This is a genomic window from Pseudomonas arvensis (genome assembly GCF_056688935.1).
The window spans coordinates 5918202-5973477 of the sequence record NZ_CP162038.1; the positions used below are offsets into that span (position 1 = coordinate 5918202).

Here is a 55276-nt window from a genome sequence, read left to right on the forward strand (position 1 = left end):
CCACGGCAGGCCCTTGGCTTTCAGCTCGGCCTGCTTGTCACGCAGGGTCAGATCCAGGGCCGGGGCGAAGCCGGAGATGGCATCCAGCACTTCTTCACGGCTTGGCTTGTTCGACAGTGGCTTGCCGATCAATACCGCGATTTCCGCTTCGTAGTGCACCGAGCCACGCTCGGCAGGGATGGCAAAACCGCCTTCCAGCGGCACTACGCAGCTGCCGGGCTTGATGAACAGCAACGGCTCGGTCGGCACCGGGTTGTCCAGTTCCTTGGCATGTTCGGCGTAGTTACGCCCAATGCACACCACTTTACCCACCGGGAAGTGGATGTTGGTGCCGTCGACATACTTGTGCTGGTAGCTCATGGAACGACTCCTTAAACAGCGAAGATCTTGCCAGGGTTCATGATCCCGTTAGGGTCGAATACCGCTTTCACGGCCTTCATGTATTCGATTTCAACCGGCGAGCGGCTGTAGGTCAGGTAATCGCGCTTGGTCATGCCCACGCCGTGTTCGGCAGAGATCGAGCCGTTGTACTTCTCGACGGTTTCGAACACCCACTTGTTCACCGTGGCGCACTTGGCGAAGAACTCGTCCTTGCTCAGGTTTTCCGGCTTGAGGATGTTCAGGTGCAGGTTGCCGTCGCCGATATGGCCGAACCAGACAATTTCGAAATCGGGGTAGTGTTCGCCGACGATCGCGTCAATTTCCTTCAAGAACGCCGGCACCTTGGAGACGGTGACCGAGATGTCGTTCTTGTACGGCGTCCAGTGGGAAATGGTCTCGGAGATGTATTCGCGCAGCTTCCACAGGTTGTGCAGTTGGGTTTCGCTCTGGCTCATCACGCCGTCCAGCACCCAGCCCTGCTCGACGCAGTGTTCGAAGGTTTCCAGGGCGTGGTTGGCGACTTCTTCGGTGGTGGCTTCGAATTCCAGCAGCGCGTAGAACGGGCACTCGGTTTCGAACGGCGCCGGCACGTCGCCACGGCCCATGACCTTGGCCAGGGCTTTGTCGGAGAAAAATTCGAACGCGGTCAGGTCCAGCTTGTTCTGGAACGCGTGCAGCACCGGCATGATCGAGTCGAAATCAGTAGTGCCGAGCACCATGGCGGTGAGGTTCTTCGGCGCCCGGTCCAGGCGCATGGTGGCTTCGACTACAAAGCCCAGGGTGCCTTCCGCACCGATAAACAGCTGGCGCATGTCGTAGCCGGTGGCGTTCTTGATCAGGTCGCGGTTCAGTTCCAGCACGTCGCCCTTGCCGGTGACGACTTTCATGCCGGCCACCCAGTTACGGGTCATGCCGTAGCGAATCACCTTGATCCCGCCGGCATTGGTGCCGATATTGCCGCCAATCTGGCTCGAACCGGACGAGGCGAAGTCCACCGGGTAGTACAGGCCTTTTTCTTCGGCGACGTTCTGCAATTGCTTGGTGACCACGCCCGGCTGGCACACGGCAGTGCGGTCGGTGAGGTTCACGTCGAGAATCTGGTTCATATAGTCGAACGACACAACCACTTCGCCATTGGCCGCCACGGCCGCTGCCGACAGGCCGGTACGACCACCGGACGGCACCAGCGCCACCTTGTGTTCATTGGCCCAGCGCACAATGGCCTGAACCTGCTCGATGGTCTTGGGGAAGACGATGGCGGTGGGCGCAGGTGCGAAGTGCTTGGTCCAATCCTTGCCGTAAGCCTCCAGGGAGTCGGCGTCGGTCAGCACTTTGCCGGGCTCAACCAGGGTCTTTAGCTCATCAATCAGGGCAGGATGGGTCATCGACAGAACTCTCGAACAATTCATGGTCATCCTGAGAACGCTTCACGTCGCAGGAATGGGTGTTTAGCGGGGCACGTATGCTAGCATACCGCCCCCGCAGGACAGAGCCCAAGGGCGTTTCTGCGGTGACGGCTTTCCTGCCGTCCGGGTCAGCTTAAGTGATCCGACTCCCTGCCATTTTTCTCCGGGATACAGGTTTACGCAGATGAGCAAGACTTCTCTCGATAAGAGCAAGATCAAGTTCCTTCTTCTGGAAGGCGTCCACCCATCGGCTGTCGACGTTCTGAAAGCCGCCGGGTACACCAGCATTGAGTACATCACCAGTTCTCTGCCGGAAGCCCAGCTCAAGGAAAAGATCGCCGACGCGCACTTCATCGGCATTCGCTCCCGCACTCAGCTGACCGAGGAGATCTTCGATCACGCCAAGAAACTCGTGGCAGTTGGCTGTTTCTGCATCGGCACCAACCAGGTCGACCTCAACGCGGCGCGCGAGCGCGGCATCGCCGTGTTCAACGCTCCGTACTCCAACACCCGTTCCGTCGCGGAGCTGGTGCTGGCCGAGGCCATTCTGCTGCTGCGCGGCATCCCAGAGAAAAACGCTTCCTGCCACCGTGGCGGCTGGATCAAAAGTGCGGCCAACTCCTTCGAAATCCGGGGCAAGAAGCTGGGTATCGTCGGTTACGGCTCGATCGGCACTCAGCTGTCGGTACTGGCTGAAGGCCTTGGCATGCAGGTGTTCTTCTACGACACGCTGACCAAGCTGCCATTGGGCAACGCGACCCAGGTGTCGAGCCTGACCGAGCTGCTGGGCATGTCCGATATCGTGACGCTGCACGTTCCGGAAACCGCTGAGACCCAGTGGATGATCGGCGAGAAGGAAATCCGCGCCATCAAGAAAGGCGGCATCCTGATCAACGCTGCACGCGGCACCGTGGTCGAGCTGGACGCCCTGGCCGACGCGATCAAGGACAAGCACCTGATCGGCGCCGCCATCGACGTGTTCCCGGTGGAGCCACGCTCCAACGACGATATCTTCGAAAGCCCGCTGCGTGGCCTGGACAACGTGATCCTGACCCCGCACATCGGCGGTTCCACCGCTGAAGCCCAGGCCAACATCGGCCTGGAAGTCTCGGAAAAACTGGTCAAGTACAGCGACAACGGTACGTCGGTGTCGTCCGTAAACTTCCCGGAAGTGGCCCTGCCGGCTCACCCTGGCAAGCACCGTCTGCTGCACATCCACCAGAACATCCCTGGCGTGATGATGGAGATCAACAAGGTCTTCGCGGAAAACGGCATCAACATCTCCGGTCAATTCCTGCAGACCAACGAGAAAGTCGGCTACGTGGTCATCGACGTCGACGCCGAGTACTCGGACCTGGCGCAAGAGAAGCTACAGCACATCAACGGCACCATCCGTAGCCGCGTGTTGTTCTAACGCTTTAAACGCTGCACAAAAAATGGGAGACCCACAGGGGTCTCCCATTTTTTTGTCTGAACAAATCTTACTTGACGTTAACCGTGATGACTTTCGAGGCTACAGTGGGTTCAAACTGGCGGTGAACGTTGTCGCCAGCCACCAATTGCAGGGTGTGCTTGCCTGGGGTCAGGGTCAGCTCGGTTTCGGTTTGCGCCTTGCCGAAGTGGATCGAGGTGGCGGTGGCCGGAATGGCTTCGTCAGCTTTCAGCGACTTCACGTCCTGGTCTACCAGCAAGTGGTGATGACCGGCGTTGGGCACTTGCTTGTCGATCGGCTCCAGGTCCAGGCCCTTGACGCCGAATTTGACGGTGAAGGTCTTGTCGACAGTGGCACCATCTTTGGGCGAGACGATAAACACCTCGGCACCTTTGGGCGCGGGGGTACGAGGCACATCGGCGGCATTGGCCAACATCGAGGCACCCAGCAACAGGCTGGCAATCGTTGCACGGGACAAAAGGGCTTTCATTCGCTTCTCCAGTTTTTCTGTGAAATCTGTAGGGTTATGACAACTTCGCGACAAATTGCTGTCCAAGGCACTCACCACCATAGCAAAGCGATGCTGAACGGCGCCTCGCACATTCGAATTCTTTAGGAGTGACCATGCGCTTTTCGCCTGGCCTGTTACTTTTGCTTCCCCTTCTGAGCCCTTTGGCGCATGCCGAACTGATCGACGACGTGAATGATCGCGGCGAACTGCGCATCGCCCTTGAAGCCGACACCCCACCCTATAACTTCAAGGAAGGCGACAAACTCACCGGCTTCGAAGTCGAGCTGGGAGAACTGCTGGCGAAGGAAATGGACGTGCGCTCCTCGTTCATCACCACCGATGACGCCGACCTGCTGCCGGGGGTCGCCACCGGCAAGTACGACGTGGCCATCAACCATATCGCTATGACTGCCGAGCTTAAGGATCAGTTCGATTTCAGCGAGGCTTATAGCGAGAAGCCTGAGCTGGCAATCCCGTTCCAGAAGGGCAACCCGGCATTCAAGACGAGTTTGGACGGCGCATTGAAGCGGGTGAAGGACGACGGCCGGTTGAAGGCGCTGTCGCAGAAGTGGTTCGAGGGCGATGCCCCTACAGTAGCGCCAACGCCTGCGCCGCTTCAGGCAACTCCAGCTCACTGAACACCTGCACGCCGTGGCGCTTGAGCAGCGCCGCCGTGACGCCCTCGCCAGTCACCTTCACGCCCGTGAAGGTGCCGTCATAGGTCAGCAGATTGCCGCAGGACGGGCTATTGGCCTTGAGGATGGCGATGCGGATACCGTGGCGCTGCACCAACGCCAGGGCCTGACGGGCGCCATCGAGAAAGGCGGCGCTGAAATCTTCGCCCTCGGCCGTGAGCACTTTGGCGCGGCCTTCCCAGACATCAATGCCTTGCCCGCCGGGAATCTCGGCAGAGGGCCTGGGCGTCGGCAAACCGCCCGACACTTCCGGGCAGATAGCTACCACCCGGCCTTCGGCCTGCCACGCCGCCAGTTGATCAAACGGCCCGCTGGCTCCACCGTCGTAACGTACCTTGTGGCCGAGCAGGCAGCGGCTGATCAGAATCTTTTGCATGGTTAAAACGGCTCGTTGCCCCGCCGGCGAAACCAGCCGGTGAGGGACAGGCGTTCACGCGTGGCGGGCATGACTTCGTGGGGCACTTCGCCCGACAGGAACACCACCAGGCAACCGCCGGTGGGCACCACATCGTATTCGACGCCGCCTTTGAGGTACATGCGCAACTGACCGCCATGCTCGGGCAGCCAGGCGTCGTTCAAGTAGATCACCGCCGAGACCATGCGCCGGTCGTCGTCGCGAAAACGGTCCAGGTGCTTGAGGTAAAACGCTCCTGGCGGGTACATCGCGAAGTGGCTTTCGAAATCTTCCAGGCCCAGGAACAAGCCCCGGTTCATCGCCAGGCGCACGCTGTCCATCACCGCCATGTAGCTGTCGCAGACGGCAGCATCGCCCTCCTCCAGCCACTGGATATGGTCGCCACGAATGCCCTCGCGAATTTCCTGGGACGGTCCGCGCCCCACCGCCGCCGGCGCCAGTTCACCCTCGGCCGCACGTTTACGGCACTCAGCCGCCAGTTCCAGGGTCAGAGCCTGGGGCAGGAAGCCGTTCTGCTGCGACCAACCTTTTTCGGCCAGGTCGTCGACAATGCGTTGCAGCAGGGGGTGATCGAGGGGTATTTGCATGGCGCGCATAGTATCCATACGTCTTCAAATCCGACAGCGCCGTCGAGCGTCTCACAACACTTTAGTCAGGTGACTGATAGGACTTCTCGACAAATCCTACGCCCGACACGGACAATAGTGGCCGACTGACAGGAGTCCATATGCGTCGTTTGTTTTTTTCCTTGCTGATGTTCTGCGTTTTGCCCGCTTGGGCAGACGGCCATGACCAGTTGTACAAGGTCGCCGGCTGGGCCGAACAACGTGCGCATTTCAATGACGCCCTCAGTGCTGCCCAGCAGCGCTACCGCAACAGCCTGCCGCCAGCGGTTTACCAGGCGTTGGTGGACAACAGCAATAAACGCTTTGCCGCCCAACCCATGGACCAACGCGCCGAGGCGCAGTTGCGCAAGAACCTGGCAGACCCAAAGCCTGCCCTGGCGTTTTTCCAATCACCGCTGGGCCGCAAGATTGTCGTCGCCGAGCTGCTGGCCACCCGCCGCGACCAACTGGCGAAAAACGCCAAGGGCCTGCCGAAAATCGAAGCCGACGCCACGCGCAGCCTGATCATCGGCCACCTGGCCCAGGCGCTCCCCGCCCGCGAGGCTGGTGCAGAAGTCAGCTTGGCGATTGCCGGTGTCGCGGCTGACAGCTTGAGCCAGATGATCCCTGGCCTGCTGGGTGGGGGTCAGGCCCAAGGCATGTTGAATGGCCAGCGTGAGCGGTTGATGCAGCAGATTGGGAATGATCTGAACAATACGCTGCTGTATGTCTATCGGGATTTGTCTGACCCGGAGCTGGAAGAATTCGCGACGTTTGCGGAGTCGCCGCAGGGTAAGGCGTATTACCAGGCGGCGCTGGCAGCGATCCGCGCCGGGCTGGCGGTGGGCCAGAGCACCTCAAGCCTGGCACCTTAACCAATGTGGGAGGGAGCAAGCCCCCTCCCACATTGGGATTGTGTTATTTCAAATGGTCTGTCAAATACCGGAAGTACTCTTCACGAATCTCCGGAATCTCATTCGCCAAGTGATGCCGGCCACGGGGCAGCATCAACACCTCAGGCGCATCAAACTTGCCCCGCAGCACCTGCAAGTTGTGCTGCCAGTCCACCGTCATATCTTCCTCACCCTGCACAATCACCGGCCGCCGGGAGCTGCGCGGTGCGGCTTCGATACGCTTGATCCAGCGTGACAGTGCGCCCACCCAGGCGGTGGGCAGTTGGCGCGGCTGCAGCGGGTCAGCCTCCAGGAACGGCTTGAATTGCGGGTCGTTGGTGTTCTCGCTGAATCGCCGGGCGATGCCTTTGACGAACGGACGCAGCAGGTAATAGCTGAGCTGCGACCACCCCCACGCCCGCGGCCGTACCAACGGCGACAACAGGAAGGTCTTGCCCTGGGCCGGGCTGTCGGCACCGTGGTGAAGCAGGTGATCCACCACTACCGCGCCGCCGGTACTTTGCCCGAACAGGTGCCAGGGTTGCGGCAGTTGCAGCGCTTGGGCCTGGGCGAACAGTGCCTGCACCACGTCTTGGTACACCGCGAAATCATCAATGCTGGCGCGCACCCCGCTGGACAGGCCGTGTCCCGGCAGGTCGCAGGCGATCACCACGAAGCCCTGGTCCAGCGCCCAGTCCACCACGTGGCGATACAGGCCCATATGGTCGTAGAAGCCGTGGAACATAAACATCGTTGCCACCGGTTGTGGCGGCGACCACACCTGCCCCACCACCTCGAACCCGCGCACTTCAAAGCGTCCCAGACGGCTCACAGCCGGCACTTTGCGCGCGGCCAGGTCCAACCCATAAAAACGCTGGTACACCCGCGCTTCGGCGCTGAGCGGTTGCGCATCCACCAGGGGTCGCAAGCTATCGCGCAGATGATCGGGGTCAAAGGTAACGGGCATAAGAGGTTCCAGACTAAACGTACAGCGCAGATGAATATCGAGCTGCGATATTCATCTGTCAGGGCAGGCATGGCAAGCTACGCGACCTTCGAGGATTGATCTGAATGCGACAACCCTACCGCACCACCCTGTTTGCCAGCCTGATCCTGATCATCTGCGCGGGCGTGCTGTGGGCCGCGTATGACTGGTTCCAGGGCCGCTACCTGCGCGCCTTCAGCGAACACACCGCGGTGTTTTCCGGCGATGCACTGCGCCTGCCTGCCGAACTGAGTGGCCCAGGTCCGATCCGCCTGGTGCACTTCTGGGACCCGGCCTGCCCGTGCAACGTTGGCAACCAGCAGCACCTGGGCGAGTTGATCGAGCACTACGCGCCCCAGGGCGTCGAGTTCTACGCCCTGCAAAAACCCGGCAGCCACGGCCGGTTGCCCGACAACCTGCGCAACATGAAAATCCTCACCGCCCTGCCCGGCGCCAGCCAGGTACCGGCCAGCCCAGCCGTAGGCATCTGGGATCGCACAGGAAAGCTCGCGTATTTCGGGCCGTACAGTGAAGGCCTGACGTGCAATGCCAGCAACAGTTTTATCGAACCGATCCTGAAGGCACTCCAAGCAGGCCGTGAAGTGAGTGCCACTCACACCCTGGCAGTGGGCTGCTATTGTTCGTGGCCTGAAGATCGTTAGTCACTCCACTCCCGGTAAGGAAAGTCCATGAAGCGCGTCTTGCGGGTTCTCGCGGTTCTGATAGTGCTGATCGCCCTCGGCGGCGGCTGGTATGTGTACAGCAAGCAGCCCACCCGCCAGGGCACGGTCACGCTGACCGACCTGCAAGGCACGGTCACGGTGCGCTACGACGACCGTGGCGTGCCGCATATCCGTGCCGAGAACGAGACCGACCTGTATCGCGCCCTCGGCTATGTGCACGCCCAGGACCGGTTGTTCCAGATGGAGATCATGCGGCGCCTGTCCCGTGGCGAACTGGCCGAGGTGCTGGGCCCCAAGCTGCTGGAGACCGACAAACTGTTTCGCAGCCTGCGCATCCGTGAGCGAGCCTTGAGCTACGTGGAACAGATGGATCACGAGTCTGCCTCGTGGAAGGCCCTGCAAGCCTATCTGGACGGGATCAATCAGTATCAGGACAGCCACGCAAGCCCGATGGAGTTCGACGTGCTGGGGATCCCCAAGCGCCGGTTCACCGCCGAAGACACCATCAGCGTCGCCGGGTATATGGCCTACAGCTTTGCCGCCGCATTTCGTACCGAACCCTTGCTGACCTACGTCCGCGACCAATTGGGCGGCGAGTACCTGAAAGTCTTCGACCTCGACTGGCAACCCAAAGGCGCGCTCAACCTGGCCGCCAGCGATTGGCAAACACTCGGCGCCATCGCGTCCTTGAGCGAGCAGGCCCTGGCCGACAACGGCCTGCCGCAGTTCGAAGGCAGTAACGCCTGGGCCATCAGCGGCAGCCGCACCAAGAGCGGCAAGCCGTTGCTGGCAGGTGACCCGCATATCCGCTTCTCGGTGCCATCGGTGTGGTATGAGGCGCACCTGTCCGCGCCGGGCTTTGAGCTGTATGGCTATCACAACGCGCTGGTGCCGGTGGCGTTCCTGGGGCACAACCTGGATTTTGGCTGGAGCCTGACCATGTTCCAGAACGACGACGTCGACCTGGTCGCCGAGAAGATCAACCCGGACAATCCCAACCAGGTCTGGTACCACGGCCAATGGGTCGACATGACCAGCAGCGAACAACAGATCGCGGTGAAAGGCCAGGCGCCGGTCACCCTCACCCTGCGCCAGTCGCCCCACGGGCCGATTATCAATGACGTGCTTGGCGAGAGCGCCGGCAAGACGCCCATCGCCCTGTGGTGGGCCTTCCTCGATACCCAGAACCCGATCCTCGACGGCTTTTACCAGCTCAACCGCGCCGACACCCTGGCCAAGGCCCGCGCGGCGGCGGCCAAGGTGTCGGCACCGGGGCTGAATATCGTGTGGGCCAATGCCAAGGGCGATATCGGCTGGTGGGCAGCGGCGCAGTTGCCGATCCGTCCGGCTGGCGTCAACCCTGGGTTCATCCTCGACGGCAGCACCGCCCAGGCCGACAAGCTGGGCTTCTATCCGTTCAGCGCCAACCCCCAGGAAGAAAACCCGGCTCGCGGTTATGTGGTGTCGGCCAATGCCCAGCCGGCATCGCCCACCGGCATGGAGATCCCCGGCTATTACAACCTGGCCGACCGTGGCCAACAGTTGAACGCGCAGTTGAGCGACAAGAGCGTGAAGTGGGATGTGAACAACAGCCAGGCCCTGCAATTGGGCACCACCACTGCCTTTGGCCCGCGCTTGCTGGCGCCGCTGTTGCCGGTGCTGCGTGAGGTGGTCAAGGACCCGGCACAGTTGAAGCTGGTGGAACAACTGGCCAGTTGGAAAGGTGACTACCCGCTCGACTCCACCAGCGCCACGCTGTTCAACCAACTTCTCTACAACCTCGCCGACGCGACCTTTCGCCCAAAACTCGGCGACGCCATGTTCAAGACCCTGCTCACCACACGGGTCGTCGACGCCGCCTTGCCACGCCTGGCCGCTGACCCGACCTCGCCTTGGTGGGACGGCAAGCGCGCCGACACCGTCAAGCTCGCGTGGGATAACAGCCTCGTGCACCTGAAAACCACTTTCGGCGATGACCCAACGCAATGGCAGTGGGGCAAGGCGCATACCCTGACCCACGGCCATCCGCTGGGCTCGCAGAAACCGCTGGACCTGATCGTCAACGTCGGCCCCTTCCCGGCGCCCGGCAGCCACGAAGTGCCGAACAATCAGTCGGCCGCCATCGGCCCGGCGCCGTGGCCGGTGACCTACGGCCCCTCGACCCGCCGCCTGATCGACTTTGCCGATGTGGCCCACGCCTTGACGATCAACCCGGTCGGGCAAAGCGGCGTGCCGTTTGATCGCCACTACAGCGACCAGGCGCAGACATATATCGAAGGCGGCTACGAGCAGGCGCACTTCAGTGATGAAGAAGTCACCGCCAACACCCGTGGCACCCTGAAACTGCTGCCCGCCCGATAGCAGCCGCAAACACGATCAAAACCGTGGGAGGGGGCTTGTCGAGTCGTCGCACCGCCCCGATAGCGATGGCGCCGCAAAGTTGAGCCTGAACTGTTGCGGCGTCACCCCCAACCGGCGGTTGAACACACTGCGCATGTGCTGGGCATCGCGAAAACCGCATTGGTAAGCCACGGTTTTCAGCGGTGCGTGAGTACTTTCAAGCAGCACCCGCGCCGCATCCACCCGCGCCCGCTCGACAAACTCCGCCGGCGTAACCTGCGCTTCACGGGCAAACACCCGAGAGAAATTGCGCGCGCTCATATGCGCGGCCTTGGCCAGGTCGGCGATGGTCAGATCCCCGGTCAAATTCGCCAATACATACAGCTGCACCAACGCTACGGCCGAGGTGGTTTCGGCATGGGGCGTAAGAAACGGGCTGAACTGCGACTGCCCGCCTGAGCGCTGGGTGAACACCACCAGGCGCTTGGCCACGCTCAAGGCCACCTCAGGGCCGTGGTCCTGGGACAGCAGGTACAACGACAAGTCGATGCCCGCCGTGACCCCGGCGGAGGTGTAGAGATTGCCGTCCTGTACGTAAAGGCGGTCGGCTTCGACCTGGGCCGAGGGGCACAGGCGCGCCAGGTCAGCGGCGTCGCCCCAATGGGTGGTGACGGTTTTGCCGTCCAGCAGACCGGCACGGGCCAGCATGAAAGCGCCGTTGCAGATTGAGCCGAAGCGCTGCGCACGGGCGGTAGCGCCGCGTAGCCACTCACTGAACGGCGGCCCGAAATCCTCGAACGGCAACTGCGGGCCGCCGGCAACCAGCAGCAGGTCGTAGGCTTGCAGGGCTTCGCTGTAATGCCTGTGAGCCTGAAGTGACAAGCCATTGGAGGCTGCCATCGTGCCGTGGCCGACACCGATCACTTCCAGTTGGTAATGGTCGTCGGGCGCGAGGAAACGGTTGGCCTCGCAGAACACGTCCATGGGGCCGGTCACGTCCAGGGACTGGACGCCGGGGAAGATCAGGATGGCGACGGTTTTGTGCATGGGCAAACCTTATATCTCGGGCTGACGCAAAACGCTGTGGGGGCTGGCTTGCCTGCGATGCAGACGACTCGGTCCATCAGGTATACCGAGGTGATGCTATCGCAGGCAAGCCAGCTCCCACATTTGATCGCGTACACCCTTGGCACGATGTCGCGCCAGATTGGCCGGGATCGCACCCTCGTCACCCTGGCCGCTTCGTGGGCGCGCGACCAGACTGGATGCTTTCCACAGGAGAGCCACCATGACCACTTCCATCGCCGGCATCAAGATCCCCGACAGCGCCCTGGCCAAGGCCACTACCGAGTATATCCGCGACATCGAATCCGACCTGCTCTACCACCACTCGCGCCGGGTGTTTCTGTTCGGCGCGTTGAGCGGTGAGCGCAAGCAGTTGACCTACAACCCGGAGCTACTTTACGTCGGCGCGATGTTCCACGACCTCGGGCTGGTGGAAGGTCATCGCAGCGATAACGAGCGTTTCGAAGTGGACGGTGCCAATGCGGCCGCCGCCTTTCTAAAGCCTTATGGGCTGAGCGATGACGATATCGAACAGGTGTGGCTGTCCATTGCCCTGCACACCACGCCAGGTGTGCCGCAACATCTGCGCCCTACCGTGGCGCTGGTGACGGCCGGTGTGGAGATGGACGTGCTGGGCATGGATTACGCCGCGTTTACCAGCGTGCAGCGCGAAGCCGTGGTGCATGCGCATCCACGGGGTGAAGGGTTCAAGGAGTGCATCATCTGCGCCTTTGCCGACGGCTTGCGCCATCGCCCGCAGACCACGTTTGGCAACGTGAAGACCGATGTGCTGGTGGATCAGGAGCCGGGGTTCAAGCCGATGAATTTTGTGGAGGTGATTCGCACGTCGCCTTGGGCTTGAAATGCAATCAACTGTGGGAGGGGGCTTGCCCCCGATTGCTGACTGCCAGTCACTGCATCTGTTGACTGATACACCGCTATCGGGGGCAAGCCCCCTCCCACATTTTGTATTACACCAGGCTTTAGACCGGTGCAGGCGCCCGGCGCTTGTCCGGCTGTTTCCAGCCATCTTCTGCCGCTTCTTCGATGGCTTGCTGAATGGCTTTCTTGCGGTGTTCTTCGGCGCGACGGCTGAAGAACCACACCAGGAAGGTCACCAGCGACACCGCCAGTAAGATCAGGCTGGCCACGGCGTTGATCTCGGGTTTAACCCCAAGACGCACGGCCGAGAACACTTCCATCGGCAAGGTCGTCGAGCCCGGGCCCGACACGAAGCTGGCCAATACCAGGTCATCCAGCGACAGCGCAAACGACATCATGCCGCCCGCCGCCAGCGACGGCGCGATCATCGGGATGGTGATCAGGAAGAACACCTTCCACGGCCGCGCGCCTAGGTCCATGGCTGCTTCTTCGATCGACAGGTCCAGCTCACGCAAGCGCGCCGACACCACCACCGCCACATACGCCGCACAGAACGTGGTGTGGGCGATCCAGATGGTGACGATGCCACGTTCCTGGGGCCAACCGATCATCTGCGCCATGGCCACGAACAGCAGCAACAGCGACAGACCCGTGATCACTTCCGGCATCACCAGAGGCGCCGTCACCAGGCCACCGAACAGCGTACGGCCCTTGAACTGGCTGATGCGCGTCAGCACAAACGCCGCCAACGTACCCAACGCCACCGCGGCAACCGCCGTGTAGCAGGCGATTTCCAGGGAGCGGGCCACCGACCCCATCAACTGGGTGTTGTCCAGCAGGCCCACGTACCACTTGATCGACCAACCGCCCCACACCGTCACCAGCTTGGATTCGTTGAACGAGTAGATCACCAGGATCAGCATTGGCAGGTAGATGAACAGCAACCCCGCCACCAGCATGAAGCTTGAGAAACTGACGCGCTTCATATCTTGCCCTCCAATTCTTTGGCTTGGCTGCGGTTAAACAGAATGATCGGCACGATCAGGATCGCCAGCATCACTACCGCCAGGGCAGACGCCACCGGCCAGTCACGGTTGTTGAAGAATTCTTGCCACAACACTTTACCGATCATCAGGGTTTCCGGGCCGCCCAGCAGTTCCGGAATCACGAACTCGCCCACCACCGGGATAAACACCAGCATGCAGCCCGCGATGATGCCGTTCTTGGACAGCGGCACGGTGATTTTCCAGAAGCTGTTGAAGGTGCTCGAACCCAGGTCCGACGCGGCCTCCAGCAGGCTCTGGTCATGCTTCACCAGGTTCGCGTACAGCGGCAGGATCATGAACGGCAGGTACGAATAGACCACGCCGATATACACCGCGATGTTGGTATTGAGGATCTGCAGCGGCTCGTTGATCAGCCCCATGGACATCAGGAAGCCATTGAGCAGCCCGTTGTTGCTGAGGATGCCCATCCACGCATACACGCGGATCAGGATCGCAGTCCAGGTCGGCATCATGATCAGCAGCACCAGCACGGTCTGCATCTCTTTGCGCGCGGTGGCAATGGCGTAGGCCATCGGGTAGCCGATCAGCAGGCACAGCAGCGTGCTGAAAAACGCCATCTTCAGCGAGCCCAGGTACGCGGCGATGTACAACTCGTCGCCCGCCAGCAAGCTGTAGTTGGCCAGGTTCAGCACCACTTGCAGCTTCTGCTCAACGTAGGTGTAGATCTCGGTGTACGGCGGGATCGCTACGTCGGCTTCGGCAAAACTGATTTTCAGCACGATGAAAAACGGCAGGGCGAAAAACAGGAACAGCCACAGGAACGGAATCCCGATGACCACCTGCTTGCCACTGGGGACGAGGCGGTTCAAGCGCCGCTTGAGCTTTTTTGTGTTCATGAGCGAAGTACCACGCCGCTGTCGTCTTCCCACCACACGTACACCTGATCACCCCAGGTGGGCCGCTGGCCACGGCGCTCGGCGTTGGCCACGAAGGACTGCACCAACTTGCCGCTCGGCAGCTCCACGTAGAACACCGAGTGGCCGCCCAGGTAGGCGATGTCGTGCACCTTGCCGCTGGACCAGTTGTGCTCGCAGGTCGGCATTTCGGTGGTCACCAACAGTTTTTCCGGGCGAATCGCGTAGGTCACCGACTTGTCTTCCACCGAGGTGGCGATGCCGTAGCCCACGTAGATGTCGCGGTCCAGGTCCGGGCACTTGAGCACCGCGTGGCCTTCGGCGTCGTCCACCACTTGGGTGTCGAAAATGTTGACGTTGCCGATGAACTCGCACACCAGACGGCTGGTAGGCGTTTCGTAGATGTCGATCGGGCTGCCGATCTGCGCGATCCAGCCCAGGTGCATGATCGCGATGCGTTCGGCCATGGTCATGGCCTCTTCCTGGTCGTGGGTCACCATCACGCAGGTCACGCCGACGCGCTCGATGATTTCGACCAGCTCAAGCTGCATCTGCGAACGCAATTTCTTGTCCAGCGCCCCCATGGGCTCATCGAGCAGCAGCAGTTTCGGGCGCTTGGCCAGGGAACGGGCCAGGGCCACACGCTGACGCTGGCCACCGGACAACTGGTGTGGCTTGCGCTTGGCGTACTGGCTCATCTGCACCAGCTTGAGCATCTCGGCCACGCGGGCGTCGACTTCGGCCTTGGGGATCTTGTCCTGTTGCAGGCCGAAAGCGATGTTCTGTGCCACCGTCATGTGTGGGAACAGGGCGTAGGACTGGAACATCATGTTGATCGGCCGCTCGTAGGGCGGCATGTCGGTGATGTCCACACCGTCGAGGTAGATGCGCCCTTCAGTCGGGCGCTCGAAACCTGCGAGCATGCGCAGCAAGGTGGACTTGCCCGAACCCGAACCGCCGAGCAGGGCGAAGATCTCGCCTTTCTTGATTTCCAGGGACACATCGTCCACGGCAATCGTCTCGTCGAACTTCTTCGTGACCCGGTCGATTTTGACCAGCACCTTCTTCGGTGTCTGGTCCCCTTCGAGGGCTTTCTTATAGGCGCCGGAGGCAACTGCCATTTACGAAACTCCCAGAAAAAAAGAGTGCAGAACGTCCAATACGGACGAACCTTGGATAGGTTGAGCCTTACTTGCCCGTCTTGACCTTGGTCCAGCTACGGGTCATTAAACGTTGCACTTTCGGGGGTAGCTCGAAGTTGACGAATGTCCGATCGAGAACCGCCTGCGGTGGGTAAACCGCTTCGTCGGTGCGTATCGATTGCTTCATCAGTGTGTCCGCCCCTGGGTTAGGGTTGGCGTAACCGACGTAATCACTGACCTGGGCGATGACCTCAGGTTGCAGCAAATAGTTGATGTAGGCGTGGGCCTCTTTGACGTTGGCGGCGTCCTTGGGGATCGCCAGCACGTCAAACCACAGGTTGCCGCCTTCTTTCGGAATTGCGTAGGCGATGTTCACGCCTTTGCCAGCCTCAGCCGCACGGGCCTTGGCCTGGAACACATCACCGGAGAAACCGGCCGCCACGCAGATGTTGCCGTTGGCCAGGTCGGAGATGTATTTGGAGGAATGGAAGTAGGTCACGTAGGGCCGCACTTTGAGCAGCTTTTCTTCGGCCTTTTTGTAGTCGTCCGGGTTGGTGCTGTTGGGATCCAGGCCCATGTAGTTGAGCACCGCCGGCAGCATTTCATCTGCCGAATCCATGAAGGACACACCGCAAGTGGCCAGCTTCTTCATGTTTTCCGGCTCGAACAGCACGGCCCAGGAGTCGATCTTGTCGACGCCCAGCACTTCCTTCACTTTGTCGACGTTGTAACCGATGCCGTTGGTGCCCCACAGGTACGGCACGGCGTACTGGTTGCCTGGGTCGTTCTTTTCCAGGCGCTTGAGCAACGCCGGATCAAGATTTGCGTAATTCGTCAGCAACGACTTGTCGAGTTTCTGGAACGCCCCGGCCTTGATCTGCTTGCCGAGGAAGTGGTTGGACGGCACGACCACGTCGTAGCCCGTACGCCCGGCCAGCAGCTTGCCTTCCAGGGTTTCGTTGGAATCAAACACGTCATACACGGGCTTGATGCCGGTGGCCTTTTCGAAGTTGGCCAGGGTGTCGGTACCGATGTAGTCCGACCAGTTATAAATATGCACCGTCGATGCGGCCTGCACGCTGACAGCCAGCGTGATACCTGCACCCACCAGCATGGCTTTGCGAAATAAAGAAATTGGCAAGTGGAGGTCCTCTTAAATAGTTGGGCCTGAAGTTGTTGCCCGGCAACAAAACCGGCGCGCAACTTACCCTCGATAAACCGATCCGGCAAAACTTTTTGTCATTTAATGTGTGGGAGAGGGGCAAGCCCTCTCCCACAGGTGTTGAGGCTTACTTGCCGGACTTGATTTTGGTCCAGCTGCGCGTCATTTCACGCTGGGTTGCGGCTGGCAAGTCAGCAATGGCGTAGAGCTTGGCTTGCACATCGGCTGGCGGGTAGATGCCCGGGTCGCTGGTGATGTCCTTGTCGACCAATGCCGTGGCCTTCTCGTTACCGTTCGGGAAACGCACGCTGTCGGTGATCGAAGCCATGACTTCCGGCTTGAGCAGGTAGTTCATGAATTTGTAAGCGGCGTCGACGTTTTCGGCATCTTTAGGGATGGCGACCATGTCGAAGAAGCTACCGGCGCCTTCTTTCGGAATGTCATAGGCAACCTTGATCTTGCCACCGGCTTCAGCCGCGCGGGATTTGGCCTGCTGGATGTCACCCGAGTAACCCACGGCTACGCAGATGTTGCCGTTGGCGAGGTCCGAGATGTACTTGGAGGAGTGGAAGTAGCCAATCGATGGGCGGATCTTGAGGAACAGCGCTTCGGCTTGCTTGAGATCGTCTTTCTTCTGGCTGTCGGTCGGCAGGCCCAGGTAATGCAGTGCGATCGGCAGCATTTCGGTTGGCGAATCGAGGAAGCTCACGCCGCAGCTTTTGAGCTTGGCGATGTTCTCAGGCTTGAGCAGCACGTCCCACGAGTCGATCTTGTCCACGCCCAGTGCGGCCTTGACCTTCTCCGGGTTGTAGCCGATGCCGATCGAACCCCACATGTACGGGAAGGCGTGCTTGTTGTCCGGGTCGCTGACCGACACGGCTTTGAGCAGGGACTTGTTCAGGTTGCTGTAGTTGGACAGCTTGGACGTGTCCAGCTCTTGGTAGACACCGGCCTTGATCTGCTTGGCGAGGAAGTTGTTCGACGGTACGACGATGTCGTAGCCGGACTTGCCTGCCAGCAACTTGGCTTCCAGGGTCTCGTTGCTGTCAAAAACGTCGTACACCACTTTGATGCCCGACTCTTTTTCGAAGTTGGCGATGGTGTCCGGTGCAATGTAGTCGGACCAGTTGTAGACGTGCAGCACTTTATCGTCTGCCTGGGCCGCGCCCGCCATTGCGCCCATCAGGGACAAGGCGAGGAGGGTCTTGCCAGCGTTCTTCAAACCTAATGCCTTCATTTGGTGATGCTCCAATTTTTTCTTTTGAGCCGCAGCCTGCGTTATCTGCCGCAGGCGGAGACTAGCACTTAGCCCTGCAATGCCGCCAAAGTCAGGTCCAGACACTTGCGCGCCTTGGTCACCAACTCGTCGATCTCGGCCTTGCTGATCACCAGCGGCGGCGAAATGATCATGGTGTCGCCCACGGCGCGCATGATCAGGCCGTTGTTGAAGCAGAAGTTGCGGCAAATCATGCCGACGCCCTTGCCTTCATAGCGCTTGCGAGTGGCCTTGTCCTGCACCAGTTCAATAGCGCCCAACAGACCCACACCGCGCACTTCGCCCACCAACGGGTGATCATTGAGCTCACGCAGACGACGCTGCAAATAGGGTGCCGTTTCGCTGTTGACCTGCTCGATGATTTTTTCATCACGCAGGATGCGGATGTTTTCCAGGGCCACTGCGGCGGCCACCGGATGACCGGAATAGGTGAAACCGTGGTTGAAATCGCCGCCTTCGTTCAGCACCTCGACCACTTCGTCACGCACGATGAGGCCGCCCATAGGGATATAGCCCGAGGTCAGGCCTTTGGCGATGGTCATCATGTCTGGCTTGAGGTCGTAGAAGTCGCTACCAAACCACTTACCGGTACGGCCAAAACCGCAGATCACTTCGTCGGCCACAAACAGGATGTCGTACTTGGCGAGGATTTCCTTGATGCGCGGCCAGTAGGTGGCGGGCGGGACGATCACACCACCGGCACCCTGGATCGGTTCGGCAATAAAGGCACCGACGGTGTCCACGCCCAGTTCGAGGATCTTCTCTTCCAGCTGGTTGGCGGCCCAGATCCCGAATTCCTCAGGGCTCATGTCGCCGCCTTCGCCAAACCAGTACGGCTGGGCGATGTGGGTGATGCCCGGGATCGGCAAGTCGCCCTGTTCGTGCATATACGTCATGCCGCCAAGGCTGGCGCCAGCCACGGTTGAGCCGTGGTAGCCATTCTTGCGGCTGATGATGGTTTTCTTGTTCGGCTGGCCCTTGATCGCCCAGTAGTGGCGGACCATGCGCAACATGGTGTCGTTGCCTTCGGAGCCGGAGCCGGTGAAGAACACGTGGTTCATGCCGGCAGGCGCGATGTCGGAAATGGCCTTGGCCAGCTCCAGCACCGGCGGGTGAGCGGTCTGGAAGAACAGGTTGTAGTACGGCAGTTCTTTCATTTGTTTGGCGGCGGCGTCGGCCAGTTCATCGCGACCGTAACCGATCGCCACGCACCACAGGCCGGCCATGCCGTCGAGGATCTTGTTGCCTTCGCTGTCCCACAAATACACGCCGTGGGCTTTGGTGATGATCCGTGGGCCTTTCTCTTTCAATTGCTTGAAGTCGCTGAACGGCGCCAGGTGGTGATCGTTGCTCAAGGCTTGCCATTCACGGGTTTGCGGGTTGTTGCTGGACATACCAATCTCCTGAAATTTCAGTGAAGGGCGCACGGAGCGAGCCGCGCGCCCGGCGCATCAGACGGCGAAGAGCAGGAATTCCCGCTCCCACGAACTGATCACGCGCTTGAAGTTTTCATGCTCGGCCCGCTTGACCGCGACGTAGCCTGTGATGAATTTCTGACCCAGGTATTTCTCGATGGTCTTGCTGTTTTCCATGCGTTCCAGGGCGTCTTCAATGGTCAACGGCAAACGCAGGTTGCGCCGCTCGTAACCACGACCCACCACCGGCGCGCTCGGGTTATGGCCTTCAACCATGCCGATGTAGCCGCACAGCAGACTGGCGGCAATCGCCAGGTACGGGTTGGCGTCGGCGCCCGGCAGGCGGTTTTCCACACGACGGTTCTGCGGGCCGGCATCCGGTACGCGCAGGCCGACGGTGCGGTTTTCTTCGCCCCATTCCACGTTGACCGGCGCCGAGGTGTCGGGCAGGAAGCGGCGGAACGAGTTCACGTTAGGGGCAAACAGTGGCAGCAATTCGGGGATGAATTTCTGCAGGCCGCCAATGTGGTTGAGGAACAGCTGGCTCATGCTCCCGTCTTCATTGGAGAAGACGTTCTTGCCGGTGGCGATGTCGATGATGCTCTGGTGCAGGTGCATCGCGCTGCCGGGCTCGCCGGTCATCGGCTTGGCCATGAAGGTGGCCGCCACGTTGTGCTTGAGCGCGGCTTCGCGCATGGTGCGCTTGAACACCAGGATCTGGTCGGCCAGGGACAGCGCGTCGCCGTGACGGAAGTTGATTTCCATCTGCGCGGTGCCGTCTTCGTGGATCAGGGTGTCGAGGTCCAGCTCCTGCAGTTCGCACCAGTCGTAGACGTCTTCGAACAGTGGATCGAATTCGTTGGCCGCTTCTATAGAGAAGGATTGGCGACCGGTCTCGGGGCGCCCGGAACGACCGATCGGCGGTTGCAACGGGAAGTCCGGGTCTTCGCAGCGTTTGGTCAGGTAGAACTCCATCTCCGGCGCCACGATGGGCTGCCAGCCTTTGTCGGCGTAGAGCTGGAGGACTTTCTTGAGCACGTTGCGCGGCGACAGCTCGATCGGGTTGCCTTGCTTGTCGTAGGTGTCGTGGATCACCTGGGCGGTCGGCTCGATGGCCCACGGCACCAGGAACACCGCGTTCTGGTCGGGGCGGCAGATCATGTCGATATCGGCCGGGTCGAGCAATTCGTAATAGATGTCGTCTTCGACATAGTCGCCGGTCACGGTCTGCAACAGAACGCTCTCGGGCAGGCGCATGCCTTTTTCGGCGATGAACTTGTTGGTCGGCGAGATCTTGCCCCGGGTGATGCCGGTGAGGTCGCCAATCATGCATTCGACTTCTGTGATCTTGTGGTCTTTCAACCAATCGGTGAGCTGGTCGAGGTTGTTACTCATAAATGCCTCTGGGCTGGGTTTCCTGGCATCCATTAAAGGCCAGGCGTTGGTTGACGCAGCATCCGCGTCGTTTGTTCATTCAGGGTAGGAGCTTACCTGCCATTTGCTGCAGCGTTGCATTCCTCACGCCAAAGTCGTGCACAATCTTGATCGGTTCCTTGAAAAGGCGCCGGTCAGGGGCAGTTGAGGGGGCAAAGAAAAGGTCGGACGGGCCGTCAAGAATATTGGCCGGTGCCGGGGCATTCACGCGGGGCGAACGGACTGCGGACAACGCCTGGCAGAAGCAGGCATAGACGCCGAGTGGCGGCAGGTGAAACATGAAGCACCCCGGTATTATTGCTGTTATGGGTTTGAATCGAGCTTAGCCTTGTTCATTTTTTTACACAACACCCCCGTAAAAAATACAACACGGCCCGCTCAAGCCTGCGATTCCCAAGCCGGTCAAATGCAAAAAACCGCCCCAAAAAGCCCCAAAAAAGGCTTCGCGGCGCTTTTTTAGGGCAAAAAAGGCCTCGCTTGACTTCGGCATGCCGTTCGGGTTGACTGAAACCAGAAAAGATCAATGATTGATATTTTTAACAACAAAGGTGTTGCATCATGTCGGTACCCCCGCGTGCCGTTCAGCTTAACGAAGCGAACGCGTTCCTTAAGGATCATCCTGAGGTTCTGTACGTAGACCTTCTAATTGCGGATATGAATGGTGTGGTGCGCGGCAAGCGCATCGAACGCACCAGCCTCCACAAGGTTTACGAGAAGGGCATTAACCTGCCTGCCTCTTTATTTGCCCTGGATATCAATGGCTCGACGGTGGAAAGCACCGGCCTGGGTCTGGACATCGGTGATGCTGACCGAATCTGTTATCCAATCCCCGATACCCTGTGCAATGAGCCTTGGCAAAAGCGCCCTACCGCGCAACTGCTGATGACCATGCACGAACTTGAAGGTGAACCTTTCTTCGCCGATCCCCGCGAAGTGCTCCGCCAGGTTGTAAGCAAATTTGACGACCTCGGTCTGACCATCTGCGCTGCCTTCGAGCTTGAGTTCTACCTGATCGACCAGGAGAACGTGAACGGCCGCCCACAACCGCCCCGCTCGCCGATCTCCGGCAAACGCCCGCACTCGACACAGGTCTACCTGATCGACGACCTCGACGAATACGTCGACTGCCTCCAGGACATTCTGGAAGGTGCCAAAGAGCAAGGCATCCCGGCCGACGCCATCGTCAAGGAAAGTGCCCCGGCGCAGTTCGAAGTGAACCTGCACCATGTCGCCGACCCGATCAAAGCGTGCGATTACGCGGTACTGCTCAAGCGCCTGATCAAGAACATCGCCTACGACCATGAGATGGACACCACCTTCATGGCCAAGCCTTACCCAGGCCAGGCAGGCAACGGGCTGCACGTTCACATTTCGATCCTGGACAAAGACGGCAAGAACATCTTTGCCAGCGAGGATCCCGAGCAGAACGCCGCATTGCGTCATGCGATCGGCGGTGTGCTGGAGACCCTGCCCGCCCAAATGGCGTTCCTGTGCCCCAACGTCAACTCCTACCGTCGTTTCGGCGCACAGTTCTACGTGCCGAACTCGCCGTGCTGGGGCCTGGACAACCGCACCGTGGCGATTCGCGTACCGACCGGCTCGTCCGACGCCGTACGTATCGAACACCGTGTGGCCGGCGCCGACGCCAACCCTTACCTGCTGATGGCTTCGGTCCTGGCAGGCGTGCACCACGGTCTGACCAACAAGATCGAGCCTGGCGCACCCGTGGAAGGCAACAGCTACGAGCAGAACGAGCAAAGCCTGCCGAACAACCTGCGTGATGCCCTGCGCGAGTTGGACGACAGCGAGGTGATGGCCAAGTACATCGATCCTAAATACATCGATATCTTCGTCGCCTGTAAGGAAAGTGAGCTGGAAGAGTTTGAACACTCCATCTCCGACCTTGAGTACAACTGGTATCTGCATACCGTGTAAGCGGCGGTTGCATTGAAAAAACGCCACAGGCCTTTGGTCTGTGGCGTTTTTTTATGGGTTTGTTCCGGGGGACCGAGTCGGCCTTATCGGGGCATGGGCATCTACACAACTTCCGGAGGATGCTCAATCTATGGCAAATGGGCTTTTGTGGTGAGCGGGCTTGTCCCGCGCTGGGCTGCGCAGCAGCCCCAAAACCTTCACCTCGATTGGTTCTGGCACTCTGCGGTGACCTTATTGGGGCTGCTTCGCAGCCCAGCGCGGGACAAGCCCGCTCACCACAGGATTCTGTGTCAGCCTTTAAGAGTTGTGTAGATACTCATGCTTGCCCCCGATGGCGGTCTGGCAGACAACCCACCTCAGGGCTCATACAATGCCCGCTGCCTTGTAGGAGACTTCCATGACCACCCGCCCCGCCACCCCGCGTAAACCCCGTGCCCGCAGCCAGGCCCGGATCGACGCGATCCTCGACGCCGCCCGCACCCTGCTGGCCGCCGAAGGCGTGGCCAGTTTGTCGATCTACAGCGTGGCCGAACGCGCACAGATTCCACCGTCGTCGGTGTACCACTTTTTCGCCAGCGTACCGGCGTTGCTGCAAGCCTTGACGGCCGATGTGCACGCCGCGTTCCGGGCAGCCATTGAGGCGCCTATCGAGCATGAGCCGCTCAAGCACTGGCGCGACCTGTCCTACGTGATCGAGCAGCGCATGCTCACCATCTACAGCAACGACGCCGCCGCTCGGCAGTTGATCCTGGCCCAGCACGGATTAACCGAAGTGACCCAGGCAGATCGCCAGCACGATCTGGAGTTGGGGGATTTGATGTTGGCGGTGTTCAGCCGTCACTTCGAAGTGCCGACCCTGCCCACCGATGTGGATGTGTTCGCGCTGGCGCTGGAATTGAGTGATCGCGTGTATGCGCGCTCGGTGCATCAGCATGGGCTGATTACGCCGCGCATGGCGGAGGAAGGAATGCGTGTGTTTGATGCTTACGTGGGGCTGTATTTGCCGGCGTACCTGCCCAAGCGTTGAGTCTTGTATTGGCCGATCTGGCCTCATCGGGGGCAAGCCCCCTCCCACATTTTGAGTGTGTTCACAGTTCAACATGTGGGAGGGGGCTTGCCCCCGATGGCGGCCTCAAGACCAATCACAACTTGGCGATCGACACCTCAGTCGACTTAACAAACGCAATCACTTCACTGCCAATCACCAGCTCCAACTCTTTGACCGAGCGCGTGGTGATCACCGAAGTGACGATCCCGGAGGCGGTCTGCACGTCGATTTCCGACAGCACGTCGCCGACTACGATTTCCTTGATGGTGCCTTTGAACTGGTTACGCACGTTGATGGCTTTGATAGTCATGGTGTTTTTCCTTCGCGGGACAAGTGAGTTATTGAGCCCAACGCAATTGCGTAGGCAGCGGTGAAACAGGTTCGGGTTCCGGCGGCGTGCCGGGCAACGACAGCACACGGTTGAGCACTTCGGCTTCCAACGCGGCCAGACGGTGTGAACCACGGGCACGCGGACGTGGCAGGTCGACGATCAAATCGAGGCCGATTTCGCCGTCTTCGATCAGGATCACCCGGTCGGCAATCGCCACGGCTTCACTGACGTCATGGGTCACCAGCAACACGGTGAAACCGTGCTTCTGCCAGAGGTTTTCGATCAGTTGCTGCATCTCGATGCGGGTCAGGGCATCCAGTGCCCCCAATGGCTCATCGAGCAGCAGCAGGCGCGGTTGATGGATCAGCGCACGCGCCAGGGCAACACGTTGTTTCTGGCCCCCGGACAGCGCTGCTGGCCACTCATTGGCACGCTCGGCCAGGCCGACCGCTTCCAGTGCTTCGAGCGCTTTGGGGCGCCAATTGCCAGTGAGACCCAGGCCCACGTTGTCGATGATCTTTTTCCACGGCAGCAAACGTGCTTCCTGGAACATCAACCGCGTGTCTTCAATCGCTTCGCTCAGCGGCGCGGAGCCGGCCAGCAGCTCGCCGCCACTGGCTTTGTCCAAGCCGGCCAGCAGGCGCAGCAAGGTACTTTTGCCGCACCCGCTGCGGCCGACCACAGCCACGAACTGGCCCGCCGGAATGTGCAGGTCAATCTCTTTGAGCACTTCCCGTGCGCCGAACGATTTGCGCAATTTGCGCACCGCCAGGGGTATCCCCTTGAGCAGGCGCGGAGGTTGTTGAGCCGTCATGCCGCACCTCCTTTATTCACTTGATACGCCGGATGCCAGCGCAACCACACCCGCTCCAGACCGCGCGCCGCCAGGTCGGCCAGTTTGCCAAGGATCGCGTACATCACGATGGCCAGCACCACCACGTCGGTTTGCAGGAATTCACGAGCGTTCATTGCCAGGTAGCCGATGCCCGAGCTGGCAGAGATGGTTTCCGCCACGATCAGCGTCAACCACATAAAGCCCAGGGCAAAACGCACACCCACCAAAATCGAAGGCAGCGCGCCCGGCAGGATCACTTGCCAGAACAGGCTGAAACCGGACAAACCGTAACTGCGCGACATTTCCACCAGCGCCGGGTCGACGTTGCGGATGCCGTGATAGGTGTTCAGGTAGATCGGGAACAATGTGCCGAGGGCGACCAGGAAAATCTTCGCGGTCTCGTCAATCCCGAACCACAGGATCACCAGCGGAATCAGCGCCAGGTGCGGCACGTTGCGGATCATCTGCACCGAGCTGTCCAGCAGGCGTTCGCCCCACTTTGACAGGCCGGTGATAAACCCCAGCGCCAGGCCGATGCTGCCGCCGATCACAAAGCCCAGGCCGGCGCGCCAGCCACTGATGGCCAGGTGCGTCCAGATTTCGCCACTGGCAACCAAGTGGACACCGGCTTCAATCACCGCACTGGGCGCCGGCAGAATGCGCGTCGACAACCAACCCGCCGACACCGACAACTGCCACACCGCCAGCAATAGAATCGGCAGCACCCAGGGCGCTACGCGATGGCTCAATTTTTCAAGGTTCATAACGCCGCCTCAGCTCTGTGACGCAGCTTTGGGAAGGATGTCGTTGGCGACCATTTCGCCGAACGGGCTCACGTAACCGGCGCTTTTCGGCAGCTCGGGACGTTCGATGTCCAGGTGCGGAAACAGCAGTTCAGCCACGCGATACGACTCTTCCAGGTGTGGGTAGCCGGAGAAGATAAAGGTGTCGATGCCCAGCGCGGCGTACTCCTTGACCCGCGCCGCAACCGTTGGGCCATCGCCCACCAAAGCAGTGCCCGCACCACCGCGTACCAGGCCGACACCGGCCCACAGGTTGGGGCTGACTTCGAGGTTGTCGCGGTTGCCGCCGTGCAAGGCGGCCATGCGTTGCTGGCCGACCGAATCGAAGCGCGCCAGGGAAGCCTGGGCGCGGGCGATGGTGTCGTCATCCAGATGGGAGATCAGTTTGTCGGCGGCTTTCCAGGCTTCATCGTTGGTTTCGCGCACGATCACATGCAGGCGAATGCCGAAGCGCACGGTGCGCCCGAGTTTCGCGGCCTTGGCGCGTACCTGTTCAATCTTTTCTGCGACGGCGGCCGGGGGCTCGCCCCAGGTCAGCACCATTTCCACCTGTTCGGCGGCGAGGTCCTGGGCGGCTTCGGAAGAACCGCCGAAGTACAGCGGCGGACGCGGTTGCTGGATCGGCGGATAGAGCAATTTGGCGCCTTTGACGCTGATGTGCTCGCCGTCGTAATCCACGGTTTCGCCTTCCAGCACACGGCGCCAGATGCGGGTGAATTCCACCGACGCCTGGTAGCGTTCCTCGTGAGTGAGAAACAAGCCATCGCCGGCCAATTCTTCCGGATCACCACCGGTGACCAGGTTGAACAACGCACGGCCGCCGGACAGGCGATCCAGGGTCGCAGCCTGACGCGCCGCCACCGTCGGGGAAATGATCCCGGGGCGCAGGGCAACAAGGAATTTCAGACGCTGGGTCACCGGGATCAGCGAGGCGGCCACCAGCCATGAGTCTTCGCAGGAGCGTCCGGTAGGGATCAACACCCCGCCGAAGCCCAGGCGATCAGCGGCCTGGGCCACTTGCTGCAAATAACCGTGGTCGACGGCGCGAGCGCCTTCGGCGGTGCCAAGGTAATGGCCGTCGCCGTGGGTAGGCAGGAACCAGAAAATATTGAGGCTCATGGAGTTGTCTCCTGAAGAAGTCGAATTACGGCGCTTTGGCCACAGCGGCGGGTGGCGTCCAGATCACGTCCTTGATGCTCAAGGGCTTGGGGATCAATTTGAGTTGGTAGAAGGTATCGGCGATTTTCTGCTGGGCGGCGACCACCTCAGGGGTCAGAAACAGCGCGCCGTAGCCTTGGCGTTTCACCGAGGTCAGGGTGATGTCCGCCGGCAGGCCAAGCAGGGGCGCAACTTGTTCAGTCACTTCCTGTGGGTTGGCCTTGGACCATTCGCCCACGGCACGCACTTCTTCAATCAGCGCCTTGACCACTTCAGGGTGCTGCTCGGCGTAGGGTTTGGTCGCCAGGTAGAACTGATGGTTGTCGGCGATGCCGCTGCCGTCGCGCAGGGTGCGGGCTTGCAGTTGTTTCTCGGCGGCAGCCTGGTATGGGTCCCAGATCACCCAGGCATCTACGCTGCCACGTTCGAATGCGGCGCGGGCATCGGCGGGCGGCAGGAACACCGTCTGCACGTCGGTGTATTTGAGGCCGGCGTCTTCCAGTGCACGCACCAGCAGGTAGTGCACGTTGGAGCCTTTGTTGAGCACGATTTTCTTGCCCTTGAGCTCGGCCACCGATTTGATCGTCGAGTCTTTCGGCACCAGGATTGCTTCACTGGTCGGCGCTGGCGGCTCGTAGGCCACGTAGAGCAGATCGGCACCTGCCGCCTGGGCGAACACCGGTGGGGTTTCGCCGGTAACGCCGAAGTCGATGGAGCCGACGTTCAGGCCCTCAAGCAATTGCGGGCCGCCCGGAAACTCGGTCCATTGCACCTGCACGCCTTGGGCGGCCAGGCGTTTTTCCAGGGTGCCCTTGGCCTTGAGCAGCACCAGAGTGCCGTACTTCTGATAACCGATCCGCAGGGTCTCGGCGGCTTGAGCTTGAACAATGGCGCCGAAGGACACAGCCGCAGCAAACAGTGCGACCAGACCACGACGCAAGATGACAGTGCGCATGGCGCTCTCTCCAAATATGCGATTAGGGTTTTGGCTGCACCTGCTTGGCCGTTGGCGGCTGAGTAAGGTGAGTGTTTCTTAAAGGGGTAAGGCTCAGATGCTCCAGCGAGCAGTCAACAAACGGTCATTCAACACATGGGGGTCCAGCGGTTTCGGGCGACGGGCCATGGCGCTGTAGAGCTGCTCCAGCGACTCATGCAAACGGTGTTCGAGCACAGGCACCAGTTGCGCCTGAGCGCTGCCTTCGGCGTAGGCGATCTGGCTGTCTTCGGCAAAAATGCCGTGGAGCAATTCCTGGGCTTTCAACGCCGACAGCACCGGTTTGAGCGCGTAGTCCACGGCCAGCATATGGGCGATGCTGCCACCGGTGGCCATCGGCAACACGATCTTGTGGGCCAGGGCGCGTTCAGGCAGCAGGTCGAGCACGGTTTTCAATGCACCCGAGAACGACGCCTTGTACACCGGCGTGGCGATCACCAGGCCATCCGCATTAGCCACCTGTTGCAGCAGGTCGATGACCTTGGGGCTGTCGAAGCGCGCATGCAGCAAGTCTTCGGCCGGGAAGTCCCGTACCTGGTAACTCACCACTTCAACGCCTTTGTCTTGCAACCATTGACGGGTTTTTTCCAGCAAGACCCCGGAGCGGGAACGCTGGCTGGGACTGCCTCCAAGTGTTACGACCAACATGCAGGAATTCCTTGAGCTAGTGCCGGCGGTTCGCTGTGTGGCGATGGCGCCAATATGTGACAGACCTTATCAGCAGATTTATATATCTATAAATCTTATTTTTTCATTTGTTTATTCTTTAAATGCATATGCGATTCATAAACCGCCGGGCGAAAAAAAAGGCCGTCGAAACGGCCTGAAAACCCCTGCTTTGATTCACTTTCAAAGGTGTTGCATTGACCGACACCATCGGGGGCAAGCCCCCTCCCACAGGAGAACGCGGTCACTGTGGGAGGGGGCTTGCCCCCGATGGCTATATCCGCTTCAACGATTGGGTTGCGGGGTAAGCCGCAGGTACGGCTTCACAGCGCGATAGCCCTTGGGAAAGCGCTTCTTGATCTCTTCCTCATCCTTGAGCGACGGCACAATCACCACTTCATCACCGTCCTGCCAGTTGGCGGGGGTGGCGACCTTGTGGTTGTCGGTCAGCTGCAGCGAGTCGATGACCCGCAGGATTTCGTGGAAGTTACGCCCGGTGCTGGCCGGGTATGTGATGGTCAGGCGAATCTTTTTGTTCGGGTCGATCACGAACAAGGAGCGCACGGTGAGGGTGTCACTGGCGTTCGGGTGGATCAGGTCGTAGAGGTCCGAGACCTTGCGGTCGGCGTCGGCCAGGATCGGGAAGTTGACAATAGTGTTCTGGGTTTCGTTGATGTCTTCGATCCACTTGTGGTGCGAATCCACCGGGTCGACCGACAGGGCGATGGCCTTGACGCCGCGCTGGGCGAACTCGTCCTTGAGCTTGGCAGTAAAACCCAGCTCGGTGGTGCACACTGGGGTGAAGTCCGCCGGGTGGGAAAACAACACACCCCAGCTATCGCCCAACCATTCGTGGAAACGAATCTTGCCGGCGCTGGAATCCTGTTCGAAGTCGGGGGCGATATCGCCCAGTCTTAGGCTCATGGTGTGGCTCCTGGTGAGTGCTTATGGAGCCCACTGTGCATGGATTGTGGATGATTTAAAAAGAATAAATATCGATCTATCTAGAAGATAAAGGAATATTAAAAAAGGGTTCATTGGACGTGCGCAGGGACGAGGCGCACCATCGTTTCCAAGGTTCGAGAAGGCCTTGAGACGCTGCACAAAGAGGGGTTCAGGAAGGGCTTGCGGGGGTTTAGCCCGACTTGAAAGCAAGACACCTTGCCCGGCGTTGCGCCGGGCAAGGTTTTTACAGTCTTACAACAACTTCACGCTACTAGAACAGTGGCAGCGAGTAGCTGACGATCAGACGGTTTTCGTCCTGATTGCGCTGGCCGGCAATGTCGTTGCGCCACATGGCGTTTTTCCAGGCTACGCCAACGTTCTTCAGCGGACCTTGTGGCACGACGTAGGCAACAGTGATGTCACGTTCCCACTCGCTCGCGCCGTTGGAGTTCACAGTAGGTTGCGGCGTTGTAGAGCCGACCTTGCCGGCAGTGTCGATGTTATCGCCACGCAGGTAAACCACACCGGCGGTCAGGCCAGGCACGCCAACCTTGGCGAAGTCATAAGCGTAGCGAGCTTGCCAGGTGCGTTCGCCAGCGCGAGCGAACTTGGCGATCTGCATGTCAGTGGTCAGATAGGCCGACGCACCGTCGCCCTGGTTCAGGAACGGGAAGTCACTGTTGCCGTTGCTGGCCTGGTAACCGCCACCGAAGGTGTGACCTTCAACGGTGTACAGAAACAAGCCGCTGTACAGATTGTTGTCGACTTTACCTTTGGTGATGTTGTTACCGGCGGCGTTAGTACCGTAGTCACCGCTGGTGTAGTAGGTGGCGTCGTTGCTGTTGTTACCGTCAGAGCGGCTATTGAAGTAGCGCAAGTCGGTTTTCAACACGCCAGGACCGATGGCCCAGTTGTGCAGCAGGCCCAGGAAGTGTTGCTTGTAGAACTGATCCAGGTTGCCGTAGTAGTACTGGGCAGTCAGGTCTTTGGTGATTTTGTAGTCACCACCGGCGTAATAGAACTTGTTGCTGTCGCGGCCAGAGGCCGTACGACCGTTGGCACCTGCGATAGACAGGTTTTCAACGTTGCTGGAGTTACGACCCTTGGCCTTTTCGATCTGACCCGCTACCAGCGTGAAGTCCTTGATATCGTTGGTAGTAATCTGGCCACCCTGGAAGGTTTGCGGCAGCAGACGACCATCGTTGGTCACCAGAACCGGCAGCTTTGGCTGCAGCGTGCCCAGCTTCAATTCGGTCTGGGAGATCTTGGCTTTGGCAGTCAGGCCCAGGCTGGAGTAGTTATCAACAGCTTCGCCGTTGGACTTGCTCGGGAAAACCGTGCCGCCGTAAGAACCAGCGTTGCCGGTCGAAGGTTTAGTGGCACCGTTGGTGCCGCCGCCCGAATCCAGACGCACGCCCAGCAGGCCGATAGCGTCAAGACCAAAGCCTACGGTGCCTTGGGTGTAACCGGAGATGAAGCGCAGGTCGAAAGCTTGGCCCCACTCTTCCGACTTGTTCTGCGCGCCGGCCGCTTTGGTAGCGCCATCACGGTTATCAGTATTGATATAGAAGTTACGCAGCCCCAGTGTGGCCTTGCTGTCTTCGATAAAACCGGCAGCGCCTGCTTGCTGGGCGATCGCGCCCAAAGCTACAGCCAAAGCCAAGGTGGACTTATTCATGTACCGCTCCTCTCATTTCTAATTTTTGTATTTCTTCGGTCTCGGGTCTGACGCCCTCGATCCACAGATGCGCGATTACCACCGGATAGTGACTGACAAGTCAATCGTAACCTTGTGTGTCTACTACCTTCGTCTAATCGCAGTTGATTTGGTCCCTGCAGGGTAATGAGTTTTTCATACACCCAAAAAGAATTATTTCATTCTTTTTCATACGATCCAGGAATAAGCCTTTGCATGATTCGGACAGGTCAGGATAGACCAGCCGCTCCATAAGCTAATTCCTAAAGGGTATTTGTTAGCGCTTTTTTAGATCGATTAGTGTGATCGCCCTGTTGCATACGTCACCCACGATCAAAAAGGCGACGCCATCATGGCCAAACGCATATCCTCCCGTCAATTTGTTACAGTTTTTGTGTCACTAATAATTTCTTGTGCTGTCCAAGCCGCCGATTTGACCATCGGCAACCTCGGTTCCAGCCCGCTGGCAGCAGCTGCCTCGCGCAATCTCCCCATCGTCGCGTTCATCGTATCGGCGCAAATCAATACTTCTGAAGCCTTGGTGGTGCGCAACGGCAGCGGTATCGACAAACCCGAGGATCTGATCGGCAATGCCCAGGCGCAGCAAACCGATGCACTGCTTAAAGGCGGCACGGCAACGGCAATTGGGGAGACGGCGAAGTTTTTGAAGGAACAGGGGGAAGGTTGAGACGGTGCTGCCGGACTATTCGGCCTTCGTGACCGACAAATTCGCCAAGGAATAAATGCGATCAAAAATGTGGGAGGGGGCTTGCCCCCGATGGCGGTGTATCAGTCGCTCATTAGGTGACTGACACTCCCTCATCGGGGGCAAGCCCCCTCCCACATTTGGATTTGCATCGACCTGCAGATAGGGTTTACAGCGCCTTTTCGAAGATCTTCGAGTTACGCTGGTAGTTGTACAGCGACGCCCGCGCCGACGGCAGCCGGTCGACGGTACTCGGTACAAAACCACGCTCACGGAACCAGTGAGCGGTACGGGTGGTGAGGACGAACAAGGTTTTCAAGCCTTGGGCCCGGGCACGGTTTTCAATGCGTTCGAGCAACTCATCACCACGCCCGCCATGGCGATACTCCGGGTTCACCGCCAGGCACGCCAACTCCCCCGCATCCGAATCGGCAATCTGATACAGCGCCGCACAGGCGATGATCATGCCTTCGCGCTCGACCACGCTGAACTGCTCGATCTCACGCTCCAGCACTTCCCGCGAACGGCGTACCAGGATGCCTTGTTCTTCCAGCGGGCTGATCAGGTCGAGCAAACCACCGACGTCTTCAATCGCCGCCTCGCGCACCAGTTCGAATTGCTCTTGGGCCACCAAGGTGCCGCCGCCATCGCGGGTAAACAGCTCGGTGAGCAGCGCGCCATCTTCGGCGTAGCTGACGATATGGCTGCGCCCTACCCCGCCCCGGCAAGCCTCGGCCGCCGCGTCAAGCAGCTCGGCCTGGTAGTTGCTGCTACCCAGGCGTTGCAGGTGAGCCGGCACTTGTTGCGGACGCAGTTCGCGCACCAACCGGCCATTTTCATCGATCAGGCCCAGGTCGGCGCCGAACAGCAGCAGTTTGTCGGCACCCAGGTCGATGGCGGCGCGGGTGGCGACGTCTTCGCAGGCCAGGTTGAAGATCTCACCGGTGGGCGAGTAACCCAATGGCGATAGCAGCACGATGGATCGCTCGTCCAGCAAGCGGTTGATGCCCTTGCGGTCGACCCGACGCACTTCGCCGGTGTGGTGGTAATCCACGCCTTCGAGCACGCCGATCGGACGCGCCGTGACGAGGTTGCCGCTGGCCACCCGCAGGCGCGAACCCTGCATCGGCGATGAGGCCATGTCCATCGACAAGCGCGCTTCAATAGCGATACGCAAGTGGCCGACCGCGTCAATCACACACTCCAGCGTCGGCGCGTCGGTGATGCGCATGCCTTCGTGATAAGCCGGGACCAGGCCACGTGCTTCAAGGCGCGCTTCGATTTGTGGGCGCGAGCCATGAACCAGCACCAGCCGCACGCCCAGGCTGTGGAGCAGCACCAGGTCGTGGACGATATTGCCGAAGTTCGGATGGTCCACACCGTCGCCGGGCAGCATGACCACAAACGTGCAGTCGCGGTGGGCGTTGATGTAGGGCGAAGCGTGACGAAGCCAATTGACGTATTCGGGCATAACACCTGGGCCTGTAATAAAAAGCAGCCAAAAAGGATGAATCGTGGAAGCGCACGGCGGGCTGATGGTTATCGTCGGAACAGGCTTGGCGACACGCTCACTCTCCTTTTATGTACGAACAGACAGGGGTTAATTTATGCGGGTTTCAGGCAGTAATGTTCGATCAGTTCCCGCAATAGACGCACTGTAGGCGTCAAGCGTGACATTTCGAGGTACTCGCCCGGCTGGTGAGCACAGGCGATATCGCCAGGGCCCAATACCAGGGTTTCACACCCAAGGCGCTGAAGATAAGGCGCTTCGGTGCCGAACGCCACTGCTTCGGCACGATGACCGGTCAATCGTTGCGCCACACGCACCAGTTCGGCGTCTTCCGGTTGTTCGAACGGCGGCACTTCGGGGAACAGGGGCGCGTAGTCGATCTTGACCTTGTGGCGCTCGGCCAGGGGTTCGAGCTTCTGCCGGATGGCCGCGCGCAGCACTTGCGGGTCCATGCCCGGCAACGGCCGCAGGTCGAATTCCAGTGAACACTGACCGCAAATGCGGTTGGGGTTGTCGCCACCGTGGATACAGCCGAAGTTCATGGTCGGCTGCGGCACGCTGAATTGCGGGTTGCGGTATTCACGCTGCCAGGCCAGGCGCAGACCGCGTAATTCGCCGATGGCATCGTGCATCGCTTCAAGAGCGCTGTGGCCCAGGCTGGGGTCCGACGAGTGGCCACTCTGGCCCAGGATGTCGATGCGCTCCATCATCACGCCTTTATGCAGGCGGATCGGTTTGAGCCCGGTGGGCTCGCCGATCACCGCCGCGCGACCCAGTGGGCGCCCGGCTTCGGCCAGCGCTCGGGCACCGGACATGGAGCTTTCTTCATCGCAGGTGGCGAGGATCAGCAACGGTTGCTTGAAGGGTTGGTCCAGCAGCGGCAACACCGCCTCGATGGCCAGGGCGAAAAAGCCCTTCATGTCACAACTGCCCAATCCTACCCAGCGGCCGTCGACTTCCGTCAGTTTGAGCGGATCGGTTTTCCACAGCGCGGCGTCATAAGGGACCGTGTCGCTATGACCGGCCAGCACCAGCCCACCAGGGCCACTGCCGAAGCTGGCCAGCAAGTTGAACTTGCCGGGGCTGACTTGCTGGATGTCGATGGCGAAACCCAGGTCCCCCAGCCAACTGGCGAGCAAATCGATCACCGGGCGGTTGGTCTGGTCGAGAGACGCTTGGGTGCAACTGACCGAGGGCGCGGCAATCAAGGCGGCGAACTGCTCTTTCATGGACGGTAACGGCATGCGCGGTCTCTCAACTTCCCGGATGAGCCCCACTATAGAGCCATCTGCACGACACAATAAACCGTTGCGGCACGTTGCCGGGCTCAGTCCTGTACACTGCACGACCTTGGCAGCCACACTTTTCCCCGGCTGCGCTCCCGATCCTGGATTTTCCGGCCATGCAGAAAGAAACCGAAATCAAGCTCCGCGTCAGCCGCGAAACACTCGCCGCGCTGCGTGAGCACCCGTTACTGAAAAAACGCAACAAAAGTGGCTGGGAACGCCGTGAGTTGATGAACCAGTACTTTGACACCCCCGAGCGCGACCTGGCCCAGGCCAAAGTCGCCCTGCGCCTGCGCAAGGACGGTGACGAGATCATCCAGACCCTCAAGACCCGTGGCCAGAGCATCGCCGGCTTGTCGGAACGCAACGAGTACAACTGGGACCTGCCCAAAGCCAAGCTCGACGTGAAGAAGCTCGACGGCGAATGCTGGCCCGAGCAACTGGCCGAGCTGGACAAAAAAACCCTCAAGCCGATCTTCACCACCGACTTCGTGCGTGAACGCGCCGAAATCGCCTGGGGTCGCGGCAAGGCCAAAGTTGTGATCGAAGCCGCCCTGGACCTGGGCCACGTGGTGGTCGGCAAGCAGAAAGAAGAAATCTGCGAGCTGGAACTGGAACTGCGCGAAGGCGAACCGGCGGCCCTGCTGGAGCTGGCCGCCGAGCTGGCAGCGACCCTGGCCCTGATGCCCTGCGATATCAGCAAGGCCGAGCGCGGCTACCGTCTTTATGACGCCAGCAGCTACTCCCTGAGCCTGCCGGCGCCGCAGATCCACGCCGAAATGCCGCTGGACGATGCCTTCGCCGCGATCATGTGGCACCTGCTGGGCAGCAGCCAGCGCCTGGCTGAGCAATACCGTTTCAATGGCCACTGGCGCCTGCTGCAAGACTGGGTCGACAACCTCGGCGAACTGCGCGCCCTGATCGGCAGCCTCGGCCAGGCCGCACCGCGTCAATCCACCAGCGAACTGCGCAGCGTACTCGATGCGTTGCTGGAAGACTGGCGCCCGCTGGTCCAGGCCGGTGACGACGATGAAGACATCCGCAAAGCTGCGCCGGAGCAGTTCGTCGAAGAATTGGACGACGTGCGCTGGGGCCTGTTCTCACTGAACCTGTCGCGCTGGCTGCTGGCTCGCACCTGGACTGCCGACCGCAACGTGCGTGGCAACCGCCAGGGCGCCGCGCAGATCACCAACTGGCTGCCGCGCCTGCTGGCCGAGGACGCCGTCGCCCTGCAACTGCCACGCTACCAGCAGCAGCCGGAAGACCTGGCCGAGCAACTGCCGCGTATCGAACGCATCCAGGCGTGGCTGCACCATGCACGCCAGGTGGTGGACATTCCGGAGCTGGACCGCTTGTACGGCGAGCTGAACAAGTTGGCGCAACTGGCCAACCAGCCGATTACCGATGAGTCGCTGGATGCGCGGATGCACCAGGCAATTGCGGTGTATCAGAACCGGGCCTGGAAGACCCTGCTGCGTCTGTAAGATCGCTATCGCGGCAAGCCCGCTCCCACGTTGGAATGCATTCTCCTGTGGGAGCCGGGCTTGCCCGCGATGAGGCCTTCCCTGTCAGCGCAATACTGGCAGGCTGGTGGTGGACTTGATCTCCGACAACGCCACAATCGAGTTGACCTCCTGAATCCCCGGCACCATCGACAACTTCTCAAAGAAAAACCGCTCGTACGCCTCGATGTCCGACGTCACGATGCGCAGCAGAAAATCCACCGCCCCCATCAGCACATAACACTCCAATACTTCTGGAAAGCCGCGAATCGCGTCGGTGAACTCAGTGAAGTTGGATCGGCCGTGGGCGTTGAGTTTGACCTCGGCAAAAATCTGCGTGTTGAGGCCGATCTTCTTGCGATCCAACAGCGTCACCTGGCCGCGGATAACCCCCTCCTCCTTGAGCCGCTGAATACGCCGCCAGCATGGCGATTGGGACAATCCCACCTGTTCGGCGATCTGTGCGCTGGAGAGCGAAGCGTCCTCTTGCAACAGGGCCAGGATGCGACGGTCGTAGACGTCCAACTCGCTGTGCATAAAAATACCTTTCACTTTCGTAATATTGAATTGATCTATTCGATTTCGCGCATATAAAGCCCATCTTAGATAAGAAATCTCCGTTGGCGAATGTAAAAATTCCTCCAGTCGAATCTGGAGAGTCAGCATGCACACCGTCGAAACCACTCACCCTGCTGCCCGCGTCGATGCGTGGGCTGTCACCAGCGCTCATTGCGAGGCGCATTACCAGATCGTCGCCGAGGCGGAGCCCGATGTGTTGTGCCGGGTGCTCAACTACTTTGCGCTGCAATTCCTGACCCCTCGGCACGTCAGCGTGAACCGGGAAGACGACCTGCTGAGCATCGATATCGTGATCGATGGTTTGAGCTGGCATCGGGCCCAGGTCATCGGTGAAAAGATTCGAAACCTGATCAGCGTGTGTGCGCTGGACCTGTGGCCGGCTGATTGCGTGGGGCCTGCGGCGATGGTTGCAGCCGCTCAGTAAAGACCTGCAACACACGCTGGGAGGAGGAAATCCAGGGGCTGGCTAGCCTGAAATTTCATCCAAGGCTACCCAGGATTCCCTACATGGCTGTTGATCAGCGATTGGAACTGCATGCGTTGCTGCCGGACTTGGTAGCGAACGGTTTGATAACCCCCGACACCGCGCAGCGGTTATCGGCGATGCCGGCCAGCGACACCCAGCACCCGTTAGAGTGCATCGCCGCCCATGGGCCGTCCCTGGAAACCCTAACCCAATGGCTGGCCCGGCATGTCGGGCAACCTTACCTGCGTATCGACCCGCTGAAGATCGATGTCGCAACGGTGGTGCCGCTGATGTCCCACGCGTTCGCCCAGCGCCACGCCATTCTGGCCGTGGCTGTGGATACGCACACCGTCACCGTCGCCAGTGCCCAGCCCCACGTCAGCAGTTGGGAGTCCGGGCTGGCGCAAGTGCTCAAGCGGTCGATCAAGCGCGTGGTTGCCAACCCCCAGGACATTCAGCGGTGTATCAGCGAGTTTTACCGGTTGGCGAAGTCCGTCAGCGGTGCGGATCAAAAGGTCGCAGTGCCTGGGAATTTCGAGTTGCTCAACCTGGGCGCCAGCGAACAGGAGCCGGACGCCAATGACGCGCATATCGTCAATATCGTCGACTGGCTGTTGCAATACGCCTTCGCCCAAAGGGCCAGTGATATTCATATCGAGCCTGGCAGTGAGCAGGGCCGGGTGCGTTTTCGCATTGATGGGCTGCTGCACGACGTCTACCAATTTCCACCCCAGGTGACGATGGCAGTGGTCAGCCGCCTGAAAAGCCTGGGCCGGATGAACGTGGCAGAAAAGCGCAAACCCCAGGACGGCCGGGTCAAAACCAAAAGCCCGGCCGGTGCGGAAGTTGAGTTGCGTCTGTCGACGTTGCCGACGGCCTTCGGCGAAAAACTGGTGATGCGGATTTTCGACCCCCAAGTGCTGCTCAAGGATTTTGACCGGCTGGGTTTGTCCACCGAGGACCAGCAGCGCTGGCACGCCATGACGAGCCAGAGCAACGGCATCATCCTGGTCACCGGCCCTACCGGCTCAGGCAAAACCAGCACCCTTTACACCACGCTCAAGCAACTGGCGACACGGGAACTCAACCTGTGCACGGTGGAAGACCCGATCGAGATGGTCGAGCCGGCGTTCAACCAGATGCAGGTGCAGCACAACATCGACCTGACCTTCGCCAGCGGTATCCGCGCCCTGCTGCGCCAGGACCCGGACATCATCATGATCGGCGAGATTCGCGACCAGGAAACCGCAGAAATGGCGATCCAGGCCGCGCTTACCGGGCACTTGGTGCTATCGACGCTGCACACCAACGATGCGCCCAGCGCTATCAGCCGCTTGCAGGAACTGGGTATCGCTCATTATTTGATCAAGGCCACCCTGTTGGGCGTCATGGCGCAGCGCTTGGTGCGAGTGCTGTGTCCTCATTGCAAGCGCTCGACGGGCGATGCCCACGAGGCCATTGGGTGTGGGGAATGCCGCAACAGCGGGTATCGGGGACGCGCAGGGGTCTACGAAGTCATGGTATTGGATGAGTCGATCAAAGCACTGATCACTCCCGGCGCCGACGTGCAGACCCTGCGCCGGGCAGCTGTTGCGCAGGGCATGCGCAGCCTGCGCATGGCCGGAGTGAGCAAGGCGCAAGCGGGGCTGACCACAATGGCCGAAGTGTTGCGAGTAACGCCTGGGGACTCGGTAACAAATCCTTTGATTACAGCTCGCTGAAAGCGTTCTTATCGGTGACAACCCCGTTACAATCGGCCGAACGCCGTTTAACTGACACCATCAGATAGGGAATCGCTATGCAGATCGGAACCGTACTGCTTCTTTTCGTAGGTTTGGCCGCCGCCATATTATTCATGGGCTTCAAGGTGGTACCTCAGGGCTACCAATGGACGGTCGAGCGTTTCGGCCGTTATACCAACACCCTCAAGCCCGGCCTGAACATCATCATCCCGGTCATGGACCGCATCGGTCGCAAGATCAACGTGATGGAAAGCGTGCTGGATATTCCACCCCAGGAAGTCATCACCGCCGACAACGCCACCGTGCAGATCGACGCTGTGTGCTTCTTCCAGGTGGTCAATACCGCCCAGGCCGCCTACGAGGTCAACAACCTCGAACACGCCATCCGCAACCTGCTGCAAACCAATATCCGTACCGTCCTGGGCTCCATGGAGCTGGATGCCATGCTCAGCCAGCGTGACGGCATCAACGAAAAACTGCTGCGAACCGTGGATGAAGCCACTGCTCCGTGGGGCATCAAGATCACCCGTATCGAGATCAAGGACATCAGCCCGCCCGCCGACCTGATGGCTGCCATGTCCGGCCAGATGAAAGCCGAGCGGATCAAACGTGCACAAATCCTTGAGGCCGAGGGCCTGCGGGCGTCGGCGATCCTGACTGCCGAAGGCAAGAAGCAGGCACAGATTCTTGAAGCTGAAGGTGGACGCCAAGCCGCGTTCCTGGAGTCTGAAGCCCGTGAGCGTCAAGCAGAGGCTGAGGCCCGTGCCACACAGGTTGTTTCCGAGGCCATCGCTACCGGTAACGTGCAGGCCATCAACTACTTCGTTGCGCAAAAATACATCGACGCCCTCGGCAAACTGGCCTCGGCCAATAACAGCAAGGTCATCCTGATGCCGCTTGAAGCCAGCCAAGTGATCGGCGCGGTCGGCGGCATCGGCGAGATCGTCAAGGCCACATTCGATAACAAGAAAGGCTGAGGCACTCGCCATGTGGGATTTCCTGCAGCACCTTTCATTCTGGGATTGGCTGGCGCTGGGTACAGTGCTGTTGATTCTTGAGGTATTCGGCGCCGGTGGTTACCTGCTGTGGATGGGTATCGCAGCGGCTGCCGTGGGCGTGATCAAGTTCCTGGTGCCACCACTGGGGCTGGAGTGGCAACTGCTGCTGTTCGCCGTATTGTCGATATTGACGGCGGTGTACTGGTGGAAACGCCAGCGCAGCAGCGCCAAGGCCAGCGACCAACCAGGGCTCAACGAGCGCGGCTCGGAGCTGGTCGGCCGCGTATTCGTGGTGCATGAGGCGATCGTGGGCGGTCGGGGCAAGGTAAGGATCGGTGATGGTGTATGGATGGTGACCGGGCCTGACAGCCCTGTGGGCGCTCAAGTCCGGGTGGTTGGCCTGGATGGCGTGATTTTGAAGGTAGAAACTGTTTAGTCAGTGATGGAACTCGGTTGGGCTAACTACAATCAAACGGTACAGATCACCCACCCGGAGTCACTCATCATGCGTCTCAAATATGCTGTCGCTACCCTCGCTGTGCTTTCCCTTCCTGTCGGTTCAGCCATGGCCGACAGTTTCTGGCGCAATGTCATCTCGTCGGGCGCCACCACCGGCTCGACGTACCTGACCTTCAAGGACCACAAACTGGTCGTTGCCGCACAAGACGACGCTGGCAGCTTTGTTGCCAGCGACGGCGGCATCCGCGGCCCGTACCTGGAAGCCGCCATGCAGAAAGTCCGCGCCGACAACCCTGGCCTGCAGGCCACGGATATGGAGCTGGCTAACGCTATCCTCGCTAAAAACGCTGTCACCGAGTGACATCCACACTCTGAAAAATGCCGCTTTCGAAGCGGCATTTTTTTGCCCGCTGCATGACGATTCATTCACAGGCGACAGGCTATATTCAGTCAGGCCGTGCAACCATGCCGGTACTGATACCTCCTGTACTCATCGCAAACCTGAAACGGATGCCTTCGTCGTTATGAGCCAACTGCCCTTTCTGCCGTTCTCCAAACCCACCATTGATGAAGCCACCATTTCGGCGGTGGGCGATGTATTGCGTTCGGGCTGGATCACCAGCGGGCCAAAAGTGCAGGCGTTCGAGGCGCAACTGTCGGAATACTTTGGCGGGCGCCCCGTGCGCACCTTCAACTCGGGCACCTGCACCATGGAGATTGCCTTGCGCATCGCGGGTATAGGGCCAGGGGATGAAGTCATCACCACACCGATCTCCTGGGTGGCGACTGCCAACGTGATTTTGGAAGTGGGGGCCACGCCGGTGTTCGCCGATATCGACCCCATCACCCGCAATATCGACCTGGGCCAGGTTGAAGCCGCGATCACCCCGCGCACCAAGGCCATCATCCCCGTGTACCTGGCCGGGCTGCCGTTGGATATGCCGATGCTGTACGCGCTGGCCAACAAGTACAACCTGCGCATCGTCGAAGACGCCGCCCAGGCGCTGGGCTCCAGCTGGGACGGCGAGCGCATCGGCGCCACCGGGGACTTCGTGTCGTTCAGCTTCCAGGCCAACAAGAACATCACCTCGTCCGAGGGCGGTTGCCTAGTGTTGAATAATGCCGAAGAAGCACGCCTGGCAGAAAAATACCGCCTGCAGGGCGTCACCCGTACCGGCTTCGACGGCTTGGATGTGGATGTACTGGGCGGCAAGTTCAACATGACGGATATCGCCGCCGCCATCGGTCTGGGGCAGTTTGCACATATCGAGCAGATCACCGCCCACCGCCAGAACCTGGCGCGACATTACTTCAAATGCTTCGGCAGCGACTTTGAAGCGCAATACGGTGCACAACTGCCGCCGGCAGATTTCGAAAACAGCAACTGGCACCTGTTCCAACTGGTGCTGCCGGAGCGTCAGGACGGCCTGCCCGCCCGCGCCACCTTCATGGAGCAGATGCAGGCCCATGATGTCGGCATTGGCTATCACTACCCACCGATTCACCTGCTGAGCCTGTATCGGGCGCAGGGGTTCAAGGAAGGCATGTTCCCGGTGGCGGAAAAGGTTGGGCGCTTGATCGTGTCGTTGCCGATGTTCACGGCGATGACAGAGGCCGATGTGGAGCGGTCGGTGGCGGCGGTAAAAGCAGTCCTGAGAGCAAACTGAACAATCACGGCTGACCTTGTTTGAATGTGGGAGGAAGCAAGCCCCTCCCACATAGGTCTTGCGTTTACTCGCCGATAGCGGCTTTGTAGCCAGCAGCATCCAGCAGTTCTTCCAGTTCAGCCGGATTGCTTGGCTTGAGCTTGAAGATCCAGGCACCGTACGGGTCGGAGTTCAACAGCTCGGGACTGCCACCCAACTCCTCGTTGATAGCAATCACTTCGCCAGCAATCGGCGAGTAGATGTCTGAAGCGGCCTTGACCGACTCCACTACACCCGCTTGATCTCCAGCGGCAAACACCTTGCCCACTTCGGTTAGCTCAACAAACACCACATCCCCCAAGGCTTCCTGGGCATGGTCGGAGATACCCACGGTCACCGTGCCGTCAGCTTCCAGACGGGCCCATTCATGACTCTCGGCAAAACGCAGGTCGGCCGGGATATTGCTCATAGTCTGTGTCCTCAGAAGTAGTGTCAGCGGCCATCGGCCTGCCGGAAATAGTTAGATCAAGGTTTTGCCATGGCGCACGAAGGTCGGTTTGACCACTCGAACCGGGTACCACTTGCCGCGGATTTCCACTTCGGCCCGATCGGCCGTCGCCATCGGTACACGCGCCAAGGCAATGGATTTGCTCAGCGTAGGGGAGAAACTACCACTGGTGATCTCTCCTTCGCCAACATTGGCGATACGAACCACCTGATGAGCGCGCAAAACCCCGCGTTCCTCCAGCACCAGCCCCACCAGTTTGAACTGCACACCTTCAGCCAACTCAGCCTTCAACGCCGCACGACCGATGAAATCGCGCTCGGCCGGTTCCCAGGCGATGCTCCAGGCCATGTTGGCCGCCAGGGGTGAAACGTCCTGGTGGATGTCCTGGCCGTACAGGTTCATGCCGGCTTCCAGGCGCAGGGTATCCCGTGCGCCGAGGCCGATAGGCGAGATACCGGCCCCTACCAGATCGTTGAAAAATCCCGGCGCCTGATCGGCAGGCAGGACAATCTCCAGACCGTCTTCGCCGGTATAACCCGTGCGGGCGATAAACCAATCGCCGTCGGCCTGGCCTTCAAAAGGCTTGAGCTGGTGAATCAGGGTGCTGCGGGACTGGGTGACCAACTCGGCAATCTTCTGCCGGGCATGGGGGCCTTGAATGGCTAGCATGGCCAACTCGGGCCGCTCGGCCAATTGCACTTGGTGGCTGCCCACTTGCGCCTGCATCCAGGCCATGTCCTGGTCACGGGTGGCGGCGTTGACCACCAGTCGGTACCCGGCTTCAATGCGATAGACGATCATGTCGTCCACCACGCCACCCTGCTCGTTGAGCATGGCGCTGTACAACGCACGGCCACAGCCATGCAATCGTTCGACATCATTGGCCAGCAGGTACTGGAGCCATTCCTTGGCCTGGGGGCCGGTGACGTCGATCACGGTCATATGAGATACATCGAACATCCCGCAGTCGCGTCGCACCTGATGGTGTTCTTCAACTTGCGAGCCGTAATGCAAAGGCATATCCCAACCGCCAAAATCGACCATTTTCGCGCCGAGGGCGAGATGCAGGTCATACAGAGGCGTACGCTGTCCCATGGGTTTCTCCTTCCGGGCTTGGCGAAGGTGCGCAGCGTTGCTGTTCGTGCTGAAGACCTTGAATTACAAGGGCTTCAGCCACGTACAGCGACCCGATCCGAAAGGCGGAGCGCACCGAATGCCGCGCATTGTAGCCTCAAGCCGTAGGACTGACACCTAGCCGATTGGTCGGGCGGAGCGTCGGATCAACCCGATCACTGGCAACAGGCCCACCAGCACCAATGTCAATGCCGGCAGCGAAGCCCGTGCCCACTCGCCTTCGCTGGTCATTTCAAAGATCCGTACCGCCAGGGTGTCCCAGCCGAACGGGCGCATCAGCAGAGTCGCGGGCATTTCCTTGAGCACATCCACAAACACCAGCAGCGCGGCACTCAGGGTGCCGGGCAGCAACAGCGGCAGATACACTTTGCAAAACAGTCGCGGCCCACTCACGCCCAAACTACGCGCCGCTTCCGGCAATGAAGGCCGGATCCGCGCCAGGCTGTTTTCCAGCGGCCCATAGGCCACCGCCAGAAAACGCACCAGATACGCCAGCACCAGCGCAGACAGGCTGCCCAGCAGCAACGGCTTGCCGGCAAGCGGGACTACCAGTTCGCGGTCCAGATAGCTGAACGCCAGCATGATGGACACCGCCAGCACCGAACCCGGCAACGCATAGCCAACATTGGCCAGGCTGATACCGGAGCGAATCACCCGAGTTGGCGCCAGGCGGTTGGCGAAGGCCAACACCAACGCCACGCTGACCGTGATCAGTGCCGCGATGCCTCCGAGATAAAGCGTATGGACGATCAGGCCCGAATAACGCTCATCCAGGTCGAACCGGCCGCGCTGCCAGAACCAGACGATCAACTGCAGCACCGGAATGACAAAGGCACACGCAAACACCAGCCCGCACCACGCGCTGGCGGCAGCGGCCTTAAACCCGCGCAAGTGGTAGAGCGCCTTGCTCCGAGGCCGCTCATTACCGGAACGACTCGCGCCACGGGCGCGCCGCTCGCCGTACAGCACCAGCATCACCACCAGCAGCAACAGACTGGCCAGTTGGGCTGCGCTGGAAAGACTGAAAAACCCGTACCAGGTTTTATAGATCGCAGTGGTGAATGTATCGAAGTTGAACACCGAAACCGCACCGAAATCCGCCAGGGTTTCCATCAGCGCCAGAGCCACACCCGCGCCAATCGCCGGCCGCGCCATCGGCAGTGCCACGCGCCAGAACGCTTGCCACGGTGATTGCCCAAGTACACGCGCCGCTTCCATCAAGCCTTTGCCCTGAGCCAGGAACGCCGTGCGCGCCAGCAAGTAGACGTAAGGGTAGAACACCAGCACCAACACGATGATCACGCCACTCGTGGAGCGCACGCGAGGCAGGCGCAGGCCTGTGCCAAACCATTCCCGCAACAGGGTCTGCACGGGGCCTGCGAAATCCAGCAGGCCGACAAACACGAACGCCAGCACATAGGCGGGAATGGCAAACGGCAGCATCAGCGCCCAGTCGAGCCAGCGCCGTCCGGGGAATTCGCAAAGGCTGGTAAGCCAGGCGAGGCTGACGCCCAGCAGGGTTACGCCGACGCCGACGCCCAGTACCAGCGTCAGGGTATTGCCCAGCAGGCGGGGCATCTGGGTTTCCCAGAGGTGGGACCAGATCTGCTGGTCGATGCTTTGCCAGGACAGCAACAGCACGCTCAGCGGCAGCAGCACCAAAGCGGCGACGCTGAAGACCGGCAGGTACCAGCGGCGTTGGGCGGGGTGGGCCAAAGGTCAGCTCTCGTCAGATGAATAACTTGAAAACAGCACATGCCAATGTGGGAGGGGGCTTGCCCCGATAGCGGTGGACCAGTCAATGATGAGTAGACTGACACTTCGCCATCGGGGGCAAGCCCCCTCCCACATTTTGATCTACGGCGTCCTACAAATTGTACTTAGTTCCAGCCGGCGCGATCCATCAGGCGAATGGCTTCTGCCTGACGCTTGCCCGCCACTTCCACCGGCAAGGTGTCGGCCACGAACTTGCCCCAGGTAGCGACTTCAGCCGACGGCGGCACTGCCGGGTTGGCCGGGAACTCCTGGTTCACATCGGCAAAGATCTTCTGTGCTTCAGGCGTGGTCATCCACTCCACCAGTGCCTTGGCGGCTTCCGGGTGCGGCGCGTGCTTGGTCAAGCCAATGCCCGACAGGTTCACATGCACGCCACGGTCGCCCTGGTTCGGCCAGAACAGCTTCACCGCCAGGTCCGGCTTCTGCTTGTGCAGGCGGCCGTAGTAGTAGGTGTTGACGATGCCCACGTCGCACTGGCCGGCATTAATGGCTTCCAGCACCGCGATATCATCGGAGAACACATCGGTAGACAGGTTATTCACCCAGCCCTTGACGATTTCTTCGGTCTTGGCCGCGCCGTGGGTTTCGATCAGGGTTGCGGTCAGCGACTGGTTGTAGACCTTTTTCGCCGTGCGCAGGCACAGGCGGCCTTCCCACTGCTTGTCGGCCAAGGCTTCGTACGTGGTCAAGTCGCCCGGTTTTACCCGGTCAGTGGAATAGGCGATGGTCCGCGCACGCAGGCTCAAGCCGGTCCAGGCGTGAGTGGACGAGCGGTATTGCAGAGGAATGTTCTTGTCGATCACCTTGGAGGTGAAGGGTTGCAGGATGCCCATTTGCTCGGCCTGCCAGAGGTTGCCGGCATCCACGGTGAGCAACAGGTCGGCGGTGGCGTTTTCGCCCTCGGCCTTGATGCGCTGCATCAGCGGGGCTTCCTTGTCGGTGATGAACTTGACCTGGACGCCGGTCTTTTGGGTGTAGGCGTCGAACACCGGCTTGATCAGTTCGTCGATGCGCGAGGAGTAGACCACCACTTCGTCGGCTGCCTGCACGGTGGTGCTGCCGATCAGGGTGAGTGCCAGGGCAGTCAGGAGGCGCTTGGGTGCCAACATGGGTGCGGTCTCTCATTTGCAAAGTGAGCGCAAATGATAGGGACTGGCATTTGGTAACGCTCGGCGGAGGCGTTACCAGATGTTGCATGGCTGGAATTTGAGTTGGGCTGGACGGCCTCATCGGGGGCAAGTCGAGTCGTCGCACCGCCCCTCCCACAGGTGGGCGTTTCAATTCAAGGTTTGGCGAGGTCTGGGAGGTCGCCGGTCAGGCCGAGGGCTTGGCGTACAAATACCGCCTTGGCTTCGGGCATCTGGTCGACCAGCTTCAAACCGGCATTGCGCAACCAGCGCAGTGGCAGCTGGTCGGCCTGGAACAAACGCTCAAACCCTTCCATCGCCGCCATCAACGCCAGGTTGTGGGGCATGCGCCGACGCTCGTAACGGCTCAGCACTTTCACATCCGCCAGGCGCTCACCGCGTTCAGTCGCCGACAACAACACGTCGGCCAGCACCGCCGCATCCAGGAAACCCAGGTTTACGCCCTGCCCGGCCAGCGGATGGATCACGTGGGCTGCATCGCCGATCAACGCCAGGCCCTCGGCCACGTAGCGTTTGGCGTGACGTTGACGCAACGGCACACAAACCCGTGGATCGGCGCTGACCACCGTGCCCAGGCGTCCTTCAAACGCGCGCTCCAGTTCACGGCAGAAGCTTTCATCATCCAACGCCATCAGGCGTTCGGATTCAGTCGGCGTGGTCGACCAGACGATCGAACACCAGTCCTCCTGCCCATCGCGCACCAGCGGCAAGAACGCCAACGGGCCGGTATCGGTAAAGCGTTGCCAGGCCGTGCGCTGGTGCGGCTGGCTGCTGCGCACGCTGGTGACGATGGCGTTGTGCAGGTAATCCCATTCACGGGTGGCGGTGCCGGTCAGGCGACGCACCGCAGAGTTGGCACCGTCGGCGGCCACCACCAGCGGCGCACGCAAGGTGCGGCCATCGGCCAGGGTCAGCAGCCAGTCATCGCCGGAGCGGCGCATCTGCTCCAGGCGCGCATTGGCCAGCAGGCCCAGGTCGCAGTCGTGCAGGCGATCAAGCAAGGCATCCTGCACCACGCGGTTTTCGACGATGTGCCCGAGCACTTCGGCGTGCACGCTGGCGGCCGAAAAGTGGATCTGCCCGGTGCCGCTGCCGTCCCACACTTGCATCTCGCCGTAAGGGCTGGCGCGGCGCGACACAATGCCGTCCCACACGCCCAGGCGCTCAAGGATGCGCTGGCTGGCGGCCGACAAGGCGCTCACGCGGGGTTCAAAGGCCGCGTCACGGTCGAACGGCTTGACGCTCAGCGGGCTGCCATCGAGCAGCAGCACTTGCAGGCCACTGCCCTGCAACGCCAGCGCCAAGGCGCTTCCGACCATTCCGGCCCCGACAATCAGCACATCTGCGCGCATGTCCATGCTTTAAGCCTGTCTCGCTGGCGGCTTGCGCCGCACGTAAAGGATTTTGTCGACCCGCGCCACCAGGGTGCCGGAGCCGTCATGAATCTCGACCTTGAGGTGAGGCAGGTATTTCTCGCCGCCAGCGGTCTGTCGACGCACCTCGTCCAGCAAGGCCTCGTCGATGAAAAATTCGGCATACACCGGGCCTTTGCCCGGCGAAATGAAGTCGATGCTCGCGGCCTTGTCCCAGACGATGTAATTGCGGCCCAGGTTCTCCATCAACATCAGCATGTAGAACGGGTCGACCATCGAATACAGGCTACCGCCGAACTGCGTGCCGACGTAATTACGGTTGTACCAGCCCAGGCCCATGCGCACTTTGACGTGGCGAAAATCCGCGCTCATGTGCTGCACGCTGACGCCAGCGCCCAGGTATGGCGGATACAGGGTCATGACCCAACGCAGCAAGCGTGCCTTGCCCAGCCGCGCCACCAGCCACTTACGCATCGGGACGCGTGCCCAGGCCCATGGCCTGACGGGCGAACCAGCGCTTGGCCGGCGGCAACAGATCCAGGCCCAGCAGGCCCATGTTGCGGCCCAGCGCCACCAACGGTTGTGCACTGCCAAACAGGCGCGTGACCTGATCGGAGAATCCCACGGTCAGCTTCTGGTCCATACGCTGGCGCTCGCGGTAGGCCTGCAAGGTCGCCAGGTCGCCCGGCACCGCAGGTCCGGCCAGCAAGGCCTCGGCCAAGGCGCTCGCATCGCGCAGGGACAGGTTGAAGCCCTGCCCGGCAATCGGGTGCAGGCTGTGGGCGGCGTTACCGAGGATCGCCAGGTGGGAACGCACCTGTTCTTCGGCTTCCACCAGGGTCAGCGGATACAGATGGCGTGCGCCAACCTGCTTCAAGGTGCCCAGGCGATAGCCGAACACGCCCTGCAACTCACTCAGGAAACTGCGCTCGTCGAGTGCCGCCAGGCGCTGGGCGTCCATGCCGATGCGGGTCCAGACCAGCGCGCAGCGGTTGTCCGGCAGCGGCAGCAAGGCCATCGGGCCATCGTCGGTGAAGCGCTCGAAGGCTTCGCCGTTGTGGGCTTCGCTGGGCGTGATGTTGGCGATGAGCGCGCTCTGGTTATACGGACGGGTCTTCACGCCGATGCCCAATTGCTCGCGCAACCCGGAACGGCCGCCATCGGCGAGCACGGCGAGGTCGCATTCCAACACGGTTTCATCGTTGAGGGTCAGGCGATAGCCGTCGGTCAGCGGTTCCATGCGCGTGACTTCCGCCGGGCAGCGCCAACTGACCACGTCTTTGTCCAGGCCTTGCCACAGGCATTGGCCGAGCCAGGCGTTTTCCACCACATAGCCGAGGGCCGGCACGCCCTCTTCAATGGCGGACAAGCGTGCAGTAGAGAACCGGCCACGGTCAGACACGTGGATCTGCTTGATCGGCTCGGCGCGGCGGGAGATGTCCTGCCAGATGCCCAACCGCTGATAAATCTGCCGCGCACCAAACGACAGCGCCGACGACCGCGCATCGTAGCTTGGCTGGTAGCTGTCGCCCGGTGCGAAAGGTTCGATCAGCACGATCTTCCAGCCCCGCGCCTTGGCCCCGGCCTGCAACGCCAGCGCCAGGCTGGCGCCCACCAGGCCACCGCCGATAATCGCCAGGTTGACCCGGCTCATCGGGCGGCCGCCATCAACGCTTCGATCTCGGCTACGGTCTTGGGCACGCCGCCGGTCAGGATTTCACAGCCTTGCTTGGTCACTACCACGTCGTCCTCAATGCGCACGCCAATGCCACGCCATTTCTTCGCCACGGTCTGGTTGTCCGGCGAAATATAGATCCCCGGCTCCACGGTCAACGCCATGCCGACTTCCAGCACCCGCCATTCACCGCCCACCTTGTACTCGCCCACATCATGCACATCCATGCCCAGCCAGTGGCCGGCACGGTGCATATAGAAAGGCTTGTAGGCTTCGCTGGCGATCAGTTCACCAACCTCACCTTGCAGCAATCCCAGCTTCACCAGCCCGGCGGTGATGACCTGCACGGTGGCCTCATGGGCCTGGTTCCAGTGTTTGTTCGGCGCGATCTCGGCAAAGGCGGCTTCCTGGGAGGCCAGCACAATCTCGTAGATCGCTTTTTGCTCAGGTGAAAACCTGCCGTTGACCGGCCAGGTACGGGTGATGTCGCTGGCGTAGCAATCGATCTCGCAACCGGCGTCGATCAATACCAGGTCGCCGTCCTTGAGCAGCGCGTCATTCTGCTGGTAATGCAGGATGCAGCTGTTGCGCCCGGCGGCGACGATGGAGCCGTAGGCGGGCATTTTCGCGCCGCCTTTGCGGAACTCGTAATCCAGCTCGGCTTCAAGGCTGAACTCATGCAAACCGGCGCGGCTGGCCTGCATCGCCTTGACGTGGGCGGCGCAGGAAATCCGCGCAGCCTCGCGCATCACCTTCACTTCTGCCGCCGATTTATACAGGCGCATGTCGTGGAGCAGATGATCCAGGGCAACAAATTCGTTCGGCGGCTGGGCGCCCAGGTGCGCTTTAGAGCGGATCACGTTGATCCACTCCATCACGTGCCGGTCGAACTCAGCATTGCTGCCCATCGCTGAATAGACCCGGTCGCGGCCTTCGATCAGGCCGGGCAGGATGTCGTCGATATCGGTGATGGGAAACGCATCGTCAGCGCCAAATTCGCGAATTGCGCCTTCGGTGCCGGCGCGCAGGCCGTCCCACAGTTCGCGCTCGGCGTTGCGTTCGCGGCAGAACAGCACGTATTCGCCATGCTGGCGACCGGGCATCAGCACGATCACCGCTTCCGGTTCGGGGAAGCCGCTCAGGTACTGAAAGTCGCTGTCCTGGCGGTAGACGTGCTCGACATCACGATTGCGGATGGCCACGGCGGCGGCCGGCAGGATCGCGATGCTGTTGGGTTCCATCTGCGCCATGAGCGCCTTGCGGCGGCGGGTGTATTCCGCTTTGGGGATATGGATCATGGGCAGATGGACTTCCTTTCTTAGTGCGGCGAAGGCCTTAGTGCAACGACGGTTTAAGAGCGGCGGGTTCAGCGGACTTTCGGGTCTCGGTGAACAGCAGCAACGGCGCGACGCGCAGGTATTCCATGACTTCCATGTAGTCGCCTTCGCCGTCTTCGGATTCTTCCAGCGCGTCTTGCACTTGGGAGATCGCGGCGAGGTCCTGCAGCACTTCCTTGGCGTCGGTGCTCAGCTCCAGGCCGCCGGCGTTGACGCCGAAACCGTGGAGGAAGCCCTGGCACCATTGGCCCAGTGCGGCGGCGCGTTCGGTAAGCGACGCGTCGTCGGTCGGCAGCAGCAGGACCACGGTGACGTCATCACCGGTCAGCTCGCCCTTGACCATCTCTTGCAGGCCGATCAGCGCGTTGCGCACGTTGTCGGTCGGTTCGGTTTCCAGCAGCTCGGCCACGTCAGCCAGCCAGTTGTCGGCATCAAAGCCAACGCCAGTGCAGCTGCGGCCCAACAACACGCCGTGCAGTTCGGCAGGCGAGCAAGGGTGGCCGCTGGTGCTCAACAGTGTGGAAAAAGCGTCGTACGGGGAGTTCTTAATGGGCATGGTGAGCTAGGCGCCAGACGGCGCAATGTCTAGAATGGAGCGCTGTATCCTAGCACCGGCAGACGTACCAAGACTATCAAGGGCGTCAGATCGTTTATCCTGCAGTTGCCATTCATCAGACAAAATCCAGTGGAACCCAATGGAAGACACCGACCTGCAAGCGCTGATGGCCAGACTCGAATTGCTAATTACTCGGGTCGAGCAACTTAAGAGTCAAAACGGACTCCTATTAGCTCAGGAAAAGACCTGGCGCGAGGAACGCGCTCACCTCATTGAAAAAAACGAAATCGCCCGGCGTAAGGTCGAATCGATGATTTCGCGCCTGAAGGCCCTGGAGCAAGACTCATGAGTTCAAGCAATAGCGTCACCGTGCAGATCCTCGACAAAGAATATTCGATCATCTGCCCCCAGGAAGAGCGCAATAACCTGGTGAGCGCCGCCCGCTACCTGGATGGCAAGATGCGTGAAATCCGCAGCAGCGGCAAAGTGATCGGCGCCGATCGTATCGCCGTGATGGCCGCGCTGAACATTACCCACGATCTGCTGCATAAGCAGGAACGCCCTGACGTACAGGCCAGCGGCTCGACCCGCGAGCAGGTGCGTGACCTGCTTGAACGTGTCGACCTGGTGCTTTCCAGCGACACAGAGCAACCCAAGGGCTGATCCCCGCGACTGTTTAAGGTATACTCGCCCCACTCCCTGGCGTGCTTGCCAGTCGGCGATGTCCCGGAGCCGATTCGCACTACCCTGGAAGTTGCACGTTGGGCTGGTGTGCATGTCCGCTAGACGGAAAGCCTTAAAGCCTACTGCTTCTTCCACCTTGAACTTTCGGGTTCAAGGGCTTAGTCGACAGCGGTTCTGTCGGGGAGCCTGAATTCCCAAACTCAATGCCAGTCCCCGGACTGGCATTGTTTTATGAGCCGAAAACCCATGACCGAACCTGCGCCGCTTTCCCGTCCGCAACTTCGACGCATGTTGCGCAAAGCCCGCCGCGCCCTGACGCCGAGCGAGCAGCGCCAAGCCGCCCACGGCCTGTATCGGCAACTGGCACAGCACCCGCTGTTTCGCCGAGCCAAACATATTTCCTTATATCTACCAACGGACGGTGAAATCGATCCGCGCCTGCTGCTGCGTGCCGCTCAGCGCCGGGGCAAGGCCACTTACCTGCCGGTGCTCAGCGCCTGGCCGCGCACCAAGATGGTGTTCCAGCGCGTGAAGCCTGGGGAAAAGCTGCGGCCCAACCGCTTTCGGATCCTGGAGCCACGAGTCAACGCCAAGCGCCAGCGCAAGGTGTGGGCGCTGGACCTGGTGTTGCTGCCGTTGGTGGGGTTCGATGACGCCGGCGGTCGCCTGGGCATGGGCGGCGGTTTCTACGACCGCAGCCTGGCGTATCTGGCGCGCCGCCAAAACTGGCGCAAGCCGACGCTGCTGGGCCTGGCCCATGAATGTCAGAAGGTTGATCGATTGGCACAAGCCAGTTGGGATGTGCCATTGGCTGGCACCGTCACGGATAAGCAGTGGTATGTCGCAAAAACGCCGCTTGAAGCAGCGGCGTCTTGAAGAAGGGTTAACGCTTGAACGGTTGCGGCTGCTGTTGAGCCAGTTCAACGGGAGCATCGGTCTTGTTCGACCACAAGCTTTGGGCATACCCGGTGGTCACGACGCCCAGACCAAACAAAATCACCAAAATCCATAGTAAATCCGGTTTACGTTGCATCGATTGCCCCCCTTCAGGCACCTCGTACACGATGACAACAACGTTCCAAAGTAGTCCGTTGCAGCGGCGTCAAGCTTAAAGGCCGGCATTTTGCGGTAACGTGAACCAACACGCAAACCTTGGCGCCAACCGACTGTCGGTTTGTCATCAAATTGCCTGACAACTTGCCCACTGCCTTTTTCAGGAGCCCAAAAATGGCCTACTGGCTGATGAAATCCGAGCCCGACGAACTGTCCATCAAAGGCCTGGAAAAGCTCGGCGAAACGCGCTGGGACGGCGTGCGCAATTACCAGGCGCGCAATTTCCTGCGCGCCATGGCCGTCGGCGATGAGTTTTTCTTCTACCACTCCAGTTGCCCCGAGCCAGGCATCGCCGGTATCGGCAAGATTGTCGAGGCGGCCTATCCGGACCCGACCGCGCTGGAGCCGGACAGCCACTATTTCGACGCCAAGGCCACCTCGGAGAAAAACCCGTGGACGGCGATCAACGTCGCGCACGTCCGGACTTTTCCAAAGGTGCTGGGCCTGGGCTACCTGAAACAGCAGACCGCCCTCGCCGAGTTGCCGCTGGTGCAAAAGGGCAGCCGGTTGTCGGTGATGCCAGTCACCGCTGAACAATGGGCCGCGGTACTGGCACTGCACTGAAACTTCGAAACAAGCGCAGACACACCTGTCCGAACGGCTAGTCGTCGCGGGGCCTTGGGTTTGGCAAAATCGTCGATCCCTTTTATCAAGGAGGAAGGCCTCGTGACTCGCGCCCCCTACCTGCCTGCTATCGACGGCCTGCGTGCCATCGCCGTGCTCAGCGTGATCATCTACCACATGGATTACGTCGACCTGCTGCCGGGTGGTTTCACCGGCGTGGACATGTTTTTCGTGATTTCCGGGTACGTGATCAGCCAGTCGCTGTGGGACCGTCGCGAACTGGGCCTGGGTGCCTACCTGAAAGATTTTTACCGACGCCGCTTGCTGCGCATCCTGCCCGCGCTGCTGGTAATGCTCAGTGTGAGCGTGGTGCTGTCGGCGATGTTCATGCCACAGTTCTGGCTCAGCGAAATGATCAACAGCACGGGCCAGGCGGCTTTTTTTGGCTTGAGCAACTTCGTGCTGGCGTGGAGCACCGACACCTACTTTTCACCCGGCGCCGAACTCAACCCCTACCTGCACACCTGGTCATTGGGGGTAGAAGAACAGTTCTACGTGATCTTCCCCGCGCTGTTCTTTATATGGCTGCGCTGCCGGCAAGGCGTAGCAATCATTTGGGGACTGCTGCCGCTGATGGCCGTTGCGTCGCTGATTATCGGCGCCTACCAGGTGAATACCGAGCCGCTGTCAGCGTTTTACCTGCTGCCAGGGCGCTTCTGGGAGCTTGCCGCCGGAGCAATCCTGTTCCAACTGATAGGCACGGCGCCTCGCATGAATCAATGGGCGCCGGCCATGCTCACGGTTGGCATGGGGCTGCTCATCATTGGTTTTGTGTTCGCCAACCCGAATCAATTCCCCTTTCCCTGGGCGATAGTGACTGTGGCCGGTTCATTGCTCATGATCGCCGGCATCGTGTTACAGGCCGATCAACCAGCCGGCGCGCTGCAACGTCTGTTGCAAAGCGGGTTAGCGACTTACATCGGTCGACTGTCTTATTCGCTTTACCTGTGGCATTGGCCGCTCCTCGTGTTCCTGCGCTGGACCGTCGGGCTTGAGCTGTCAGCGGTTCAACTGCTTTACCCCGTACTGGTACTCGCACTCGCGGCCGCCTCTTACCACTGTATCGAAGCACCGATCCGCAGCGGCCGCTGCGCGCTGCAACGCAAGGCCTGGCTCACGTTTACCGGCGGGGCGGCCGTCACCGGGCTGCTGTGGCTCGGCGCGCAATGGGTGTCGTTGAACCCGTCGACCCTGTCACTCAGCCAGACTCGCGATACCTACACCTGGTATGCCTACAAACATTACCCCCAGGAAGACTTTGAAACCGTCGACGACCCGCGCCTGAAGGGACGTACGTTGTTTGTTATCGGAGATTCCCATACGGCGGCATACCGCACCCTGTTGAAGCTGGTCTCGCTCAAGCTCGGCGTCACGGTGGTGGAATATGAAATGGGCGGTTG

General features: G+C 60.4%; 56 protein-coding genes, 1 other RNA gene and 1 pseudogene (2 of these 58 only partly in view). 22 read left to right on the plus strand and 36 right to left on the minus strand.

The window, feature by feature from the left end; genetic code table 11:
- Positions 1–360, minus strand: the 5' portion of a protein-coding gene (locus tag AB3G88_RS26990; protein ID WP_158879177.1) for a fumarylacetoacetate hydrolase family protein. The gene continues 306 nt to the left of window position 1, outside the view; the window shows 360 of its 666 coding nt (coding positions 1–360); it begins with the start codon at positions 358–360; its stop codon lies off the left edge, out of view.
- An 11-nt stretch (positions 361–371) separates the two neighbouring features.
- Positions 372–1766, minus strand: a complete 1395-nt coding sequence (locus AB3G88_RS26995) for a D-2-hydroxyglutarate dehydrogenase (protein ID WP_099585895.1) — start codon at positions 1764–1766, stop codon at positions 372–374.
- A 205-nt stretch (positions 1767–1971) separates the two neighbouring features.
- Between AB3G88_RS26995 and serA the strand changes: the two genes are divergently transcribed.
- Positions 1972–3201 carry a phosphoglycerate dehydrogenase gene (serA, locus tag AB3G88_RS27000; protein ID WP_003176761.1) on the plus strand — a complete coding sequence of 410 codons (1230 nt, stop codon included), beginning with the start codon at positions 1972–1974 and terminating at the stop codon, positions 3199–3201.
- Between the two features lie 67 nt (positions 3202–3268).
- On the opposite strand, the gene AB3G88_RS27005 is transcribed toward serA, so the two are convergent.
- Entirely contained in the window at positions 3269–3709 is a 441-nt protein-coding gene (locus AB3G88_RS27005; RefSeq protein ID WP_099585896.1) for a DUF4399 domain-containing protein, read from the minus strand.
- A gap of 134 nt (positions 3710–3843) precedes the next feature.
- On the opposite strand from AB3G88_RS27005, the gene AB3G88_RS27010 reads away from it, so the two are divergent.
- Complete coding sequence (locus AB3G88_RS27010) at positions 3844–4368, plus strand: transporter substrate-binding domain-containing protein (protein WP_480452453.1); 525 nt, start codon at positions 3844–3846, stop codon at positions 4366–4368.
- Here the strand turns inward: AB3G88_RS27010 and AB3G88_RS27015 are convergent.
- Positions 4319–4801 (minus strand): 2-thiouracil desulfurase family protein, encoded by a 483-nt coding sequence (locus AB3G88_RS27015; RefSeq protein ID WP_158879179.1) that lies wholly within the window; start codon positions 4799–4801, stop codon positions 4319–4321. The genes AB3G88_RS27010 and AB3G88_RS27015 overlap by 50 nt on opposite strands.
- Before the next feature lie 2 nt (positions 4802–4803).
- A complete protein-coding gene (locus tag AB3G88_RS27020) occupies positions 4804–5436 on the minus strand; it encodes a 2OG-Fe(II) oxygenase (protein WP_099585899.1) in 633 nt (210 codons plus the stop codon).
- A 131-nt stretch (positions 5437–5567) separates the two neighbouring features.
- Here AB3G88_RS27020 and AB3G88_RS27025 point away from each other — a divergent pair, with 131 nt between their 5' ends.
- Positions 5568–6320: a DUF2059 domain-containing protein gene (locus tag AB3G88_RS27025; protein ID WP_480452456.1), complete on the plus strand. Its 753-nt coding sequence runs from the start codon at positions 5568–5570 to the stop codon at positions 6318–6320.
- Between the two features lie 43 nt (positions 6321–6363).
- Here the strand turns inward: AB3G88_RS27025 and bipL are convergent, their stop codons facing one another.
- Positions 6364–7305, minus strand: coding sequence for a phospholipase BipL (gene bipL / locus AB3G88_RS27030; protein WP_191958854.1), 942 nt, complete (start codon positions 7303–7305; stop codon positions 6364–6366).
- Positions 7306–7409: 104 nt separating this feature from the next.
- Between bipL and AB3G88_RS27035 the strand changes: the two genes are divergently transcribed.
- The gene (locus AB3G88_RS27035; protein ID WP_400530283.1) at positions 7410–7985 is read left to right on the plus strand and encodes a DUF6436 domain-containing protein; all 576 of its coding nucleotides are present in this window, start codon (positions 7410–7412) and stop codon (positions 7983–7985) included.
- Positions 7986–8012: 27 nt separating this feature from the next.
- Positions 8013–10367: a penicillin acylase family protein gene (locus AB3G88_RS27040; protein ID WP_400530286.1), complete on the plus strand. Its 2355-nt coding sequence runs from the start codon at positions 8013–8015 to the stop codon at positions 10365–10367.
- Positions 10368–10382: 15 nt separating this feature from the next.
- Here the strand turns inward: AB3G88_RS27040 and AB3G88_RS27045 are convergent, their stop codons facing one another.
- Complete coding sequence (locus tag AB3G88_RS27045; RefSeq protein ID WP_191958851.1) at positions 10383–11393, minus strand: GlxA family transcriptional regulator; 1011 nt, start codon at positions 11391–11393, stop codon at positions 10383–10385.
- A 241-nt stretch (positions 11394–11634) separates the two neighbouring features.
- On the opposite strand from AB3G88_RS27045, the gene AB3G88_RS27050 reads away from it, so the two are divergent.
- Positions 11635–12273: an HD domain-containing protein gene (locus AB3G88_RS27050; RefSeq protein WP_099585905.1), complete on the plus strand. Its 639-nt coding sequence runs from the start codon at positions 11635–11637 to the stop codon at positions 12271–12273.
- Positions 12274–12394: 121 nt separating this feature from the next.
- Here AB3G88_RS27050 and AB3G88_RS27055 read toward each other — a convergent pair whose 3' ends face one another.
- The 8 genes from AB3G88_RS27055 to AB3G88_RS27090 form a co-directional block, all read right to left on the minus strand.
- Positions 12395–13279 (minus strand): ABC transporter permease subunit, encoded by an 885-nt coding sequence (locus tag AB3G88_RS27055; protein ID WP_250924979.1) that lies wholly within the window; start codon positions 13277–13279, stop codon positions 12395–12397.
- Complete coding sequence (locus tag AB3G88_RS27060; RefSeq protein WP_099585907.1) at positions 13276–14196, minus strand: ABC transporter permease subunit; 921 nt, start codon at positions 14194–14196, stop codon at positions 13276–13278. The genes AB3G88_RS27055 and AB3G88_RS27060 overlap by 4 nt, the downstream gene beginning before the upstream one ends.
- On the minus strand, positions 14193–15335 hold the full coding sequence (locus AB3G88_RS27065) for an ABC transporter ATP-binding protein (protein ID WP_003195240.1): 1143 nt from the start codon (positions 15333–15335) through the stop codon (positions 14193–14195). Before AB3G88_RS27065 ends, AB3G88_RS27060 begins: the two co-directional genes overlap by 4 nt.
- Before the next feature lie 67 nt (positions 15336–15402).
- Positions 15403–16497: a polyamine ABC transporter substrate-binding protein gene (locus AB3G88_RS27070; protein WP_099585908.1), complete on the minus strand. Its 1095-nt coding sequence runs from the start codon at positions 16495–16497 to the stop codon at positions 15403–15405.
- A gap of 148 nt (positions 16498–16645) precedes the next feature.
- On the minus strand, positions 16646–17740 hold the full coding sequence (locus tag AB3G88_RS27075; RefSeq protein WP_099586239.1) for a polyamine ABC transporter substrate-binding protein: 1095 nt from the start codon (positions 17738–17740) through the stop codon (positions 16646–16648).
- An 83-nt stretch (positions 17741–17823) separates the two neighbouring features.
- The gene (locus AB3G88_RS27080; protein WP_400530773.1) at positions 17824–19188 is read right to left on the minus strand and encodes an aspartate aminotransferase family protein; all 1365 of its coding nucleotides are present in this window, start codon (positions 19186–19188) and stop codon (positions 17824–17826) included.
- Positions 19189–19245: 57 nt separating this feature from the next.
- The gene (locus AB3G88_RS27085; protein ID WP_099585910.1) at positions 19246–20604 is read right to left on the minus strand and encodes a glutamine synthetase family protein; all 1359 of its coding nucleotides are present in this window, start codon (positions 20602–20604) and stop codon (positions 19246–19248) included.
- A gap of 79 nt (positions 20605–20683) precedes the next feature.
- On the minus strand, positions 20684–20923 hold the full coding sequence (locus AB3G88_RS27090) for a hypothetical protein (protein ID WP_099585911.1): 240 nt from the start codon (positions 20921–20923) through the stop codon (positions 20684–20686).
- A 278-nt stretch (positions 20924–21201) separates the two neighbouring features.
- Between AB3G88_RS27090 and AB3G88_RS27095 the strand changes: the two genes are divergently transcribed.
- Together AB3G88_RS27095 and AB3G88_RS27100 are read left to right on the plus strand one after the other, a co-directional pair.
- A complete protein-coding gene (locus tag AB3G88_RS27095; protein WP_003213894.1) occupies positions 21202–22578 on the plus strand; it encodes a glutamine synthetase family protein in 1377 nt (458 codons plus the stop codon).
- Between the two features lie 397 nt (positions 22579–22975).
- On the plus strand, positions 22976–23605 hold the full coding sequence (locus AB3G88_RS27100) for a TetR/AcrR family transcriptional regulator (RefSeq protein ID WP_158879184.1): 630 nt from the start codon (positions 22976–22978) through the stop codon (positions 23603–23605).
- Positions 23606–23720: 115 nt separating this feature from the next.
- On the opposite strand, the gene AB3G88_RS27105 is transcribed toward AB3G88_RS27100, so the two are convergent.
- The 8 genes from AB3G88_RS27105 to AB3G88_RS27140 form a co-directional block, all read right to left on the minus strand.
- Positions 23721–23936 carry a TOBE domain-containing protein gene (locus AB3G88_RS27105; RefSeq protein WP_003176783.1) on the minus strand — a complete coding sequence of 72 codons (216 nt, stop codon included), beginning with the start codon at positions 23934–23936 and terminating at the stop codon, positions 23721–23723.
- Between the two features lie 28 nt (positions 23937–23964).
- Positions 23965–24771, minus strand: a complete 807-nt coding sequence (gene ssuB, locus AB3G88_RS27110; protein ID WP_032884247.1) for an aliphatic sulfonates ABC transporter ATP-binding protein — start codon at positions 24769–24771, stop codon at positions 23965–23967.
- Positions 24768–25556 carry an aliphatic sulfonate ABC transporter permease SsuC gene (gene ssuC / locus AB3G88_RS27115; RefSeq protein ID WP_112192704.1) on the minus strand — a complete coding sequence of 263 codons (789 nt, stop codon included), beginning with the start codon at positions 25554–25556 and terminating at the stop codon, positions 24768–24770. Before ssuC ends, ssuB begins: the two co-directional genes overlap by 4 nt.
- Before the next feature lie 9 nt (positions 25557–25565).
- Positions 25566–26714: an FMNH2-dependent alkanesulfonate monooxygenase gene (ssuD, locus tag AB3G88_RS27120; RefSeq protein ID WP_099585914.1), complete on the minus strand. Its 1149-nt coding sequence runs from the start codon at positions 26712–26714 to the stop codon at positions 25566–25568.
- Between the two features lie 25 nt (positions 26715–26739).
- Positions 26740–27708 (minus strand): sulfonate ABC transporter substrate-binding protein, encoded by a 969-nt coding sequence (locus AB3G88_RS27125; protein WP_099585915.1) that lies wholly within the window; start codon positions 27706–27708, stop codon positions 26740–26742.
- 93 nt (positions 27709–27801) lie between these two features.
- Positions 27802–28395, minus strand: coding sequence for an NADPH-dependent FMN reductase (gene ssuE / locus AB3G88_RS27130; protein WP_250924980.1), 594 nt, complete (start codon positions 28393–28395; stop codon positions 27802–27804).
- A 303-nt stretch (positions 28396–28698) separates the two neighbouring features.
- Entirely contained in the window at positions 28699–29337 is a 639-nt protein-coding gene (locus AB3G88_RS27135) for a peroxiredoxin (protein WP_016978988.1), read from the minus strand.
- A gap of 292 nt (positions 29338–29629) precedes the next feature.
- Positions 29630–31036, minus strand: coding sequence for an OprD family porin (locus tag AB3G88_RS27140; RefSeq protein WP_112192706.1), 1407 nt, complete (start codon positions 31034–31036; stop codon positions 29630–29632).
- A gap of 370 nt (positions 31037–31406) precedes the next feature.
- On the opposite strand from AB3G88_RS27140, the pseudogene tauA reads away from it, so the two are divergent.
- Positions 31407–31655: pseudogene (gene tauA / locus AB3G88_RS27145) on the plus strand (taurine ABC transporter substrate-binding protein); the annotation flags it as partial.
- 274 nt (positions 31656–31929) lie between these two features.
- On the opposite strand, the gene argA reads toward tauA, so the two are convergent.
- Entirely contained in the window at positions 31930–33231 is a 1302-nt protein-coding gene (argA, locus tag AB3G88_RS27150; RefSeq protein ID WP_480452464.1) for an amino-acid N-acetyltransferase, read from the minus strand.
- A 134-nt stretch (positions 33232–33365) separates the two neighbouring features.
- Positions 33366–34514: an acetylornithine deacetylase gene (gene argE / locus AB3G88_RS27155; RefSeq protein WP_480452466.1), complete on the minus strand. Its 1149-nt coding sequence runs from the start codon at positions 34512–34514 to the stop codon at positions 33366–33368.
- Between the two features lie 158 nt (positions 34515–34672).
- Here argE and AB3G88_RS27160 point away from each other — a divergent pair, with 158 nt between their 5' ends.
- The gene (locus AB3G88_RS27160; RefSeq protein ID WP_191946740.1) at positions 34673–36040 is read left to right on the plus strand and encodes a CYTH domain-containing protein; all 1368 of its coding nucleotides are present in this window, start codon (positions 34673–34675) and stop codon (positions 36038–36040) included.
- Positions 36041–36124: 84 nt separating this feature from the next.
- Here the strand turns inward: AB3G88_RS27160 and AB3G88_RS27165 are convergent, their stop codons facing one another.
- Positions 36125–36595, minus strand: a complete 471-nt coding sequence (locus AB3G88_RS27165) for an Lrp/AsnC family transcriptional regulator (RefSeq protein WP_033897555.1) — start codon at positions 36593–36595, stop codon at positions 36125–36127.
- 127 nt (positions 36596–36722) lie between these two features.
- On the opposite strand from AB3G88_RS27165, the gene AB3G88_RS27170 reads away from it, so the two are divergent.
- The 6 genes from AB3G88_RS27170 to AB3G88_RS27195 all read left to right on the plus strand — a co-directional run bounded on the left by AB3G88_RS27170 (position 36723) and on the right by AB3G88_RS27195 (position 41969).
- Positions 36723–37061, plus strand: a complete 339-nt coding sequence (locus AB3G88_RS27170) for an ACT-like domain-containing protein (protein ID WP_480452469.1) — start codon at positions 36723–36725, stop codon at positions 37059–37061.
- Between the two features lie 83 nt (positions 37062–37144).
- On the plus strand, positions 37145–38824 hold the full coding sequence (locus tag AB3G88_RS27175; protein WP_112192709.1) for a GspE/PulE family protein: 1680 nt from the start codon (positions 37145–37147) through the stop codon (positions 38822–38824).
- 77 nt (positions 38825–38901) lie between these two features.
- On the plus strand, positions 38902–39822 hold the full coding sequence (locus AB3G88_RS27180) for an SPFH domain-containing protein (RefSeq protein WP_032884271.1): 921 nt from the start codon (positions 38902–38904) through the stop codon (positions 39820–39822).
- 10 nt (positions 39823–39832) lie between these two features.
- Complete coding sequence (locus tag AB3G88_RS27185) at positions 39833–40279, plus strand: NfeD family protein (protein ID WP_099585923.1); 447 nt, start codon at positions 39833–39835, stop codon at positions 40277–40279.
- A 69-nt stretch (positions 40280–40348) separates the two neighbouring features.
- On the plus strand, positions 40349–40663 hold the full coding sequence (locus AB3G88_RS27190) for a DUF2388 domain-containing protein (protein ID WP_003176799.1): 315 nt from the start codon (positions 40349–40351) through the stop codon (positions 40661–40663).
- A 163-nt stretch (positions 40664–40826) separates the two neighbouring features.
- Positions 40827–41969: a DegT/DnrJ/EryC1/StrS family aminotransferase gene (locus AB3G88_RS27195; RefSeq protein WP_400529130.1), complete on the plus strand. Its 1143-nt coding sequence runs from the start codon at positions 40827–40829 to the stop codon at positions 41967–41969.
- A 64-nt stretch (positions 41970–42033) separates the two neighbouring features.
- Here the strand turns inward: AB3G88_RS27195 and gcvH are convergent, their stop codons facing one another.
- The 9 genes from gcvH to AB3G88_RS27240 all read right to left on the minus strand — a co-directional run bounded on the left by gcvH (position 42034) and on the right by AB3G88_RS27240 (position 51455).
- A complete protein-coding gene (gcvH, locus tag AB3G88_RS27200; protein ID WP_191946738.1) occupies positions 42034–42417 on the minus strand; it encodes a glycine cleavage system protein GcvH in 384 nt (127 codons plus the stop codon).
- Between the two features lie 51 nt (positions 42418–42468).
- On the minus strand, positions 42469–43551 hold the full coding sequence (gene gcvT, locus AB3G88_RS27205) for a glycine cleavage system aminomethyltransferase GcvT (protein ID WP_480452473.1): 1083 nt from the start codon (positions 43549–43551) through the stop codon (positions 42469–42471).
- Between the two features lie 156 nt (positions 43552–43707).
- The gene (locus tag AB3G88_RS27210) at positions 43708–45306 is read right to left on the minus strand and encodes an ABC transporter permease (RefSeq protein ID WP_099585927.1); all 1599 of its coding nucleotides are present in this window, start codon (positions 45304–45306) and stop codon (positions 43708–43710) included.
- A gap of 164 nt (positions 45307–45470) precedes the next feature.
- Positions 45471–46475 carry an extracellular solute-binding protein gene (locus tag AB3G88_RS27215; RefSeq protein ID WP_158879195.1) on the minus strand — a complete coding sequence of 335 codons (1005 nt, stop codon included), beginning with the start codon at positions 46473–46475 and terminating at the stop codon, positions 45471–45473.
- A 173-nt stretch (positions 46476–46648) separates the two neighbouring features.
- Positions 46649–47866, minus strand: coding sequence for a 2-octaprenyl-3-methyl-6-methoxy-1,4-benzoquinol hydroxylase (locus AB3G88_RS27220; RefSeq protein WP_177411585.1), 1218 nt, complete (start codon positions 47864–47866; stop codon positions 46649–46651).
- Between the two features lie 9 nt (positions 47867–47875).
- On the minus strand, positions 47876–48361 hold the full coding sequence (locus AB3G88_RS27225; protein ID WP_480452476.1) for a DUF4442 domain-containing protein: 486 nt from the start codon (positions 48359–48361) through the stop codon (positions 47876–47878).
- Complete coding sequence (gene ubiH, locus AB3G88_RS27230) at positions 48354–49541, minus strand: 2-octaprenyl-6-methoxyphenyl hydroxylase (protein ID WP_480452478.1); 1188 nt, start codon at positions 49539–49541, stop codon at positions 48354–48356. Before ubiH ends, AB3G88_RS27225 begins: the two co-directional genes overlap by 8 nt.
- The gene (pepP, locus tag AB3G88_RS27235) at positions 49538–50860 is read right to left on the minus strand and encodes a Xaa-Pro aminopeptidase (protein WP_099585932.1); all 1323 of its coding nucleotides are present in this window, start codon (positions 50858–50860) and stop codon (positions 49538–49540) included. Before pepP ends, ubiH begins: the two co-directional genes overlap by 4 nt.
- Positions 50861–50897: 37 nt before the next feature.
- Positions 50898–51455 carry a YecA/YgfB family protein gene (locus tag AB3G88_RS27240; RefSeq protein WP_480452480.1) on the minus strand — a complete coding sequence of 186 codons (558 nt, stop codon included), beginning with the start codon at positions 51453–51455 and terminating at the stop codon, positions 50898–50900.
- Between the two features lie 139 nt (positions 51456–51594).
- Between AB3G88_RS27240 and AB3G88_RS27245 the strand changes: the two genes are divergently transcribed.
- The 4 genes from AB3G88_RS27245 (at position 51595) to AB3G88_RS27260 (ending at position 53015) form a co-directional block, all read left to right on the plus strand.
- Positions 51595–51804, plus strand: coding sequence for a TIGR02449 family protein (locus AB3G88_RS27245; protein ID WP_007982902.1), 210 nt, complete (start codon positions 51595–51597; stop codon positions 51802–51804).
- A complete protein-coding gene (locus AB3G88_RS27250; protein ID WP_027608375.1) occupies positions 51801–52118 on the plus strand; it encodes a cell division protein ZapA in 318 nt (105 codons plus the stop codon). The genes AB3G88_RS27245 and AB3G88_RS27250 overlap by 4 nt, the downstream gene beginning before the upstream one ends.
- Positions 52119–52148: 30 nt before the next feature.
- A non-coding RNA gene (gene ssrS, locus AB3G88_RS27255) (6S RNA) lies at positions 52149–52327 on the plus strand.
- A gap of 58 nt (positions 52328–52385) precedes the next feature.
- On the plus strand, positions 52386–53015 hold the full coding sequence (locus tag AB3G88_RS27260; protein ID WP_112192716.1) for a 5-formyltetrahydrofolate cyclo-ligase: 630 nt from the start codon (positions 52386–52388) through the stop codon (positions 53013–53015).
- Positions 53016–53022: 7 nt separating this feature from the next.
- Here the strand turns inward: AB3G88_RS27260 and AB3G88_RS27265 are convergent, their stop codons facing one another.
- Positions 53023–53172: a hypothetical protein gene (locus AB3G88_RS27265; protein WP_010207387.1), complete on the minus strand. Its 150-nt coding sequence runs from the start codon at positions 53170–53172 to the stop codon at positions 53023–53025.
- A gap of 194 nt (positions 53173–53366) precedes the next feature.
- Between AB3G88_RS27265 and AB3G88_RS27270 the strand changes: the two genes are divergently transcribed.
- Both AB3G88_RS27270 and AB3G88_RS27275 read left to right on the plus strand, forming a co-directional pair.
- Complete coding sequence (locus tag AB3G88_RS27270) at positions 53367–53816, plus strand: EVE domain-containing protein (RefSeq protein WP_480452482.1); 450 nt, start codon at positions 53367–53369, stop codon at positions 53814–53816.
- 102 nt (positions 53817–53918) lie between these two features.
- Positions 53919–55276 carry the 5' portion of an acyltransferase family protein gene (locus AB3G88_RS27275; RefSeq protein ID WP_480452484.1) on the plus strand. The gene runs 625 nt beyond the window's last position, so only the first 1358 of its 1983 coding nucleotides appear in the window; its start codon is at positions 53919–53921; its stop codon lies off the right edge, out of view.

What these genes read in the sequence shown, in the direction of transcription:
- AB3G88_RS26995 (WP_099585895.1), bottom strand. Translation starts at nt 1,766, where the DNA reads ATGACCCATCCTGCCCTGATTGATGAGCTAAAGACCCTGGTTGAGCCC.
- serA (WP_003176761.1), top strand. Translation starts at nt 1,972, where the DNA reads ATGAGCAAGACTTCTCTCGATAAGAGCAAGATCAAGTTCCTTCTTCTG.
- AB3G88_RS27005 (WP_099585896.1), bottom strand. Translation starts at nt 3,709, where the DNA reads ATGAAAGCCCTTTTGTCCCGTGCAACGATTGCCAGCCTGTTGCTGGGT.
- AB3G88_RS27010 (WP_480452453.1), top strand. Translation starts at nt 3,844, where the DNA reads ATGCGCTTTTCGCCTGGCCTGTTACTTTTGCTTCCCCTTCTGAGCCCT.
- AB3G88_RS27015 (WP_158879179.1), bottom strand. Translation starts at nt 4,801, where the DNA reads ATGCAAAAGATTCTGATCAGCCGCTGCCTGCTCGGCCACAAGGTACGT.
- AB3G88_RS27020 (WP_099585899.1), bottom strand. Translation starts at nt 5,436, where the DNA reads ATGCGCGCCATGCAAATACCCCTCGATCACCCCCTGCTGCAACGCATT.
- AB3G88_RS27025 (WP_480452456.1), top strand. Translation starts at nt 5,568, where the DNA reads ATGCGTCGTTTGTTTTTTTCCTTGCTGATGTTCTGCGTTTTGCCCGCT.
- bipL (WP_191958854.1), bottom strand. Translation starts at nt 7,305, where the DNA reads ATGCCCGTTACCTTTGACCCCGATCATCTGCGCGATAGCTTGCGACCC.
- AB3G88_RS27035 (WP_400530283.1), top strand. Translation starts at nt 7,410, where the DNA reads ATGCGACAACCCTACCGCACCACCCTGTTTGCCAGCCTGATCCTGATC.
- AB3G88_RS27040 (WP_400530286.1), top strand. Translation starts at nt 8,013, where the DNA reads ATGAAGCGCGTCTTGCGGGTTCTCGCGGTTCTGATAGTGCTGATCGCC.
- AB3G88_RS27045 (WP_191958851.1), bottom strand. Translation starts at nt 11,393, where the DNA reads ATGCACAAAACCGTCGCCATCCTGATCTTCCCCGGCGTCCAGTCCCTG.
- AB3G88_RS27050 (WP_099585905.1), top strand. Translation starts at nt 11,635, where the DNA reads ATGACCACTTCCATCGCCGGCATCAAGATCCCCGACAGCGCCCTGGCC.
- AB3G88_RS27055 (WP_250924979.1), bottom strand. Translation starts at nt 13,279, where the DNA reads ATGAAGCGCGTCAGTTTCTCAAGCTTCATGCTGGTGGCGGGGTTGCTG.
- AB3G88_RS27060 (WP_099585907.1), bottom strand. Translation starts at nt 14,196, where the DNA reads ATGAACACAAAAAAGCTCAAGCGGCGCTTGAACCGCCTCGTCCCCAGT.
- AB3G88_RS27065 (WP_003195240.1), bottom strand. Translation starts at nt 15,335, where the DNA reads ATGGCAGTTGCCTCCGGCGCCTATAAGAAAGCCCTCGAAGGGGACCAG.
- AB3G88_RS27080 (WP_400530773.1), bottom strand. Translation starts at nt 19,188, where the DNA reads ATGTCCAGCAACAACCCGCAAACCCGTGAATGGCAAGCCTTGAGCAAC.
- AB3G88_RS27085 (WP_099585910.1), bottom strand. Translation starts at nt 20,604, where the DNA reads ATGAGTAACAACCTCGACCAGCTCACCGATTGGTTGAAAGACCACAAG.
- AB3G88_RS27090 (WP_099585911.1), bottom strand. Translation starts at nt 20,923, where the DNA reads ATGTTTCACCTGCCGCCACTCGGCGTCTATGCCTGCTTCTGCCAGGCG.
- AB3G88_RS27095 (WP_003213894.1), top strand. Translation starts at nt 21,202, where the DNA reads ATGTCGGTACCCCCGCGTGCCGTTCAGCTTAACGAAGCGAACGCGTTC.
- AB3G88_RS27100 (WP_158879184.1), top strand. Translation starts at nt 22,976, where the DNA reads ATGACCACCCGCCCCGCCACCCCGCGTAAACCCCGTGCCCGCAGCCAG.
- AB3G88_RS27105 (WP_003176783.1), bottom strand. Translation starts at nt 23,936, where the DNA reads ATGACTATCAAAGCCATCAACGTGCGTAACCAGTTCAAAGGCACCATC.
- ssuB (WP_032884247.1), bottom strand. Translation starts at nt 24,771, where the DNA reads ATGACGGCTCAACAACCTCCGCGCCTGCTCAAGGGGATACCCCTGGCG.
- ssuC (WP_112192704.1), bottom strand. Translation starts at nt 25,556, where the DNA reads ATGAACCTTGAAAAATTGAGCCATCGCGTAGCGCCCTGGGTGCTGCCG.
- ssuD (WP_099585914.1), bottom strand. Translation starts at nt 26,714, where the DNA reads ATGAGCCTCAATATTTTCTGGTTCCTGCCTACCCACGGCGACGGCCAT.
- AB3G88_RS27125 (WP_099585915.1), bottom strand. Translation starts at nt 27,708, where the DNA reads ATGCGCACTGTCATCTTGCGTCGTGGTCTGGTCGCACTGTTTGCTGCG.
- ssuE (WP_250924980.1), bottom strand. Translation starts at nt 28,395, where the DNA reads ATGTTGGTCGTAACACTTGGAGGCAGTCCCAGCCAGCGTTCCCGCTCC.
- AB3G88_RS27135 (WP_016978988.1), bottom strand. Translation starts at nt 29,337, where the DNA reads ATGAGCCTAAGACTGGGCGATATCGCCCCCGACTTCGAACAGGATTCC.
- AB3G88_RS27140 (WP_112192706.1), bottom strand. Translation starts at nt 31,036, where the DNA reads ATGAATAAGTCCACCTTGGCTTTGGCTGTAGCTTTGGGCGCGATCGCC.
- argA (WP_480452464.1), bottom strand. Translation starts at nt 33,231, where the DNA reads ATGCCCGAATACGTCAATTGGCTTCGTCACGCTTCGCCCTACATCAAC.
- argE (WP_480452466.1), bottom strand. Translation starts at nt 34,514, where the DNA reads ATGCCGTTACCGTCCATGAAAGAGCAGTTCGCCGCCTTGATTGCCGCG.
- AB3G88_RS27160 (WP_191946740.1), top strand. Translation starts at nt 34,673, where the DNA reads ATGCAGAAAGAAACCGAAATCAAGCTCCGCGTCAGCCGCGAAACACTC.
- AB3G88_RS27165 (WP_033897555.1), bottom strand. Translation starts at nt 36,595, where the DNA reads ATGCACAGCGAGTTGGACGTCTACGACCGTCGCATCCTGGCCCTGTTG.
- AB3G88_RS27170 (WP_480452469.1), top strand. Translation starts at nt 36,723, where the DNA reads ATGCACACCGTCGAAACCACTCACCCTGCTGCCCGCGTCGATGCGTGG.
- AB3G88_RS27175 (WP_112192709.1), top strand. Translation starts at nt 37,145, where the DNA reads ATGGCTGTTGATCAGCGATTGGAACTGCATGCGTTGCTGCCGGACTTG.
- AB3G88_RS27180 (WP_032884271.1), top strand. Translation starts at nt 38,902, where the DNA reads ATGCAGATCGGAACCGTACTGCTTCTTTTCGTAGGTTTGGCCGCCGCC.
- AB3G88_RS27185 (WP_099585923.1), top strand. Translation starts at nt 39,833, where the DNA reads ATGTGGGATTTCCTGCAGCACCTTTCATTCTGGGATTGGCTGGCGCTG.
- AB3G88_RS27190 (WP_003176799.1), top strand. Translation starts at nt 40,349, where the DNA reads ATGCGTCTCAAATATGCTGTCGCTACCCTCGCTGTGCTTTCCCTTCCT.
- AB3G88_RS27195 (WP_400529130.1), top strand. Translation starts at nt 40,827, where the DNA reads ATGAGCCAACTGCCCTTTCTGCCGTTCTCCAAACCCACCATTGATGAA.
- gcvH (WP_191946738.1), bottom strand. Translation starts at nt 42,417, where the DNA reads ATGAGCAATATCCCGGCCGACCTGCGTTTTGCCGAGAGTCATGAATGG.
- gcvT (WP_480452473.1), bottom strand. Translation starts at nt 43,551, where the DNA reads ATGGGACAGCGTACGCCTCTGTATGACCTGCATCTCGCCCTCGGCGCG.
- AB3G88_RS27215 (WP_158879195.1), bottom strand. Translation starts at nt 46,475, where the DNA reads ATGTTGGCACCCAAGCGCCTCCTGACTGCCCTGGCACTCACCCTGATC.
- AB3G88_RS27220 (WP_177411585.1), bottom strand. Translation starts at nt 47,866, where the DNA reads ATGCGCGCAGATGTGCTGATTGTCGGGGCCGGAATGGTCGGAAGCGCC.
- AB3G88_RS27225 (WP_480452476.1), bottom strand. Translation starts at nt 48,361, where the DNA reads ATGCGTAAGTGGCTGGTGGCGCGGCTGGGCAAGGCACGCTTGCTGCGT.
- ubiH (WP_480452478.1), bottom strand. Translation starts at nt 49,541, where the DNA reads ATGAGCCGGGTCAACCTGGCGATTATCGGCGGTGGCCTGGTGGGCGCC.
- pepP (WP_099585932.1), bottom strand. Translation starts at nt 50,860, where the DNA reads ATGATCCATATCCCCAAAGCGGAATACACCCGCCGCCGCAAGGCGCTC.
- AB3G88_RS27240 (WP_480452480.1), bottom strand. Translation starts at nt 51,455, where the DNA reads ATGCCCATTAAGAACTCCCCGTACGACGCTTTTTCCACACTGTTGAGC.
- AB3G88_RS27245 (WP_007982902.1), top strand. Translation starts at nt 51,595, where the DNA reads ATGGAAGACACCGACCTGCAAGCGCTGATGGCCAGACTCGAATTGCTA.
- AB3G88_RS27250 (WP_027608375.1), top strand. Translation starts at nt 51,801, where the DNA reads ATGAGTTCAAGCAATAGCGTCACCGTGCAGATCCTCGACAAAGAATAT.
- AB3G88_RS27260 (WP_112192716.1), top strand. Translation starts at nt 52,386, where the DNA reads ATGACCGAACCTGCGCCGCTTTCCCGTCCGCAACTTCGACGCATGTTG.
- AB3G88_RS27265 (WP_010207387.1), bottom strand. Translation starts at nt 53,172, where the DNA reads ATGCAACGTAAACCGGATTTACTATGGATTTTGGTGATTTTGTTTGGT.
- AB3G88_RS27270 (WP_480452482.1), top strand. Translation starts at nt 53,367, where the DNA reads ATGGCCTACTGGCTGATGAAATCCGAGCCCGACGAACTGTCCATCAAA.